At 67.5% G+C, this 56,178-nt stretch carries 55 protein-coding genes (2 of these 55 running past the window's edge); 17 read left to right on the top strand and 38 right to left on the bottom strand.

Annotated elements, in window-relative coordinates; translation table 11 throughout:
- The 9 genes from clpA to MFF01_RS03520 form a co-directional block, all read right to left on the bottom strand.
- On the bottom strand, positions 1–220 hold the start of the coding sequence (clpA, locus tag MFF01_RS03560) for an ATP-dependent Clp protease ATP-binding subunit ClpA (RefSeq protein WP_238222076.1). 2,240 nt of this gene lie to the left of the window's left edge; only the first 220 of its 2,460 coding nucleotides appear in the window; the start codon lies at positions 218–220; the stop codon falls past the left edge of the window.
- Between the two features lie 24 nt (positions 221–244).
- Positions 245–652 carry an ATP-dependent Clp protease adapter ClpS gene (gene clpS, locus MFF01_RS03555; protein WP_238222148.1) on the bottom strand — a complete coding sequence of 136 codons (408 nt, stop codon included), beginning with the start codon at positions 650–652 and terminating at the stop codon, positions 245–247.
- Between the two features lie 225 nt (positions 653–877).
- Positions 878–1,663 (bottom strand): glutathione S-transferase family protein, encoded by a 786-nt coding sequence (locus MFF01_RS03550; protein ID WP_238222074.1) that lies wholly within the window; start codon positions 1,661–1,663, stop codon positions 878–880.
- Positions 1,664–1,810: 147 nt separating this feature from the next.
- Positions 1,811–3,763, bottom strand: coding sequence for an aconitate hydratase (locus MFF01_RS03545; protein WP_238222073.1), 1,953 nt, complete (start codon positions 3,761–3,763; stop codon positions 1,811–1,813).
- Between the two features lie 83 nt (positions 3,764–3,846).
- Complete coding sequence (locus tag MFF01_RS03540; RefSeq protein WP_238222071.1) at positions 3,847–5,169, bottom strand: MFS transporter; 1,323 nt, start codon at positions 5,167–5,169, stop codon at positions 3,847–3,849.
- Between the two features lie 153 nt (positions 5,170–5,322).
- The gene (locus MFF01_RS03535; RefSeq protein WP_238222069.1) at positions 5,323–6,243 is read right to left on the bottom strand and encodes a hydroxymethylglutaryl-CoA lyase; all 921 of its coding nucleotides are present in this window, start codon (positions 6,241–6,243) and stop codon (positions 5,323–5,325) included.
- Positions 6,240–7,457: a CaiB/BaiF CoA transferase family protein gene (locus tag MFF01_RS03530; RefSeq protein WP_238222067.1), complete on the bottom strand. Its 1,218-nt coding sequence runs from the start codon at positions 7,455–7,457 to the stop codon at positions 6,240–6,242. Before MFF01_RS03530 ends, MFF01_RS03535 begins: the two co-directional genes overlap by 4 nt.
- Positions 7,458–7,555: 98 nt before the next feature.
- On the bottom strand, positions 7,556–8,470 hold the full coding sequence (locus MFF01_RS03525; protein WP_238222065.1) for a LysR family transcriptional regulator: 915 nt from the start codon (positions 8,468–8,470) through the stop codon (positions 7,556–7,558).
- A 137-nt stretch (positions 8,471–8,607) separates the two neighbouring features.
- Positions 8,608–10,272: an OFA family MFS transporter gene (locus MFF01_RS03520; protein WP_238222063.1), complete on the bottom strand. Its 1,665-nt coding sequence runs from the start codon at positions 10,270–10,272 to the stop codon at positions 8,608–8,610.
- Between the two features lie 427 nt (positions 10,273–10,699).
- On the opposite strand from MFF01_RS03520, the gene MFF01_RS03515 reads away from it, so the two are divergent.
- From MFF01_RS03515 to MFF01_RS03505, 3 genes are all read left to right on the top strand, one after another.
- A complete protein-coding gene (locus MFF01_RS03515) occupies positions 10,700–11,566 on the top strand; it encodes an NAD(P)-dependent oxidoreductase (protein ID WP_238222060.1) in 867 nt (288 codons plus the stop codon).
- A gap of 121 nt (positions 11,567–11,687) precedes the next feature.
- Positions 11,688–12,971 (top strand): MFS transporter, encoded by a 1,284-nt coding sequence (locus MFF01_RS03510; protein WP_238222058.1) that lies wholly within the window; start codon positions 11,688–11,690, stop codon positions 12,969–12,971.
- Positions 12,972–13,217: 246 nt separating this feature from the next.
- Positions 13,218–14,642, top strand: coding sequence for a DUF8370 family protein (locus tag MFF01_RS03505; RefSeq protein WP_238222056.1), 1,425 nt, complete (start codon positions 13,218–13,220; stop codon positions 14,640–14,642).
- On the opposite strand, the gene MFF01_RS03500 is transcribed toward MFF01_RS03505, so the two are convergent.
- A complete protein-coding gene (locus tag MFF01_RS03500) occupies positions 14,632–15,051 on the bottom strand; it encodes a CoA-binding protein (RefSeq protein WP_238222054.1) in 420 nt (139 codons plus the stop codon). The two genes, MFF01_RS03505 and MFF01_RS03500, sit on opposite strands and share 11 nt — an antisense overlap.
- 41 nt (positions 15,052–15,092) lie before the next feature.
- Here MFF01_RS03500 and MFF01_RS03495 point away from each other — a divergent pair, with 41 nt between their 5' ends.
- From MFF01_RS03495 to MFF01_RS03480, 4 genes are all read left to right on the top strand, one after another.
- Positions 15,093–15,524, top strand: coding sequence for a PaaI family thioesterase (locus MFF01_RS03495; protein WP_238222052.1), 432 nt, complete (start codon positions 15,093–15,095; stop codon positions 15,522–15,524).
- A 405-nt stretch (positions 15,525–15,929) separates the two neighbouring features.
- Positions 15,930–16,403 (top strand): 50S ribosomal protein L13, encoded by a 474-nt coding sequence (gene rplM / locus MFF01_RS03490; protein ID WP_238222050.1) that lies wholly within the window; start codon positions 15,930–15,932, stop codon positions 16,401–16,403.
- Between the two features lie 2 nt (positions 16,404–16,405).
- On the top strand, positions 16,406–16,885 hold the full coding sequence (rpsI, locus tag MFF01_RS03485) for a 30S ribosomal protein S9 (protein WP_238222048.1): 480 nt from the start codon (positions 16,406–16,408) through the stop codon (positions 16,883–16,885).
- Positions 16,886–16,982: 97 nt separating this feature from the next.
- Positions 16,983–17,234: a hypothetical protein gene (locus tag MFF01_RS03480; protein ID WP_238222046.1), complete on the top strand. Its 252-nt coding sequence runs from the start codon at positions 16,983–16,985 to the stop codon at positions 17,232–17,234.
- A 20-nt stretch (positions 17,235–17,254) separates the two neighbouring features.
- Here MFF01_RS03480 and MFF01_RS03475 read toward each other — a convergent pair whose 3' ends face one another.
- The 11 genes from MFF01_RS03475 to MFF01_RS03425 form a co-directional block, all read right to left on the bottom strand.
- Positions 17,255–20,218 carry a PAS domain S-box protein gene (locus MFF01_RS03475; protein WP_238222045.1) on the bottom strand — a complete coding sequence of 988 codons (2,964 nt, stop codon included), beginning with the start codon at positions 20,216–20,218 and terminating at the stop codon, positions 17,255–17,257.
- The gene (locus MFF01_RS03470; protein WP_238222043.1) at positions 20,211–20,906 is read right to left on the bottom strand and encodes a TerC family protein; all 696 of its coding nucleotides are present in this window, start codon (positions 20,904–20,906) and stop codon (positions 20,211–20,213) included. Before MFF01_RS03470 ends, MFF01_RS03475 begins: the two co-directional genes overlap by 8 nt.
- Before the next feature lie 426 nt (positions 20,907–21,332).
- A complete protein-coding gene (locus tag MFF01_RS03465) occupies positions 21,333–22,304 on the bottom strand; it encodes a type II secretion system F family protein (RefSeq protein WP_238222040.1) in 972 nt (323 codons plus the stop codon).
- A 27-nt stretch (positions 22,305–22,331) separates the two neighbouring features.
- Positions 22,332–23,300: a type II secretion system F family protein gene (locus MFF01_RS03460; protein ID WP_238222039.1), complete on the bottom strand. Its 969-nt coding sequence runs from the start codon at positions 23,298–23,300 to the stop codon at positions 22,332–22,334.
- Positions 23,301–23,382: 82 nt separating this feature from the next.
- Entirely contained in the window at positions 23,383–24,834 is a 1,452-nt protein-coding gene (locus MFF01_RS03455; RefSeq protein WP_238222037.1) for a TadA family conjugal transfer-associated ATPase, read from the bottom strand.
- Between the two features lie 33 nt (positions 24,835–24,867).
- A complete protein-coding gene (locus tag MFF01_RS03450) occupies positions 24,868–26,112 on the bottom strand; it encodes a CpaE/TadZ family protein (RefSeq protein ID WP_238222035.1) in 1,245 nt (414 codons plus the stop codon).
- A gap of 189 nt (positions 26,113–26,301) precedes the next feature.
- The gene (locus tag MFF01_RS03445) at positions 26,302–27,030 is read right to left on the bottom strand and encodes a CpaD family pilus assembly protein (RefSeq protein ID WP_238222033.1); all 729 of its coding nucleotides are present in this window, start codon (positions 27,028–27,030) and stop codon (positions 26,302–26,304) included.
- A gap of 126 nt (positions 27,031–27,156) precedes the next feature.
- Positions 27,157–28,683 carry a type II and III secretion system protein family protein gene (locus tag MFF01_RS03440; protein WP_238222031.1) on the bottom strand — a complete coding sequence of 509 codons (1,527 nt, stop codon included), beginning with the start codon at positions 28,681–28,683 and terminating at the stop codon, positions 27,157–27,159.
- 35 nt (positions 28,684–28,718) lie between these two features.
- A complete protein-coding gene (gene cpaB, locus MFF01_RS03435; RefSeq protein WP_238222029.1) occupies positions 28,719–29,522 on the bottom strand; it encodes a Flp pilus assembly protein CpaB in 804 nt (267 codons plus the stop codon).
- A gap of 348 nt (positions 29,523–29,870) precedes the next feature.
- On the bottom strand, positions 29,871–30,389 hold the full coding sequence (locus MFF01_RS03430) for an A24 family peptidase (RefSeq protein ID WP_238222027.1): 519 nt from the start codon (positions 30,387–30,389) through the stop codon (positions 29,871–29,873).
- A gap of 131 nt (positions 30,390–30,520) precedes the next feature.
- Entirely contained in the window at positions 30,521–30,688 is a 168-nt protein-coding gene (locus MFF01_RS03425) for a Flp family type IVb pilin (protein ID WP_238222025.1), read from the bottom strand.
- 414 nt (positions 30,689–31,102) lie between these two features.
- Between MFF01_RS03425 and MFF01_RS03420 the strand changes: the two genes are divergently transcribed.
- From MFF01_RS03420 to MFF01_RS03390, 7 genes are all read left to right on the top strand, one after another.
- Positions 31,103–31,546, top strand: a complete 444-nt coding sequence (locus tag MFF01_RS03420) for a pilus assembly protein N-terminal domain-containing protein (RefSeq protein ID WP_373319618.1) — start codon at positions 31,103–31,105, stop codon at positions 31,544–31,546.
- A 214-nt stretch (positions 31,547–31,760) separates the two neighbouring features.
- Positions 31,761–32,447: a 50S ribosomal protein L25/general stress protein Ctc gene (locus MFF01_RS03415; protein ID WP_238222021.1), complete on the top strand. Its 687-nt coding sequence runs from the start codon at positions 31,761–31,763 to the stop codon at positions 32,445–32,447.
- Between the two features lie 103 nt (positions 32,448–32,550).
- A complete protein-coding gene (gene pth, locus MFF01_RS03410) occupies positions 32,551–33,174 on the top strand; it encodes an aminoacyl-tRNA hydrolase (protein WP_238222019.1) in 624 nt (207 codons plus the stop codon).
- Between the two features lie 46 nt (positions 33,175–33,220).
- The gene (locus MFF01_RS03405; protein ID WP_238222009.1) at positions 33,221–33,454 is read left to right on the top strand and encodes a hypothetical protein; all 234 of its coding nucleotides are present in this window, start codon (positions 33,221–33,223) and stop codon (positions 33,452–33,454) included.
- Positions 33,444–33,893, top strand: a complete 450-nt coding sequence (locus MFF01_RS03400) for a PIN domain-containing protein (protein WP_238222008.1) — start codon at positions 33,444–33,446, stop codon at positions 33,891–33,893. Before MFF01_RS03405 ends, MFF01_RS03400 begins: the two co-directional genes overlap by 11 nt.
- Before the next feature lie 12 nt (positions 33,894–33,905).
- Positions 33,906–35,003, top strand: a complete 1,098-nt coding sequence (gene ychF / locus MFF01_RS03395; RefSeq protein ID WP_238222006.1) for a redox-regulated ATPase YchF — start codon at positions 33,906–33,908, stop codon at positions 35,001–35,003.
- Between the two features lie 8 nt (positions 35,004–35,011).
- On the top strand, positions 35,012–36,007 hold the full coding sequence (locus MFF01_RS03390) for a MaoC family dehydratase (protein WP_238221997.1): 996 nt from the start codon (positions 35,012–35,014) through the stop codon (positions 36,005–36,007).
- 19 nt (positions 36,008–36,026) lie between these two features.
- Here MFF01_RS03390 and mtnA read toward each other — a convergent pair whose 3' ends face one another.
- From mtnA to trmD, 4 genes are all read right to left on the bottom strand, one after another.
- Complete coding sequence (mtnA, locus tag MFF01_RS03385) at positions 36,027–37,124, bottom strand: S-methyl-5-thioribose-1-phosphate isomerase (RefSeq protein WP_238221988.1); 1,098 nt, start codon at positions 37,122–37,124, stop codon at positions 36,027–36,029.
- Between the two features lie 146 nt (positions 37,125–37,270).
- Positions 37,271–38,863: a phosphoglycerate dehydrogenase gene (gene serA / locus MFF01_RS03380; protein ID WP_238221978.1), complete on the bottom strand. Its 1,593-nt coding sequence runs from the start codon at positions 38,861–38,863 to the stop codon at positions 37,271–37,273.
- 227 nt (positions 38,864–39,090) lie between these two features.
- A complete protein-coding gene (locus MFF01_RS03375) occupies positions 39,091–40,257 on the bottom strand; it encodes a phosphoserine transaminase (protein WP_238221976.1) in 1,167 nt (388 codons plus the stop codon).
- 145 nt (positions 40,258–40,402) lie between these two features.
- A complete protein-coding gene (trmD, locus tag MFF01_RS03370) occupies positions 40,403–41,155 on the bottom strand; it encodes a tRNA (guanosine(37)-N1)-methyltransferase TrmD (RefSeq protein ID WP_238221975.1) in 753 nt (250 codons plus the stop codon).
- 81 nt (positions 41,156–41,236) lie between these two features.
- Between trmD and MFF01_RS03365 the strand changes: the two genes are divergently transcribed.
- Together MFF01_RS03365 and MFF01_RS03360 are read left to right on the top strand one after the other, a co-directional pair.
- Positions 41,237–41,980, top strand: coding sequence for a methyltransferase domain-containing protein (locus MFF01_RS03365; protein ID WP_238221973.1), 744 nt, complete (start codon positions 41,237–41,239; stop codon positions 41,978–41,980).
- Positions 41,981–42,072: 92 nt separating this feature from the next.
- Positions 42,073–42,861 (top strand): bestrophin-like domain, encoded by a 789-nt coding sequence (locus MFF01_RS03360; RefSeq protein WP_238221971.1) that lies wholly within the window; start codon positions 42,073–42,075, stop codon positions 42,859–42,861.
- Positions 42,862–42,963: 102 nt separating this feature from the next.
- Here MFF01_RS03360 and MFF01_RS03355 read toward each other — a convergent pair whose 3' ends face one another.
- The 12 genes from MFF01_RS03355 to MFF01_RS03300 form a co-directional block, all read right to left on the bottom strand.
- Positions 42,964–44,238 carry an NAD(P)/FAD-dependent oxidoreductase gene (locus MFF01_RS03355; RefSeq protein WP_238221968.1) on the bottom strand — a complete coding sequence of 425 codons (1,275 nt, stop codon included), beginning with the start codon at positions 44,236–44,238 and terminating at the stop codon, positions 42,964–42,966.
- A gap of 107 nt (positions 44,239–44,345) precedes the next feature.
- Positions 44,346–45,038 carry a ribosome maturation factor RimM gene (gene rimM, locus MFF01_RS03350; protein ID WP_238221966.1) on the bottom strand — a complete coding sequence of 231 codons (693 nt, stop codon included), beginning with the start codon at positions 45,036–45,038 and terminating at the stop codon, positions 44,346–44,348.
- Between the two features lie 11 nt (positions 45,039–45,049).
- A complete protein-coding gene (gene rpsP / locus MFF01_RS03345; RefSeq protein ID WP_238221964.1) occupies positions 45,050–45,412 on the bottom strand; it encodes a 30S ribosomal protein S16 in 363 nt (120 codons plus the stop codon).
- Positions 45,413–45,417: 5 nt separating this feature from the next.
- Positions 45,418–45,756 (bottom strand): chorismate mutase, encoded by a 339-nt coding sequence (locus tag MFF01_RS03340; RefSeq protein ID WP_238221963.1) that lies wholly within the window; start codon positions 45,754–45,756, stop codon positions 45,418–45,420.
- The gene (ffh, locus tag MFF01_RS03335) at positions 45,753–47,315 is read right to left on the bottom strand and encodes a signal recognition particle protein (RefSeq protein ID WP_238221961.1); all 1,563 of its coding nucleotides are present in this window, start codon (positions 47,313–47,315) and stop codon (positions 45,753–45,755) included. The genes MFF01_RS03340 and ffh overlap by 4 nt, the downstream gene beginning before the upstream one ends.
- 41 nt (positions 47,316–47,356) lie before the next feature.
- Entirely contained in the window at positions 47,357–47,590 is a 234-nt protein-coding gene (locus MFF01_RS03330) for an eL24 family ribosomal protein (RefSeq protein ID WP_238221959.1), read from the bottom strand.
- Between the two features lie 649 nt (positions 47,591–48,239).
- On the bottom strand, positions 48,240–49,268 hold the full coding sequence (locus tag MFF01_RS03325; RefSeq protein ID WP_238222146.1) for a class I SAM-dependent methyltransferase: 1,029 nt from the start codon (positions 49,266–49,268) through the stop codon (positions 48,240–48,242).
- Between the two features lie 50 nt (positions 49,269–49,318).
- Positions 49,319–50,197 carry a prolipoprotein diacylglyceryl transferase gene (lgt, locus tag MFF01_RS03320; RefSeq protein WP_238221958.1) on the bottom strand — a complete coding sequence of 293 codons (879 nt, stop codon included), beginning with the start codon at positions 50,195–50,197 and terminating at the stop codon, positions 49,319–49,321.
- A gap of 155 nt (positions 50,198–50,352) precedes the next feature.
- The gene (locus tag MFF01_RS03315; RefSeq protein ID WP_238221957.1) at positions 50,353–51,297 is read right to left on the bottom strand and encodes a VOC family protein; all 945 of its coding nucleotides are present in this window, start codon (positions 51,295–51,297) and stop codon (positions 50,353–50,355) included.
- Complete coding sequence (locus MFF01_RS03310; protein WP_238221956.1) at positions 51,294–52,196, bottom strand: SMP-30/gluconolactonase/LRE family protein; 903 nt, start codon at positions 52,194–52,196, stop codon at positions 51,294–51,296. Before MFF01_RS03310 ends, MFF01_RS03315 begins: the two co-directional genes overlap by 4 nt.
- 29 nt (positions 52,197–52,225) lie before the next feature.
- Entirely contained in the window at positions 52,226–52,672 is a 447-nt protein-coding gene (locus MFF01_RS03305; protein WP_238221955.1) for a cupin domain-containing protein, read from the bottom strand.
- A 17-nt stretch (positions 52,673–52,689) separates the two neighbouring features.
- Entirely contained in the window at positions 52,690–53,151 is a 462-nt protein-coding gene (locus MFF01_RS03300; protein WP_238221954.1) for a DoxX family protein, read from the bottom strand.
- A 221-nt stretch (positions 53,152–53,372) separates the two neighbouring features.
- On the opposite strand from MFF01_RS03300, the gene MFF01_RS03295 reads away from it, so the two are divergent.
- Positions 53,373–54,941: a GMC oxidoreductase gene (locus tag MFF01_RS03295; RefSeq protein ID WP_238221953.1), complete on the top strand. Its 1,569-nt coding sequence runs from the start codon at positions 53,373–53,375 to the stop codon at positions 54,939–54,941.
- 119 nt (positions 54,942–55,060) lie between these two features.
- On the opposite strand, the gene MFF01_RS03290 is transcribed toward MFF01_RS03295, so the two are convergent.
- Positions 55,061–56,178, bottom strand: partial view of a methyl-accepting chemotaxis protein gene (locus tag MFF01_RS03290; RefSeq protein ID WP_238221952.1) — the 3' portion only. Its footprint extends 1,033 nt past the window's final position; 1,118 of the gene's 2,151 nt are visible here — the last part of the coding sequence; its start codon lies off the right edge, out of view; its stop codon occupies positions 55,061–55,063.

The raw sequence follows: 56,178 nt of genomic DNA, 5'->3' as shown, positions 1-56,178 counted from the left end.
CACCGATGAGGTTGGCGAGTTCGGTGTCGACGTACTCGACGAGGCTGCGCTTGAGGGTGTCGACCTCGACGTTGCACGCCCGCATGACCGCCGCGGCGTCCTGATCGTCCACCAGGGCGAGGAGAAGATGCTCCAGCGTCGCGTATTCGTGCCGCCGCTCGCCGGCGAGCGCCAGGGCGCGGTGGAGAGCTTGTTCTAGGCTGCGAGAGAAGCTGGGCAAAGCGTGGCCTCTGTGTGGGGGTGCCTATTTCTTTTCCATAACGCACTGGAGAGGATGTTGGTGTTTGCGTGCGAAGTCCATCACCTGCGTCACCTTGGTCTCGGCGACTTCATAGGTAAATATTCCGCATTCCCCGACACCGTTCTGATGAACGTGCATCATGATCTGGTAGGCGTCTTCCTGCGACTTGTTGAAAAACTTCTCGACGACGTGAACCACGAATTCCATCGGGGTATAATCGTCATTGAGAAGCAGAACGCGGTACAGGCTCGGACGTTTGGTCTTGGGCTTGGTCCGGGTGATGATCGCCGTGCCGGATCGGCCGTCGTCGCCGTCGGCCGGGCCTCCGGGATTCGCGGCTGCGTGGACGGGCGGCCGTGGCACACTGTCCCGGGCGTCCAGCTCGAAAGACGGCGTGGCGGTGCCCTTCATCAGGACGTCGGACATCTGAATCGCATCGACCCCATGAGCCGGCGGGAACGGCGCACGGAACGGTGCGTCCCGCGCGCCGTACCGGCCGCAGAAGCAATCTATAGCCCCCCGGACGACTTCGCCAGTCGGCTGCGCGCACTTGTCCGTCCGGGGCGGATCGCGGGCCGGCCGGCGGGACGATGTCGGCGCCCGCCGATGTCCTCGGGCGCTTCCGCGTAGCCCCGGTCAGGCGGATCCCGGCCAGGAAAAGCGGATGGTGTCGTCGCGCAGGCCGTCGCGGACCACGTCGATTCCGCCCGATCGGATCATCCATTCCAGGCGGTGGTCGCGGTACTCCCGCCGCCGCCCGCCGGTGGTGTAGAGATCCGCCGCCGCGGCCATTTGCGCCGCGGCGGCGTCGAACTCCGCGAAGGTGGCCGCCACCGAAGGCCGCCGGCTCACCCGCGCGTGCCATCTCGCCAGTGCCGTCCCCGGTTCGGGGCCGAGCCCGTAATGCACCGAACGGTTGACCATCGGAGCGACGGCGGTGTCGGCCCAGCCGAAACCCGTGCCGCCGAACCAGTCCTCCGTGCCGAGGCGCCGGGCGAGCCAGTCCTGCAGCAGGCGGGTCTGGGCGGCGGCCTGTTCCCTCAGGTGCCGGGCGAGGTCGCCCGTCGCCCGGTGGAACCAGAGCATTTCGCCAAACCCCCAGTTCACGGCTTCGTACTGGGTGTCGCAGACATCTTCCGTCATGCGGGCAAAGGCGCGGGCCGCGGGATCGTGCGGTAGAAGCGGCGGCTCCGGCCAACGCTCCTCGATGTATTCGAGGATCACCGTCGAATCGAAGATCGTCGCATCGCCGTCGATCAGAACCGGCACCTCGGTGCGCGGATTGGCGGCCGCGAATGGCCCGTCGCCTTGGCCGGTCCCGAAGCCCTCCGGTAGTTCGGCGACGAACGGCACGCCCTTCTCGCGCAGGGCGATCTTGACCTTCTGCGCATAGGACGAGAGCGGGTGGTCATAGAGCAGCATGGAAACCTTCGCGGAACGTGGTTCTTCGCGAAAACGCAGACGGTCAGATATCGAGCCGGATCGTGCCGGAATGCCGGTTGCTCTCCTGACGCCGGAAGGCCTCGGCGTGGTCCCAGGCGACAGGGGCCCGGACGAGGCCAGGCCGCATCAAGCCGCGATCCGTGCCCGCACCCAGTTGATCACGCCTCCCGCCAGGAGCACCTCGACCTGACGCGGCGACAGGTCGTGACGCAGGCGGATCCGCTCCCGGCCGCCGCGCACGCCGGCGTCGATCTCGGAGCCCCCGGAAAGCGCGGCGGCGACATCGGCGATCTCGATGACGTCGCCGAGTTCGAGGCGGTCGTAATCGGCGGGATCCACGAAGGTGAGCGGCAGGACGCCGAAATTGACCAGGTTCTGCCAATGGATGCGGGCAAAACTCTTGGCCAGCACAGTTTCGAGGCCGAGGTAGCGCGGGGCCAAAGCCGCGTTCTCCCGGCTCGATCCCTGGCCGTAATTCAACCCGCCGACGATGGCGTGGCCGGCCCGTTCCCGGCCGCCCTGCCGCGCGCGCTTGGGGTAGGTGTCGTCGATGGGTTCGAAGGTGAAGTCCGAGGTCCTCGGGATGTTCGACCAATAGGGCATCACCCGGGCGCCCGCCGGCATGATGTCGTCCGTGGAGATGTCGTCGCCGATCTTGAGCAGGACCGGCACTCGAATGCTGGCTCCGAGCTTGCCGAGTTCGGGCAGCGTCGTGATGTTCGCGGATTTCTCGAGGGCGACCTCCCGCGCCTCCGCCTCGGACAGGGGGGCGACCAGCATCGCGGCGTTGCCCGCCACCATGCGCGGTGGCTCCACCCGCAGGTAGGGCATGCCGAGGGTGCGCGGATCGGTGATGACGCCGGTGAGGGCCGAGGCGGCGGCGGTCTCCGGGCTGCACAGGAACACGCTGTCCTCGCGCGTGCCGGAGCGGCCGGGGAAGTTGCGCGGCACGGTGCGGAGCGAGTTGCGGCCCGTGGCCGGGGCCTGGCCCATGCCGATGCAGCCGTTGCAGCCGGCCTGATGCACCCGTGCCCCGGCATGGATGAGGTCGGAGAGCTGTCCGTCCCGGATCAGGGTCTCCAGGACCACCCGCGTCGAGGGATTGATGTCGAAGGACACCCGGTCGTGGGCTTGGGCGCCCTTCACGATGGCGGCGGCCACGGCGAAATCGCGAAAGCCCGGATTGGCCGAGGAGCCGATGTAGGACTGGTAGATTTCCGTGCCCGCCACCTCCGAGACCGGTACGACGTTGCCCGGGCTCGACGGCTTGGCGATCATCGGCACCACGGTGGAGAGATCGATCTCCTCGTGATCGTCGTAGGTGCAGCCCGCGTCGGCACCGAGGGGGATCCAGTCCTCGCCCCGGCCGACGCCGTCGAGGAACGCCTTCGTGGACGCGTCCGAGGGGAAGACGCTCGTCGTCGCCCCCATCTCGGCGCCCATGTTGGCGATGACGTGCCGGTCCATGGCCGTGAGCCCGTCGAGACCGGGGCCGTAATACTCGATGATTCGGCCGAAGCCGCCCTCGACGCCGTGGCGCGCGAGCATCGTCAGGATCACGTCCTTCGCGCTCACCCAGTCCGGCAGCCGTCCCGTCAGGCGCACGCCCCAGACGCGCGGCATGCGCAGGTTCAGGGGCTGCCCGGCCATGGCGAGGGCCACCTCGACGCCACCGGCCCCGAAGGCGAGCATGCCGAGCGACCCGGCGGCCGGCGTGTGGCTGTCGGAGCCCACGAGGGTCTGTCCCGGCTTGCCGAAGCTCTGCATGTGGACGGGGTGGCTGATGCCGTTGCCGGGCCGCGAGTACCACACGCCGAAGCGACGGCAGGCCGAGCGCAGGAACATGTGCTCGTCGGCGTTGAGGTGGTCGTTCTGGACGAGGTTGTGATCGATGTACTGCGCGGCGAGCCCGACCTTCACGCGCTCGACGCCCATGGCTTCGAGTTCGAGCATCACGAGACCGCCGAGGACGTCCTGCAGCAGGGTCTGATCGATCCTGAGGGCGATGTCGCCGCCGGGCGTGAGGTCGCCCTCGGTGAGGTGGGCCTGGACGAGCTTTTGCGTAAGGTTCAGGGCCATCTCGGTCTCCCGGTCTCCGTTCGAGAAAAAGGGGGCGTCACGGGCACGAGGCCCGTGACGGCTCTTCGATGATGTCTCTCGGATCAGGCCTTGCGGTCGCTGCGTCGCAGGCTTTCGGGCATCGCGAAGAGCGAGAGCCCGGCCGCGATGAGGCAGACGCCGCCGATGGCGTAGAGCGCCGGGGTGGTCGATCCGGTGAGGTCCTTGATCCAGCCCACCGCCACGGGGCTGACGATGCCGCCGAACTGGCCAAGCGTGTTGATGAGCGCGATACCGCCGGCGGCGCCCGCCCCGGTGACGAGCTTGGCCGGCAGGGTCCAGAAAGTCGGGATCGAGGCGACGATCCCCGCGCCGACGAGGGCCAGGGCGAACATCAGGGGCACGATCTGCCGGTCGAAGATCCCCGCGGCGAAGAAGCCGATGGCCGCCGCGATGGCGAGACCCGCCACGAATTTCGGCCGCTCGCCGGAGGCGTCGGACAGGCGCCCGATGACGATCATCGAGATGGCGCCGCAGATGTAGGGAATCGCCGTGAGGAAGCCGACGGAGGCCGCCTGCCCGCCGCTCGCGGTCTTGATCAGGTCCGGTCCCCAAAAGTTCAGCCCGTAGGACCCGACCTGAAGCAGGAAGTACACGAGGGCGATGAGGAGGAAGCCCGGCTGCTTGATGGCACCCCAGAGGGAGTGGTCGCCGATGTCGCGGTTGTGGTGGGCGATCTGCGCCGACAGGAGGTCCTTCTCGCGCTGGCTGAGCCAGCGTGCATCCGAAATCCGGTCGTCGAGGCGCAGGAACACCATGGCGCCGAGCACGAGGCAGGGGAGGCCGCCGGCGAGGAAGAGCCACTGCCAGCCGGCGAGGCCCGCCACCCCGTTGAGACCGCCCAGAATGAGGCCCGCCACCGGCGCGCCGAAGATGCCGGAAAAGGCGGAGGCCACGAACATGAACGAGGTCACGCGCCCCCGAAACGAGGCGGGAAACCAGAGGGTCAGGTAGTACAGGATGCCCGGCGCGAAGCCGGCCTCCATGGCGCCGATGATGAAACGGAGGACGTAGAAGTGCCACTCGGTGGTGATGAACACCATCAGGGCCGTGGCGATGCCCCAGGAGACCATGATGCGGGCGATCCAGCGCCGCGCTCCGACCCGGTAGAGCAGCAGGTTCGAGGGCACCTCGAAGATCACGTAACCGACGACGAACATGCTCGCGCCGAGCCCGTAGGCGACGTTGCTGAAGCCGAGGTCGCTCTGGAGCTGAAACTTGGCGAAGCTGATGTTGATCCGGTCGAAGAACGCAAACATGTAGCAGACCATGATCAGCGGCATCAGCCGCCACGCGGCTTTGCGGACCACGCTGGCCTCGGTCACGGCGTCATCGCCCGCGAGGTGGCTTGTGGCGGCAACGGTCATCGTTTCCTCCTGGGATGGGGCGGCCCGTGGCGCCCCGCACGGCACGGGGCGTGGTCCACGGTTCGGGCGGAGCCCCTTCTCGCGGGGGCTTCCGTCCGGGACTGGAAGAGGGGAGCGCCCCCGAGGCCGGGAGCGCGTTCGCCCTGCGTGAGGTCAGGCGGCTCTGGGCACCGGATGCAGGTCGCAGGGCCGGCCGGCCTTGGCGACCTGTCCCGGCACGTCGTGGCCGACGAGGCGCGGCAGGTCGCGGGACAGGCCGATCAGGGCATCGAGGTCGAGCCCGGTCGCGATGCCCATCTCGTGGGCCATGCTGACGAGGTCCTCGGTGCAGATGTTGCCCGTGGCGCCGGGCGCGAACGGGCAGCCGCCCAAGCCCCCCAGCGCCGCGTCGAATCGGCGCGCGCCCGCGCGCGAGGCAGCGAGCACGTTGGCCAGCCCCAAGCCGCGGGTGTTGTGGAAGTGCAGGGTCAGGTGCTCGGCCGGCACGATCGCGAGGGCGCGGGCGACGAGGCGTTCCACCTGACGCGGGTTGGCCATTCCGGTGGTGTCGGCGAGGGTCACACCCCGGATTCCGAGGGCGAGGTAGGCCTCGACCTGGCGCATCACCGTGTCGGACGGCTGATCACCCTCGAACGGGCAACCGAAGGCGGTGGCCACGGTCGCGTTGATGGAGACGTCGGCGCCCAGCACCGTCTCCATGATCCGGGCGAACCCTTCGAGGGAGGCGGCCGGACTCATGCCCATGTTGGCGCGGTTGTGAGTCTCGCTCACGGATGCGACGAGGTTGATCTCGTCCACCCCGGCGGCCAGGGCGCGCTCCGCGCCCTTCGGGTTCGGCACCAGGGCGACATAGACCGTGCCGGGCCGCCGTGCGATCCCGCCGAAGACCTCGGCCGCGTCGCGCAGGGCCGGTACGGCCTTGGGCGACACGAAGGACGACACCTCGATGCGCGAGAACCCGGCGGCCGACAGGGCGTCGATCAGCCTGATCTTGTCGGCCGTCTCGACGAAGCGGGACTCGATCTGAAACCCGTCGCGGGGCGCGACTTCCTGGATCAGCATGGTCTCGGTCATCCGATGGCTCCCTCGCGGCGCAGGCGTTCGATGGTCTCGGCATCCCGGCCGAGATCGGTCAGGACCGAATCGGTATGGGCGCCCAGGGCCGGCCCCTGCCAGCGCACGGCGCCGGGCGTGGCCGAGAGCTTTGGCACGATGCCCGGCATCTTCACCCGCGTGCCGCCGGGAAGCTCCGCCTCCAGGATCATGTCGCGGGCGGCGTAGTGCGGATCGGTCACGATGTCGGCCACGGAATAGATCCGGCCCGCCGGGACGTCGGCCGCGTCGAGGGCCGCCAGAGCCTCCTCGACGCTGCGCGACCGGGTCCAGTCGGCGATCACACCGTCGAGCATGCCGGAGACGGCGGAGCGGCCGTCGTTGCCGCGCAACGCCGGATCCTCGGCGAGGTCCGGCCGACCGATGACGGTCATCAGGCGACGGAAGATCGGATCCGAGTTGCCCGCGATGACGACGAAGCCTCCGTCCTGCGACGGATAGGTGTTGGAGGGCGTGATCCCCGGAAGCGCCCCGCCGGTGCGGGTGCGGACCTCGCCGAGGAGATCGTATTCCGGGACGAGGCTTTCCATGACGTTGAACACGCTCTCGACGAGGGAGACGTCGACCACCTGGCCCGCGCCGGCGCCGGTCTTCACGTGCAGGAGCGCCATGAGTGCGCCGATGACCCCGTGCAGCGAGGCCAGGGTGTCGCCGATGCTGACGCCGACGCGGGCGGGCGGGCTGTCCGGGCTGCCGGTGGTGAAGCGGATGCCGCCCATGGATTCGCCGATCGCGCCGAAGCCCGGCCGGTCGCGATAGGGGCCGGTCTGTCCGTAGCCCGAGATTCGCACCATGACGAGGTTTGGATTGAGGCCCGAGAGAACGTCCCAGCCGAGGCCGAGCTTCTCCAGGCCGCCGGGCCGGAAGTTCTCGACCACCACGTCGGCGCTGCGCGCCAGGTCCTTCACGAGGTCGAGGCCGTCCGCAGACTTGAGATTGACGGCGATCGACTTCTTGTTGCGCGATTGCAGGTACCACCAGAGCGAGGTGCCCTCGTGCATCTTGCGCCACTTGCGCAGGGGATCACCCTCCTTCGGCGCCTCGACCTTGATCACCTCCGCGCCGAACTCGGCCAGGATCTTGGTCGCGAAGGGGGCGGCGATGAGCTGGCCGAGTTCGAGCACGCGGATTCCCGCGAGGGGACCGGCGGCCGGCGCGGCGGCAGGGTTCTGCATCGGCGTATCCTCCATTCTCGTGCGGAAAGGAGATATTGTGCCGGTCTCGTCCTGTCCAAACGCAATGCGCCACGGAGCGTTCTCCGGGCGAGAACGCTTCAGGGGGCGTTGCGCAGATGCGCGAGGAGGAGGGCGGCGGCCGGCGACAGGGCGCCCGGCCGGACCACGAGGTTGAGCGTGCGCCGCGCCCAGGGGTCTTTCAGCGGCACGGCGGCAAGCTGCATCTGCGGGCCGAGGAGCGCATGCACGTGCTCGGGAACGACGCCGAGGCCCATGCCGGCCTGCGCCATCCGGCAGATCGCGTCGAAGCCCGGCACATGGATGCGCAGCCGCAGGGGCCGTCCGAGCCGCCGCGCCTCGTCGCGGAGCGTGGCGTAGATCGAGCTTTCCCGGTGCAGCCCGACATGGTCGTAGTCGAGGGTCTCGGCCAGCGCGATGGCCTCCCGGTCGGCGAGGGGATGGCCCGTCGGCACGACGAGGACGAGGCGGTCGCCGCGATAGGGATGGGCGAGGAGGGAGCGCGTGTCGGTGCCGCCGGCGCAGATGCCGAGATCGGCGGCGCCCTCCTCGACGCCGGCCACCACGCCGCCGCTGGGCCGCTCCTCCAGATCGATCCGGATATCGGCCTGCACCCCGAGGAACGCCTGCAGGTCTTCCGGCAGGAACTGCACGATGGCCGACAGGTTCGCCAGCACGCGGACGAACCCGCGCACGCCCCTGGCATGCTCCGCGAGTTCGAGGGTGATCTGCTCGGCGCTCGCCAGCATCCTGCGGGTGTGATGCAGCAGGGTCTCGCCGGCCGGCGTCAGGCGCATCCCCTTGGGATCGCGTACGAGCAGGTCGCATCCCAGGGCGCGCTCGAGTTCGGCGAGGCGCTTGCTGACGGCGGACGGCGCGATGGCTGCCCGCCGCGCCGCGCCGTTCAGGGTTCCGTCCTCGCAGATGGCCGCGAACAGGCGGAGCGTCTTGAGGTCGAGGCGGTTCAGGATGGACGGCGTCGAACAATCCGGCATGGCCGCTCCGCTTGGCGACCCGTCGATCCGACCGGTCCAACTCCGGGGCCAATCCTACTTCGGTCTCGCGTCACCGGCGTCAATGGTCGACCCGGCACCGCGAAGGGAGACGCTTCGCGGTGCCGGGACAGGCCGGTTCAGCCGAACAGGATCAGCGCCTTCGCCAGGGTGGTCCAGATGCCCCAGGCGATCGGAACGCCGACGGCGATCCAGGCGAGGAACGCCGCAGGCGTCAGGCCGCCGCGGCCGATGCCGCCATCGCCCGCCCGGCCTTGGACCCCGCCGACGGTGCCCTTCGAGACCGCGGCGAGTTCGGACTCGGCCATGAACCAGCGGGCGGCGAGGGGGCGAACCAGGAGATTGGCGACGAAGCCCGCCGCCAGGAAGGCCGCGAGGATGTACATCGTCCGGGTGTAGAGTTCGGCCCCCTGGATGCCGGCATCGATCTGGGATTGCCGGATCGCCGTGACCACGAGGGGGCCGACCACGCCCGCCGTGGACCACGCGGTGAGGAGCCGTCCGTGGATGGCGCCCACGAACTGCGTGCCGAACACGTCGGCGAGGTAGGCCGGGATCGTGGCGAACCCGCCGCCGTACATCGACAGGATCACGCAGAAGAACCCCACGAACAGGGCCTTCGAGCCGATGCCGGCGGCCCAGGGTGCTGCCGCGTAAAGCACGCAGCCGAGGGCGAAGAAGGTGGCGTAGGTCACCTTGCGGCCGATCTTGTCCGACATCGAGGCCCAGAAGAAGCGGCCCAGGATGTTGAACAGCGACAGGAGGCCGACGAAGCCCGCGGCCACGGCGGCGATCTGCGTCTTCTGGCCGGCATCGAGCTGTCCGAACGCGACGCCCGGCTGGCCGATCAGCGCGCCGCCGAAGATCTCCTGCAGCATCGGCGAGGCCAATGCCAGAACGCCGATACCCGCCGAGACGTTGAGGCAGAGCACGGCCCAGAGCAGCCAGAACTGTGGTGTCTTGTGGGCCCTGTCGAGGTGGACGTGGCCCGAAGTGATCATCGCGCTCTTCGTGGCGGGCGTAGTCCATCCCGCCGGCTGCCAGCCGACCGGCGGGACGCGGTAGCCGAAGGCGCCGCAGGCCATCGCCAGGATGTAGAGGACGCCCATCACCGCGAGGGTCTGCCAGACGCCGGCGGAATCCGGGGTCTTGAACGTGTTGATGAGCAGGGTCGCCAGGGGGGAGCCGATCATGGCGCCGCCGCCGAAGCCCATGATGGCCATGCCGGTCGCCATGCCGCGCCGGTCGGGGAACCACTTCACCAGGGTCGAGACCGGCGAGATGTAGCCGAGCCCGAGACCGATGCCGCCGATCAGCCCCATGCCGAGCCAGATCAGCCAGAGCTGATGCAGGTAGACGCCCGCCGCGCCGATGAGGAAGCCGCCGCCCCAGCACAGGGCCGCCGCGAGCCCCGCCTTGCGGGGGCCGGCCCGTTCGAGCCATCCGCCGAACACCGCCGCCGAGAGGCCGAGCATGATGATGCCGATGGAGAACACGATGACGAGGTCGCTGACGCGCCAGTCGCAGGACGTCGTGAACAGCGCCGTCGCGAGGCTCATGTCCGGGCAGGCGGCGGGCGCCGGTTGGCCGACGCTGAGGGCCCGCGACAGGGGCAGCCAGAACACCGACAGCCCGTAGGACATGCCGATGCAGAGATGGATGGCGAGGGCGGCGGGCGGCACGAGCCAGCGGTTGAACCCCGCCTTGGCGACGATCCGCTCGCGGGACAGCCAGCCCGCTCTCTCTTCATCCGCGAGCGATGCGTCAGCGGTACGACTGGTCATTCAAACCTCCCCCCGGATCGACCGGCGAACGCTATTTCCTGGGCCGGAACACACCGCCGAACGCCACACCGTCACGAAACGGCATCGTCAGGTACCGGAGACCGGCTCCTCGGGCCGCCGCGCGCGGATCGGCGCCATCCCCATTCGGCTCGCCTGTGAATTCGGGCATCCGTACTGGCAAAAACGGTCTTATAGGATGTTTTGCACGCTGGAATAGTGGTTTTCGTCCTATGCGGGCGAGGCGGCGGCTTGGCTTCTTGTCTTGGTGTCGCCGTCACCGAACGGGTCGCGAGCGGGTCCCGGACGGGAAGTGACTCCCATTCTCCTCCATCGACGCCATCTCTAGACTTGAGCCGTCTCGGGAGGTGGCGACCGTCTCCCCCCGCGCTTGGGGCCGAACCGGCGGACCAGACAAAGGACGATGGGCATGAAGATCGGATTCCTTGGGCTCGGGCAGATGGGGCACGCCATGGCGGCGAACCTCCTCAAGGCCGGTCACGATCTCACCGTGTGGAACCGCTCCGCCGACAAGGCGAAGGAGCTGGTCGCGGCGGGCGCCCGGCTCGCCGCGACCCCCGTCGAGGCCGGCCAAGGCGAGGTTGTGATGAGCATGCTGGCCGACGACGCGGCCGTGGAGGCCGTCGTGTACGGCGAGAACGGCATCCTCGGCGCGCCGGCCCTGCACGTCTCGCACAGCACCATCGGCGTGACGCTGGTGGAGCGCCTGACGCGGGACCACGCCGCCCGATCCGGGTTCGTGTCCGCGCCGGTCTTCGGCCGTCCCCCCGCCGCGCAGGCGGGCAAGCTGTTCGTCGTGGCTGCCGGGGAAACGGAGGCCGTCGACCGGTGCGCCCCCCTGTTCGAGGCCATGGGGCAGCGCACGTTCCGCGTCGGCACGACGCCCTCGGCCGCGAATGTGGTCAAGCTCGGCGGCAACTTCATGATCATGGCCGCCGTCGAGGCGATGGCCGAGGCCATGACCCTGGCCGAAGCCGGGGGCGTCGAGCGCCGCGCCATGCTCGAGGTCCTGACCGGGACGATCTTCAACGCGCCCGTCTACAGCCTCTACGGCGAAATCCTGGTCGAGGACCGGTTCCGCCCCGCCGGCTTCGCCGCGCCCCTGGGGCTGAAGGACATGAACCTCGTCGATGCGGCGGCGACGGCGTCTCGCGTGCCGATGCCGGTGCTCGGTGTGGTCCGCGATCATCTGCGCGCGACCATCGCGAACCACGGCGCGGATGTCGATTGGGCCGGCATCGCCCTGGCCGTGCGCCAGGCCGCCGGCCGGGACTGAGCCGCCACGCGCTCCACCGAACGCCGCGCCAGCGTCCGGGTGCCGGCGCCCGGACGAATGCGCGACGCCGCCGTCTCCGACGCCCTAGGCGCCCCGAACCGGCTTCGCTAAAGCGGCGGCCATGGCCCAGCTTTCCTCACCCCCACCCATCCCCGCCGCGCGCATCCTCATCGCGAGCTTCGTCGGCACGGCCATCGAATTCTACGATTTCTACGTCTACGCCACGGCCGCCGCCCTGGTGATCGGGCCGATCTTCTTCCCGCCCGGCGATCCGGCGGTACAGACGCTCGCGGCGTTCGCGACCTTCTCCATCGCGTTCATCGCCCGGCCCCTCGGGGCGGCGTTCTTCGGGCATTTCGGCGACCGGGTCGGGCGCAAGGCCACGTTGGTCGCCTCCCTGATGATCATGGGCCTCTCGACGGTGCTCATCGGCTGCCTGCCGTCCTATGCCACCGCCGGCTGGTGGGCGCCGCTCGCCCTCTGCGTCCTGCGCTTCGGCCAGGGTGTGGGATTCGGCGGCGAATGGGGCGGGGCGGCTCTGCTGGCCGTGGAGAACGCACCGCCGGGGCGACGCGCCCTCTACGGCATCTTCCCGCAGCTCGGGGCGCCCGTCGGCTTCATCACCGCCAATCTCGGTTTCCTCGGCCTGGCCCTGGCGCTGAGCCCCGCCGACTTCCAGGCCTGGGGCTGGCGCATTCCCTTCCTCGCCTCCGCCGTACTCGTGGGCGTCGGGCTCTATGTCCGCCTGAAGCTCACGGAAACGCCTGTCTTCCGCGCCGCCTTGGAGAAGGCCGCGCCCGAGCGCGTGCCGCTCGCGGTGATCTTCACCAAACACATCCGCGCGACCTTGCTCGGCACCTTCGCCATGGTGTCGTGCTACGCGGTCTTCTACCTCTCGACGGTGTTCGCCCTCAGCTACGGCGTCTCGACGCTGGGTTTCACCCGGCCGACCTTCCTACTGTTCGAGTGCGTCGCCGTGCTGTTCATGGGGCTGGGCATCCCGCTCTCGGGCTGGGCCGCCGACGCTTACGGCCGCCGCCCCGTCCTCCTCTCCGGTCTCGTCTTCACCGCCGCCCTGGGCCTCGCCCTCGGGCCGATGCTCGGCAGCGGCCAGGGTGGCCTCGTGCTGGGCTTCCTGTGTCTCGGCCTCTTCGCCATGGGCTGGCTGTTCGGCCCCATGGGGGCGCTGCTGCCGGAACTGTTTCCGACGCGGGTGCGCTACACCGGGGCGTCCGTGACCTACAATCTCGCGGGGATTCTGGGGGCCTCCGCCGCGCCGTATCTGGCGCAGCGGTTGAGTGAATGGGGTGGTGTGGGTTGGGTGGGGTTGTATCTGGCGGTGGCCGCTGGGATTAGTTTTATTGCTGTCCTGTTAATGGAGGAGACTAAGCAGGCAGATATATAATAATTTTGCAAAAATCAGATTAAATACTATTTATTACTTCAGGTGATAATTAAAACACATTTGTTTGCTTATAAGCTGTGCATAACTTTCGTTAGATGCTCAAATGTCCTACTGAGAGCTTTACGCAAATTGCTAATCAGCCCAGTTTTTAAGCGTATCTGGGAGTGGAGGTATTGTTCCCAACAACTCGTTGCGGCCTGATTATCAAATAGGCCCTTCCTATTTTTTCAAATGATGGCGGGTTCCATGCCAAAATTCTCAGAATACTTTGCGATTGAACTAAGTGAGCATGAGCTTGATTTTGTTGATGTAAGTAACGATTACGATACTCGTGTTTATGTTGATCCATATGCCATTGAAATACAAGACGATATTTGGTCAAGCAAAGCATCGGATTATGTTAGAAGCTTTTTTAATGAGGTTCTGAATGCATTAAGGGCTGGGAATAACGACCGCGCTATATTCCTAATGTCCCATTTAACCGAGCCTAAAGAGACCTTCCTTGGTGTTTCATCTGGGAGTCCGCGAGGCCGAGGGGTAGGAAATGGTCAGGCGCGACAGTTAATATCTGCAATTCGGCGCAGTAAAGCTTTTAAAACTGGTCTTATTTCAGACATATCTGAAATGGCTTTGTATGTTGAAGGTATAGACCGTGACAAGATCTCTGATCTTACGACGAATATCATTCGAAAGCTTCTGGTTAATTATACGGAACAGCAATGTGGCCTATTCAATGTTCCGGTTAAACGATACTCTGGACCGCCGATGTGGGACAACGATAGAAAAACTTGGATATCAAAGCATATAAATATTCCTCATATTGAAGATAGTCCGGTTATTTTAGTACCAAAATTTATAGTAAGGCGTAAATTATCTCTCGATAGTCAAGAGTTTTATAATAAACAAATAACTGATTTTCTTGTAGCTGAGCATTACAGGGCAAATGATGCTCTGGTGCACATGCTCCGGGGAGAGCCAATCGTATATAAAACTGAGGTCCGCAAGCATCACCCTAAGTCAAAGGAGATGATTGCTGATACAGTTGCTTTGCATCCAGAGCTCTTGGAAGCATATAAGGATCTTGCTCAGAAGCATCGAGCTATGACGTATTTCGATGACGAAAGCCCTTCAATCACCAGCACTTGCAAAAAAATTGCGCTGGAATTGAGAAAAATTCCCAAAGGCGAGGAACATGCAGATGCTTATCATTCTCTCGTAACTGGAGCCCTTACAACGCTGTTTTTCCCTGACCTTGTTCAGCCACATAAAGAATGGGAGATCCACGATGGGAGAAAGCGTATCGATATTGTCTTTACAAATGCTGCAGACACAGGATTTTTTTCCCGACGTCGAAACGATCAGCTAATTAACGCAAATACGGTTATAATAGAATGTAAAAATTATTCCAAAGATATTGCGAATGTAGAGTCCGACCAACTCTTAGGACGGTTTGACTCCAACAGAGGAAAGTTCGGATTTATAACTTATAGGTCGGCAGACAATGACGATTTATTGATGAAAAGATGCAAAGATGCTGCGAGTAGGCAGCAGGGTTATATAATACCGTTGTCTGATGATGACATGATTGAGATGTTAGAAGCAAAGTCCAATTTGAATAATGAATTTGTATCGAGGCGATTAGAAGAAAAATTTCGTTCCATTATAGCTTAATCTCAATCTTTGGGCACCGATCCATCACCACCACAACGCCCTTCGCCTCAGCCCGGGCGGCAGAAGCCTCATCCCGAACCCCGATCTGCATCCAAATGAAGCGCGGAGGTTGGGCCAAGGCCAACGCCTCGTCCACCACCCCACCCGCCGCGTCGGACTGGCGAAAGATCTCCACCATATCGACGGGCTCAGGCAGATCGGCCAGCCGCGCCACCACCCGCTGGCCCAGGAGTGTCTGCCCACTGAGCCCGGGATTGACCGGGGTCACGCGAAACCCGCGCGCGAGCAGAAATTCCATGACGTGGTGGCTCGGGCGGGCGGGATTCGCCGAGGCGCCGACCAGGGCGATGCTCTTTGTCTCGGTGAGGATCCGGCGGATCAGGGCGGGGTCGTAGCTGTCGTGGGCCATGTCCGGTTGTCGGACAGGCCGAGGCGTGCTGCAAGGGCGGCATGGCCGAGACTGCGATGACCCTCGAAGAAACCCTGGCGTTCCTAGATGCGGCGTTTCCGCAGATGCATCACGGCGGGCGCACCTATCACCTCGTCGCGGTCGGCCCGTTGCGGGCGACCATGCGGATGGACCATCACGCCCGGCACCTGCGCCCCGGCGGCACCGTCTCGGGGCCGGCCATGATGGCGCTGGCCGACTACGCTCTCTACGCGGCGATCCTCGCCAGCATCGGCCCCGTGGCGCTGGCCGTCACCACGAATCTCAGCTTCAATTTCCTGCGAAAGCCCGGCCCGACTGGGCTGGTGGCCGAAGCGCGTCTCCTGAAACTTGGGCGCCGGCTGGCGGTGGGCGAGGTGGCGCTCACCGCGCCCGATTCGGAGGATCTCGTCTGCCACGCGACGGGGACGTATTCGATCCCGCCGGAGCGGTGAGACCAGGAAGAATCCTCCCCCACGGACCTCGGGCTTGCCCGAGATCCGCACGCGAATGCTCAAATCGGGCAGGCCCGATGTGAGGTGGGGGAGGGTGCCCCCGGAGTGGGCGGGTCGGGACGAAGTCCCGCAAGAGGGGGCGATCTCTCCGGATCGGCCACACCCCTCATCCGACCCGCTGCGCGGGCCACCTTCTCCCGCAGAGGGGAGAAGGGATGTGCACCTTGCGGTACTCCAATACCACTCATCCGAACCCCCTCGAATGATTGCAGTTTTCGCCATATCGCCATGCGAAATCGCATTCGGACTTGACGGCGCCGCGATCACCCCCTAGAGACCGGCCAACGCCGTCGCGTCTCGAACGCGGCGGCGCATCCTTTTCAAAGCAGTATGGAACGTCACGGGATGAGCAGCGCGCAAAAGACCTTTTCGCTGAAGCCCGCCGATGTCGACAAGAAGTGGATCATCGTCGATGCGGAGGGCTTGGTCGTCGGCCGGCTCGCCACCATCATCGCGATGCGTCTGCGTGGCAAGCACAAGGCCGCTTACACGCCCCACGTCGATTGCGGCGACAACGTCATCGTCATCAACGCCGAGAAGGTGAAGTTCACCGGCCGCAAGCGCGAGCAGAAGGTGTACTACCACCACACCGGTTACCCGGGCGGCATCAAGGAGCGGACCGCGAAGTTCATCCTCGACGGCCGGTTCCCCGAGCGCGTCGTGGAGAAGGCCGTGGAGCGCATGCTCCCGCGCGGTCCCCTGTTCCGCCAGATCATGGGCAACCTCCGGGTCTACAAGGGCTCCGAGCATCCCCACACCGCCCAGCAGCCGCAGGCGCTCGACGTCGGCAGCCTCAACCGCAAGAACGTGAGCGCTTGATCATGGCGACCCTCCAGTCCCTCTCCGACCTCACCCGCGGCAACGTCGAGAACCCCGAGAACGCCGCTCCCGTCCACGTGCAGAAGCTCGATGCCCAGGGCCGCGCCTATGCCACCGGCAAGCGCAAGGACGCGGTCGCCCGCGTCTGGATCAAGCCTGGCAACGGCACCGTGGTGGTCAACGGCCGCGCCGTCGAGACCTACTTCGCCCGTCCCGTGCTGCGCATGATCCTGCGCCAGCCCCTGCAGATCGCCAACCGCGTCGATCAGTACGACATCACCGTCACGGTGCATGGCGGCGGTCTCTCGGGTCAGGCCGGCGCCGTGCGCCACGGCCTGTCGAAGGCGCTCACCTACTACGAGCCCGAGCTGCGCACGCCGCTCAAGCGCGAAGGCTTCCTCACCCGCGACAGCCGCGTGGTCGAGCGCAAGAAGTACGGCCGCAAGAAGGCCCGCCGCAGCTTCCAGTTCTCGAAGCGCTAAAACGGTCGGTCCTACGGGTCTTTGCGGGAAGGGCGGCGTCACAGCCGCCCTTTTTTCGTGCAATCAGGCCTTTCACGCAGCGTGGAGAAGCTCCCCGATGGCAAAACCCTTCCGGCGCGTCGGTGCCCCCCTGGCGGGCGCCGTCACCCTGTGCCTCGATCGTCAGGGCGACGCGGTGACCGGCACGGTCAAGCTCGCCGACGGCGCATTGTTCAGCAGCACCGGGGCCCTGCCCGTGGCCGAGGCCTTCGGCATCGCCGTGCATGTCGCCAACGAGGGCGGCCTCGAGATCGTGGTGATCGATCCGAAATCCGTGTGGAAGCCGTCCTGGGGCGTGCTCGAAGGCTGAGGCCTCGCACCCGACCCGTTTCAGGCGTGCGCGTCGGTCCCAGGTGCTCCCTGCGACAACAGGCTGTCGATGGTCGAGAACAGCAGCGTCCAATCGACGGGCTTGGCGACGTGGGCGTCCATGCCCGCCGCCCGGCAGCGGGCGATCTCCTCGGCCATGGCGTTGGCGGTGAGCGCCACGATGGGCAGCCGGGCTCGGCCGGCATCGATCTCGGCCTGACGGATCGCGCGGGTCGCCGCCAGCCCGTCCTGTCCGGGCATCTGCACGTCCATGAGCACGAGATCGAAGGCCGGCTCCGTGGCGACGGCGCTCACGGCACCCTCGCCGTCGCCGACCACCGTGACCGTGTGGCCCTTCTGGCGCAACACCGTGGCGATGATCTCCTGATTGATGGGATTGTCCTCGGCGAGGAGCAGGCGCCGGGCCAGGGGCGCCGGCGCTGTGAGGGCGGTGCGTCCGGGTCCCCCGTCCGTCGCTTGGGCGAGCGGCAGGGGCAGGGCGAACCAGAAGGTCGACCCCACGCCGAGCCGGCTCGTGGCGCCGATCTCGCCGCGCATCAGTCGGACCAGACGGCGGGAGATCGCGAGCCCGAGGCCCGTGCCGCCGTACTGGCGCGAGATCGAGCCGTCGGCCTGGGCGAAGCGCTCGAACAGGTTCGCCATGGCGGAGGGCGCGATGCCGATACCCGTATCGACGACCTCGATGGTCACGAGGGGAACGGCACCCTGGTCGCTCCAGCGCGCCCGCAGGATGACGCTGCCCTGCGCGGTGAACTTGATGGCGTTGGTGGCGAGATTCAGCAGCACCTGCCGCAGGCGGGTCGGATCGCCGATGAACCAGTCCGGCATGCCGGGGGCGACCTCGACGATGATGGCCACGGGACGTCCGCGTGCGGCTTCGACGGAAAGCTGGCGGCACGCCTCCAACAGGGCCCGCAGGCCGAACGGCACGGATTCGATGGCGAGCTGCCCGGCCTCGATCTTCGAGAAGTCGAGGATATCGTTGACGATGGTGAGGAGGGAACGCCCCGATTCCTGGGCGAGGCCGAGGAGCCGCGCCTGCGACACGCTCAAGGTCGCGTCGCTTATGAGCAGATCGTGGACGCCGAGCATGCCGGTCAGCGGTGTGCGCAGCTCGTGGCTCATGTTGGCGAGGAACTCGGCCTTCACCCGGGCTCCGGCCTCCGCCGCGACCTTGGCTCGCTCGAGATCGGCTTCCTGGCGGTGGCGCTCCGTCACGTCGCGGATGGCGTGGATGATCTGGACGTCCCCGTGCTCCTCGATGCGCCGGAACGCCGCCTCAACCCAGATGTCGCGGCCATCCTTATGCCGCAGGCGGTACACGGCCGATCCCGTGGGCCGCGCGGCCGAGAGGCCGTGCAGGGTCGCCGACAGGTTGGCGATGTCCTCCGGATGGACGAGGGTGCGTAGGCCCGCCGCGTTCGCCTCGTCGAGGGTGTAGCCGAGCATGGGGCCGACGGCCGGTGAGATGTAGAGGTGGCGCCCGCTCGGATCGTCGAGGAGGATGAGGTCCGAGGTGTGGTCGGCGAGCAGCCGGTAGCGAGCCTCGCTGTCGCGCAGGCGCGTCTCGGCTACGCGCCGGTCGGTGATGTCGGTCAGGGTCTGGACATGGCCCTTCCCGTCGAGGATCGGCAGGGAGCGGATCTCGATGACGCTGCCGTCCGCGCGCCGGCGCTCCGAGCGCAGATCGGTGGTGCGCCGCTCGCCGTCGAGGTGCCAGTGCGCCGGGTCCTGGATGAGGACGCCCCAGGCGCCCGTGGCGCGGCAATGCCGGCGCACTTCCCGGTAGTTGGGACGCTCGGCGATCATGCCGGTGGGCAGGCGCAGGATCTCCATGGCGCGGTGGTTGGCGACCGGGACGGTCCCGTCGGCGGCGATCACCATGAGGCCCTGATCGATGCTTTCGAGGGTCGCTTCGAGGAGGGCCGACTTCTCGGCGAGGGCGCGCTCCGCCTGCTTACGGTCGGTGACGTCCGCGAACACGCCGAACAGCGCGGCATGGCCGCTCCTATCGGCACTCCGGTAGATCCCGCGCGCGAACACGTCGCGTACGTCGCCATCCGGCCGGACGATGCGCAGGCGGACCTCGAACCCCGTCCGGTCGCGGATCGCCCCCGCGATGCAGGCATCCATGCGGGCCCGGTCGTCGGGATGGCAGGCTTCGCTGCCGGCCTCGACCGTCGGCGTGAAGACGGCCGGATCGAGGCCGTGGATCCGGTAGACCGCATCCGACCAGGTCAGCCACGACGTCGCGAGATCGATATGCCAATGGCCGACATGGGCGATCTCCTCGGCCATCCCGAGGAGGCGTGTCGCGTCGCGCGCCTCGGCCTCCGCGACCTCGACGTGGCTGCGGTCGCGCAGACTGACACAGACGCGGGTGACGGAGCCCGAGGCGGTCTCGCGCAGGGGCAGGTATGTGGAATCGACCCAGCGCAGGGCGCCGAGCCGGACTTCGTCATCCGCGACGCGCAACGGTTCGCCCGTCGCGATGGCCCGCGCAAGGTGCGGGCGCATCGCCTCGGCGGCCTCCGGCGGCAGGCGATCCGCGAAGGGTCGTTCGTCTGCATCCTCCGGCAGCGACAGCACGCGGCGTGCCGCCGCGTTCGCTCGTTCGGCCCGGATCTCCCCATCGGCGGCGATACCGAACAGAATCTGTGGGTCGGAAGCGGCCTCGAACAGGTCCACGAACAGGCGTCGCGCGCCGTCCGCCTCCGCTGCCAAGCGGCGTTCCCGCCAGTGCCTCGTGATGGCGAGGCCCGCGACCATGCAGATGGACAGGCCGACGACGAGCGCCTCGATGGCCACCTCGACGGTTCCCGGATCCATCCAGGCCGGAGCGAGGCCGGTTTGCGCGATCGCATGGCGACGACCGATCTGCCAGCCGCCGAGGAGGAGACCGGCCACGAGCCCAGCCTCGCCCACGGCCCGCCACAGGCGGCGCGGGGAGACGGACTCAGACACGGGGAACCCCATCGACCGTGCGCGGCCGGTGCCGGGTGAGGAGGGCGGCGATGGCGATCACCAGGGTGGCACCGATCGCGGCGCCCAGGGTAGGGGCATGCGGGACGTCGACGATCCATCCCGCGATGAGCGGATCGGTGACGATCATCTCGCCGGCGATCCACCCGAGGAGCCCCGCGCCGGCCCAGACGATGGCTGGATATGTCTGGAGCAGGCGGGAGATTAGACTCGCCCCCATGACGATGAGGGGAATCGACAGGAGCAGCCCGAAGATGAACAGCGCGACATGTCCCTTGGCGGCGGCCGCGATGGCGACGACGTTGTCGAGGCTCATCACCGCATCGGCCACCGCAATGGTCCGCACCGCGCGCCACAGGGAGGTGCTGCCGTCGACGACGTGCCCGTCCTCCTCCTCGCCGAGCGCCAGCTTCACCGCGATCCAGATCAGCAAGAGACCGCCGACGACACGCAGGAGTGGCACCGCCAGGAGCCAAGTGATCGCCAGGGCGAAGACGATGCGCAAGGCCACCGCCGTCCCGGCGCCAAGCAGCATGCCGGTGCGTCGCTGATGCGGCGGTAGGGCGCGGCAAGCGAGGGCGATGACCACGGCGTTGTCGCCGGACAGGAGCAGATCGATCCAGACGATCTGCAGAACGGAGACGAGAAAGGGCGTGTCGAAGGAGATCATCGAAGCCTTGGTGCAGGTCTTTTCCCGAAGGACGTGGCGCAGCGCCGTTCTACCCGAAAGTAGCTGAACGGTGAGCCATGGATTGTGCTTAGCGTATTTTCCAACCGCGCGGTGCACGACCACGGGCTGGGCAACCCGATGCCGATGATCGGCGGTACCCTGGAGGGCGGGCGTCCCCGATCGCGAAAAGCGCGGTCCCCAGGCGTTGGATCTCTGGGAACGCGGTCGCCAGGAGCATGCGACCTGCGAACGCAACGACGCGGTCTTGGTTTTACAGATTGACCAGCCGGCTGATGCCGGTTTCGCCGTCTGCGTGAGCACCCCCGCCGCCTGCACGGCGGAGGGATGTGGTGGTTTCACGCGCGACCGCGCCGGACGGGCCCGGTCGTCGCGCGCTGGGGCGGACCGAAGAGGCTCGGGTCTCGATTAGCGGTAGATCTGAATTGCCGCCGGCGTGAGGATCACCACGAACAGCACGGGCAGGAAGAACAGGATCATCGGCACGGTGAGTTTCGGCGGCAGGGCGGCGGCTTTCTTCTCGGCCTCGTTCATCCGGGTGTCGCGGCTTTCCTGGGAGAGCACCCGCAGGGCCTGTCCCACGGGTGTCCCGTAACGCTCGGCCTGAATCAGAGCCGTCGTCACGGCCTTGACCGGATCGAGGCCCGTGCGGTTGGCGAGGTTCTCGAAGGCGACGCGCCGGTCGGGCAGGAACGACAACTCGGCCGTCATCACCGCCAGCTCCTCGGCCAGCACGATGGACTGGGAGGCGATCTCCGTGCTGACCCGCCGAAACGCGTGCTCGACGGACATGCCCGATTCCACGCAGATGAGGGTCAGGTCGAGGGCGTCGGGCCATGCCTGGCGGATCTCGGTCTGGCGCTTCTTCGTGGCGTTAAGAAGATAGAGTTCGGGCGCCTTCATGCCGAGGAGCACGGCGGCGATCACCATCATGGCGCGGATCGCCACGGGTTGATCGATGACCTTAAGGACGAAAAGGTACAGGATCGCCGCCACCAGCATGGCGATGGGCGTCACCATGCGGAAGAATAGAAAGCTGGTTTCCGCGCCGGGCGAGCGGTAGCCGGCCATGAGGAGCTGCTGGCGCGCCGTCTCGGTCCCGAGCCAGCGGCTGAGGTTGAACTGCTCCACCACGTTCTTCATGTAGGCCTTCGGTGCCACCCGGAGATTCGCCTTGGCCGCGGCATTCGACAGGCGCTCGCGTTCACGCAGGCGAAGCTGTTCGCGCTCCTCGCCGACGAGCTTCATGCGCTGCTTGAGGCGGTCGGGCTCGAGGAGGGGCTGAAGCAGGGTGAAGACGGTGGCCGCCGCCGCGATGCCGCTCAGGGTCATGCCGAGGAAGCGCGGATCGATCAGCTTTTGGGTGATGAGGTCCAGCATGGGGGCTTTCGCGCGTTCGACCGCGGGTCAGAAATCGAAGCTGATCATCTTCTTCATCGTGAAGATGCCGAGCGACATCCAGATCGCCGAGGCGACGAGGGCGAACTTGCCGATGTTCGTCGTCCACAGCAGCGAGATGTAGTCCGGGCTGGCGAAATAGGTCAGGGCCGCGACAATGAAGGGCAGCGAGGCGATGATACCGCCCGATGCCTTCGCCTCCATACTCATCGCCTGGATCTTGCCAGCCATCTTCTTGCGCTCGCGCAGGACGCGGGACAGGTTTGAGAGAGCCTCCGACAGGTTGCCGCCGGATTTCGACTGGATGCCGATGACGATGGCGAAGAAGTTCACGTCCGAGACCGGAACACGCTCGTACATCTTGATCAGGGCGTCCCCGATCGGGACGCCGAGGGTCTGCGATTCCACGACCATCTTGAACTCGGAACGGATTGGCTCCTCGGCCTCGCGCGAAATGATCCGGAAGCAGTCGCTCAGGGGAATACCGGCGCGCACGCCGCGGGTGATGATGTCGATGGCGGTCGGCAGCTCCGTGATGAAGCGGGCGATGCGGCGTTTGCGGGAGAAGGCGAGGAACCACATGGGCAGGCCGAAGCCCCCGGCAAAGATGGCCGCGAGCGACCCAGAACCGCTGCCGGTGACGAGATACATCAGGGTGCCGGCCAGCATGGCGACGACACCCGAGACGATCTGATACTTTCGCTTACTCCAATCGAGTCCGGCCTGCGCGATCTTGAGTTCGAGGCTGATACGTGTCCCGGCCTTCTTCGCCTCGATCTCCTTCAGGCTCTTGGCGACCTGCTCGCGACGTGTGGAGGAAACTGCCCGCGTCATCACCTGCTGCGGGGTGATGCTCATGGCCTTGCGGCGCTGGTCCGCGCGCTTCTCGCCCGAGAGGAGCGGGGTGAGCACGACCCAGGCCACGGCACCGGCCGCGAATGCAGCGAGCCCGGCGGCCAGTGGCAGGTTGGCGTTCACCGCCCCACCGCCCGGCCGAAGCCCCGATCAGCTCCGCCACGCGAGAGCGCGCACCCCTGGAGTCCGCTGGCGCGCACGGCGCTCATTGATCCCGCTCCAGAGTCTTGGCCGCCGCGTCGAGGGCCATGGCGAGGGCTTGCTCCTCCCCGTAATAGCGCGCCCGCTCCCAGAATTTGGGGCGTCCGATCCCGGTGGAGCGGTGGTGCCCGACGATTTTGCCGTTCGCGTCCTCCCCGAGGATGTCGTAGAGGAACAGGTCCTGGGTGATGATCACGTCGCCTTCCATGCCCAGAACTTCGGTGATGTGGGTGATGCGCCGCGAACCATCGCGCAGGCGGGTCGCCTGGACGATGACGTCGATGGAGCCGCAGATCATCTCGCGCAGGGTCCGCGACGGCAGGGTGAAGCCGCCCATGGTGATCATCGATTCGAGGCGACTCAGGGCCTCGCGCGGTGAATTCGCGTGCAGGGTCCCCATGGAGCCGTCGTGGCCGGTGTTCATGGCCTGGAGGAGATCGAACGCCTCCGCGCCGCGCACCTCGCCGACGATGATCCGTTCGGGACGCATGCGCAGGCAGTTCTTCACGAGATCGCGCATGGTGATCTGGCCCGAGCCCTCCATGTTGGGCGGCCGGGTCTCGAGACGCACCACGTGGGCCTGCTGCAGTTGCAGTTCTGCCGCGTCCTCGCAGGTAACGATGCGTTCGTCGTGATCGATGAAGGCGGTGAGGCAGTTCAGCAGCGTGGTCTTGCCCGAGCCCGTACCACCCGAGATCACCACGTTGCAGCGCACCCGGCCGATGATCTGCAGGACGCGGGCGCCTTCCGGCGAGATCGCCCCGAAGCCGACGAGCTGATCGAGGGTGAGCTTGTCCTTACGGAACTTGCGGATCGTCAGGATCGGCCCGTCCAGGGCGAGGGGCGGCGCGATGATGTTGACGCGTGAGCCGTCCGGCAGGCGCGCGTCGCAGATCGGTGAGGCTTCGTCGACGCGCCGGCCGACCTGGCTGACGATGCGCTGGCAGATGTTCATCAGCTGCTGGTTGTCGCGGAACCGCACGCCTGTGAGCTGAATCTTGCCGCCGACTTCGATGAAGGCCCGATTGGCGCCGTTGACCATGATGTCGGTGATGTCGTCGCGCATCAGGAGCGGTTCCAGGGGACCGTAGCCCAGAACGTCGTTGCCGATATCGTCGAGCAGCTCCTCCTGCTCGTTGATGGACAGGACGATGTTCTTGAGGCCGATGATCTCCGAGACGATGTCGCGGATTTCCTCGCGGGCGGATTCCGCGTCGAGACGGGCGAGCTGCGCCAGATCGATGGCCTCGATCAGCGCTCCGAAGATCATGCTCTTGGTGCGGAAGTAGTCCTCGGACTTCGCCGGCGCCTCCACGGGCTGACCGGGTTTCGGCACCTCGACGCGCATGCGGGCCATCGGCTCCTGATGCACGGGATAGGATGCCTGCGCGGGCTGGACGAAGGGCGGCAGGGGAGCGGCCTGCGCGGCGGCTGCGCCGTTTCTCCTACCGAACATGGCGCGCGCCTCCGGCCGGGCGGGACCGGCGCATCACGAAGCCTTGCGGCGCTGGAGGCGCGCCAGAAGCGGTTCCAGCAGGTTGGGGCGGGCGCGTCGCGTCTCGGGGCGCCCGATGAGGGTGGCGGCGATGGTCGAGAAGATGTCCGTGGCCTTCGCTCCCGCCTGCACTTCGGCGATCATCTGGCCGTTGTTCGCCGCCGTGCCGAACAGGTTCGCATCGAACGGCAGACTCGCGGTGATCGGCGTGTCGAGGGCCTTGGCGAATTCCGCGGCGCTGATCTCCGGCCGCTTCGCCATGCCGACCCCGTTGAGGACGACACGGGCCCGATGGTCGTTGGGCCGGGTCTGCTGCAACACGGAGAGCATGTTCTTGGTGTTGCGCAGGGAGGCGAGTTCGGGCGCGCTCACGATCAGGATTTCGTCGGCTGAAACGAGGAGGCGCTTCGACCAGGCGGTCCAGACATGCGGAACGTCGAGAACGATGCATGGGACGGCGCTGCGCAGAAGGTCGATCACCGTATCGAGGGCCTGTTCGCTGAGGTCGATCGTCCGGTCGAGGGTGGCCGGCGCGGCAAGCAGCGTGAGATTGTCGCTGCATTTCGACAGCAGGCGGTCGAGGAGGTTCGCGTCCAGGCGTTCGGGCGAGAACACCGCCTCGGCGATACCCTGGGGCGGGTCCTGGTTGAAGTTCAGGCTCGCGGTGCCGAAGGCGATGTCGAGGTCGGCGATGACCGTTGCGGTATCCTGCTCGCGGGCGATGGTCCAGGCGAGGTTGTGGGCGAGCGTCGAGGCGCCGACGCCGCCCTTCGCGCCCACCACCGCGATGGTGCGGCCGATGGGTTTGGCCCCCGGAGACGAGAACAGGTCCGAGACCGCTTGGATCAGCGCGATGGGTTCGATGGGGGCCATGAGGTACTCGCTCACCCCGCGCTGGATGAACTGGCGGTAGAGCAAGACGTCGTTGACGTGGCCGATGACGATGACCTTGGTGCCCGGATCGCAGACGTCGGCGAGGGCATCGAGGCATTCGATGGGACGCGATTTGGCCCCCTGCGTTTCGATGACGATGACGTTGGGGGTCGGCGCGTGCCGATAGGCTTCGACGGCAGCCGCACCTCCGCCCATCTGCACCTTCACGTGCGTTTTCTGCATGCGCCGGTCGCCGGCGGCGGCCTCGATCACCGCCGCCGTGTCCTGGGTCTCGCAGAAGGCCTGGATCGTGATCCGCGGCACCGGGGCGATGATCCGCTCGGGTGTCTGGTTCAGGTCCGCCATGACGATTGTTTCCGGTTCAGGTTGCCTCGGGGGGCGCTTTTGGGGCGGGATTTCGTTCGCAGACCGCGGGGTTTCGGTCCGGTCTCCGCCCGATCGAGGCGGTCGCCGGACACCCAGGTCCCGCGGCACCTGAGTGAAGTCCGAATTCGCCCGGTCCGAACGGATCGCGCGGATTCGGCATGGGAGAGGTTAGTCGTTCACCTGGGACTTCACGCTGGTCTTCCCATCTTGGCGCCAGGGAATTGACGGATCATTTCCGTTGCGGATTTTCTCGATGTTTCTCGTGCGGCGGATGGTGTCGATCCGCCCTTCCGAACGACCGCGCACGAGGTCGACGGGATCGGCCACCTGGGCGGCGATGTTCGACTGCGTCGAGCAGCCGAAATTCCAGTAGGGCTCGTTTCGTCCGCTGAAGGTGGGATCGCCGGCACCGAGGTCCTGCGGCCACGATCCGCAAGGGCCGGTGACCTTGGCCTCCATCCGCTGAAAGCTCAGGCGCAGGGGGGCGGCAAGACCCGGATGTCCGACGGCGTAGGTCGTGACCACGAGCTGGCCCGGCTCGACCCCGGCCTGCGCGCTCATCCGGCGGATCATCTCTCCGGTGCGCTCCACGGCGGTTCCCAGGGCGGGCGCGACCCCCCGCGGCATGTCGAGGAGCAGCGTGCCGCGGCCATAGCGGCGGAACTCGAGTAGGAATCCGTCGATGTCGCTGGCCTGGCGCGGGTCGATGTGGCCCGTACCGGTGACGAAGACGTCGAGGCTGCGGCTGGCGTCCGTGAGGGCGATGGGGTGACGGGCGCGGTAATCATATGGGTAGAGCGAGCCCGTCGTTGCCGGGGCGCGGCTCTGGCAGGCGCCGAGAAGCCCCGCCAGGGCGGCGAGCGCGACCAGGGTCCGGAGGTGGGGGGAGGGGGGCATGGCGGGGATCCTGACGGAGGTCCTGGCGGAACGGTGTCTCACGGGCGGGGCGGCCGAAGTGTCTCGCGAAACGCCCGTGGCGCCGAAGGCGAGAACCGGCTGTGGTCGGGAGTTTCGTGGGGTACCCTAATCGGTGATGAAACCGACGCGCCCTCGGTAGGTCGGTCCGAGAGGGCTGGCGCCGGCGACGCCGTAGAGGCGGTTCAGGCGACCGAGCAGGATGCCCTGCGCATCCTGGGCATCCACGAAACCGTCGTCGGGCCGGGTGGCTTGGCGCGCCTCCATGGGCTTCGCGATGTAAGGCGTGACCATGATCATGAGCTCCGTTTCCTGGCGCTGGTAGTCGCGCGACCGGAACAGGGCGCCGATGATCGGCAGATTGAGCAGGCCCGGCAGGCCGTTGATCGCGGCCTTGCTCTTCTGCTGGATGAGGCCCGCCGTCATCATCGTGGCGCCCGAAGCCAGCTCGACCGTGGTCTCGGACTTGCGGACGGTCAGGCCTGGAACCGCCGAGGTCGTGTCGCCGCTGACGAAGGTGTACGAATTCTGCGGATCGATTTCGCTCACAGACGTGCCGACGCGCACGGAAATGCGGTTCTCGCTGAGAACCACTGGCGTGAAGTGGAGGCTGACGCCGTAGGGCTTGAAGCTGATGCCGACGACGCAGGTCGGCTGGGTTCCCGCGACGGTGCTCGGCGTGCAGGTCTGGCTCGCCGGGACCGGCAATTCGCCGCCGGCCGTGAAGTTCGCCGACTCGCCCGAGATCGCCGTGAGCGTCGGCTCGGCCAGCACGCGCGAAACGCCCGCCTGCTCGAACGCCCGCAGGGTCGCCGTGATGCTGGCGCCCCCCGTCCCGTTGATCGTGCCCGCGAGCTGGTTTCCGCTCGGGAACTGCCCTCCCGACAAGGTCAGGGGCGTGATGTTGGCGAGGTTCAGCCCAGACCAGCTGCCGCTCACGTTGATCCCGAACTGCTTGAGCACCGTGCGGGCGACTTCCACCACGGTGACGCGCAGCATCACCTGGTCGCGGTCCCGGATGGTGATGTTGTTGATGACCGTGCCCCGCGTCGTTCCCCCGCCGGCCGCGGCTCCCAAAGTCGCGCCGCCGGACCCGCCCGAACCGGACTGGCCGACGAACGCGTTGGCGATATCGATGGCCTGGGAAGCCTCCGACGCCGAATTGACGCTGCCCGACAAGATGATCGAGGACCCCGCCGTGCGGATGTCGAACCGCCCGCCGCTGATGCTCTGGGTCAGGATCTGCCGCAGGGCTCCGAGCTGAAGGTCCCGTGCCACGGTGACGTCGAGGGCGGTGATCTGACGGCCTGCCCCGTCCATGATGAAGATCGAGGTCGCACCGTCCTCCATGCCGATGACGAACACCTTTCGGGTGGAGCGCACCACGGCGTTGGCGACCTTCGGATTGGCGACGAACACCTCCTTGGCGTCGCGCGGCAGGTCGATGACGATGGAGCGGCCCATGGTCAGCTCGATCTTGCGCGAGATTGCGGCCTCGTTCGTGCCGACTTCGAGGACGGGGGCCGGGGCGAGATCGGGTGTGGGGCGGCCCATCGCGGGGCCGGCGAAGAGGCAACCTGCCAGGACCGCGAGGGTGGGTAGGCGAACGATCTCGTTCCGGCGTCGGTTGGTCATCAGGGCAATTCCTGTCATCGCGTTCGCCGAGGCCTTCAGTGCCGCGATTGTTGTTTGGACACGCCGAAGCGGACGATCGTCATGCCTGAATCCGCGCGCGCCTCCGGCGCCGCGTCCGCGGTGCGGCCCATATCGGCGAGGCTGCGCAGGGAGAGAGAGATCTGACCCACCTTCTGGGCGTGGGTGACGATCTCTGCTTGAGCCGGCGTGAGGGCGAGGGTCGCCGTCTCGCCGGTGACGACGTTGCTGCCGTTGCGCTCTTGGATGATCTGGCCCACGGCGAGCACGCGGATATCCGTGAGAACCGTCTCGGAGACCTGGGTTTCGGTCCCGCCCGCCTGCGTGGCCTCCTCGTCGCGGGAGGTTCGGATGAGGTCGACGTGATCGTTGGGCAGAATGAATCCGCCGGCGGAGCTCGAACCGCGTGAATCGGTGACGATGGCGACGGCGCGCATACCGGCGGGCAGGATCGCGGCCATGAACCCACCATCGGACCGCGCGAGTTTCTGCGGCCGGATCGGTTCGCCGAGGAGGAAGCCGGAGCGAACGATGGAGCCGGTGATGTCCTCCAGCCCCTTGGGCTGGGCGGTGCGCGTGATGTATCCGGATGCGATGGCCTGGTCGGGCCAGGGCTGCCAGCGCAGGTCCGCCGCCTGGATGCTCTGGCCCAGAGGTAGCTCCGCCGCCGCCACGAGGACATCGGTGGTCGGGAGGACCGGCGGCGGGGACGCAGCCGTCATCACGGGCTCTGGAGGCTTGTCTTCACCGCTCATCAAAAAGGCGGCGAGGCCACCGGTAACGAGGGCGATGGCAAGGACGGCGAGGCGTGCGGGTTTCATCACCGGGGTGGACCTGTCGGACGGCTCAGTGCCGAACCGGATTAGGTTGCCCCCGGAATCCTCAAGTTAGGGTTAATGCTTTCTATCGGGATCCGCCGCCCCTCGGTGTCGACGGAACCTATTCAAAGCGCGGCCTTGCCTCGCCGCAGAGCCCTCGAGAGGCGGCATCGCTTCGTTCCAGTCGCGCGCTCGGGGACGATGTGGCCCTCTCGAACCGGTGCGGATTTCAAGTTTCGCATGCATGCGAGACCAGATCGCCCCGATTCCGGCGGCCCGTGACGCCGCGCCGGGCCTACGGACTGTGCAACTGGGCGACGCGCAAGAAGATCGTGGATGAGACCGTGACGGTCAGAGTCCGAGTGCGCGCGACCAGATCGCCGTCTCGGGGAGGATCATGACCGCCGCAAAGGCGAGGGCGATCCCGTAGGGCACACCCGTCCCCTTATCGTGCAGATGCAGTAGGAACGGCATCCGCGACAGGGACGGCCCGACGAAGACCGGCAGCGGCTGTGAGCGCAGGGCCAGAATCGCCATGGTGAGAAAACCACCAGCGATCGCCGCCAGGGTCAGATAGTCGAGGAGGTTGTCGAAGCCGAGCCAGAGGGCCGTGCCGGCGGCGAGCTTGGCGTCTCCTCCGCCGATATGCCCGAGGGCGAAGAGGGTGAAGGTCACGGCCAACACGAGGAGCCCGGCCCCGGCATGCAGAGCGACGTCGTGCCACCCCAGGCCGAACGCGACGGCGAATCCGGCGAAGCCCGCGACGAGGGCAACGGTGATCCGATTCGGGATCAGCATCGTGAGGAGATCGTTGACGGCGGCGTAAACCATCAGGAACGGAAAGACGATGAGAACGCTTGCAGCGCCCATGGTGAGTCTTCCAAGTTGAGATCGAGGTTGGCAAAATGAAAGAAGGCGCGATCTTGACTGCGCGCCTTCATTGGGCTGACCTTGGTCAGCCGATCCGATCACCGGCGCCGGCGGGCGCCGAAACGTTTTAATTACTGCGTGAGGTTGTTGCCGACCTTCGTGAAGGTGCCAGTGATCTTGGTGGAGAGGGTGTTCAGCGCAGCGATGATGGCGACGGCGATGAGCGACGCGATCAGGCCGTACTCGATGGCGGTGGCGCCGGACTCGTCGGAGGCAAAGCGCTTGAAAATGTTCGTCATAATCCAGAATCCTTTAGGTTCGACCAGGAAAAAATCGAGTGCCGTCAGAGCTCGTCACATGTCGTCCGGCGACAACGCCAATTTGCTCTTGCCGCCTTGCAATTCAGTTAAACGGACTGCCGAAACACGGCCTCATTTGATGCAGCCTGCGCTATGGTAAAAGTAGCGTGATGGTGATCCCTGGTGGTACTCGGGTGGTGCGCCGTCGCGTCCGAATTCCGTCTTCAGAATGTCTCGCTCTGGCCTCGATGGAGCTTGCCAATACGTTTAGGCGACCGTTTACCAATATCGTGTTGAGTTGCGTGCGATCGGCGGTCGTCTCGTTTCCGACGGGGCCCGTCCAGAGACACGAGTGATCCGCCCATGGACGACCGGCCCCCGACTTCCCGGCGCGACGCCGCCCGACTGCTGGCCATGCTCCTTGCCGCATGCCTCATCGGTGCGATCGTCACGCCTCGTCCGGGCATGGCCGAAGTCCCCGTTATCGTGGCAGTCACCGTGGACAACGCGAAGGTGATACGCCTGCCCGAGAAGACCCAGATGGTGATCGTCGGCAATCCGATCATCGCCGACGTTTCCCTGCAGAAGAACGGCGTCGTGGTCCTCACGGGCAAGAGCTTCGGCTCGACAAACCTCATCGCCCTGGATCGGGGTGGCAACATGCTGGCGGAGTCGACCATTCGAGTTCAGGCTCCCGAGGCCGCCGTCATCACGGTGCAGCGGGGCCTGGACCGTGAATCGTATTCCTGCACCCCGAACTGCCAGCCCTCGGTCCAGCTCGGCGACTCAACGAAATATTTTGGGGAGGTCAGCGGCCAAGCAGAATCCCGTCGTTCTATGGCGGTGGGTGGCAAGTAGGATTGCACTCGGCGTCTCGCCGGACCGCGGCGACCGTCGCCCTGATCTTACGATCCCGCGCCGGCTTGCTGCCGGTGTCGCTTGCGGCTATAGGCAAATCGCGCCCGCCAGACACCCTTGGAGGCACGGGCGCGCATCGGGGTTCGGTGTGGCCGTCCGTTTCGGGCGGCTTTCCTCGTTTCCCGACTTGTCTCAACATTTGAAGGATCACGCCATGAGCGCAGTCAAGACGCTTGAGGCCGTGGCACGCGACCGGGTCGGCAAGGGGGCCGCCCGGGCCGTTCGTCGCCAGGGCCAAGTTCCCGCCGTCATCTACGGCGGCGGCCAGGCCCCGCAGGCCATCGCCATCGATCTCATCCGCACCCGCACTCTGATCTACGCCGGCGGTTTCAAGACCACGCTGTTCGAGATCAACGCCGGCGGCAAGAAGACCCGCGCGATCCCGCGCGACTTCCAGCTCGATCCGGTGAACGGCGTGCCGCTGCATGTCGACTTCCTGCGCGTCGTCGCCGGCCAGTCGATCACCGTCGAGGTGCCGGTGCATTTCGTGAACGACGAGGCGGCCCCCGGCATCAAGCAGAAGGGCGGCACCCTCAACGTCGTGCTCCACACTCTGGCTCTCGAAGTCGCCCCCGACGCGATTCCCGAGGCTATCGAGGTGGACCTCACTGGCCGCCAGATCGGCGACGCCATCCACATCAACGACGTGAAGCTGCCCGCGGGTGCCACCTTCACGGGTGAGCCGGACGCCACCGTCGCCAACATCGTGCCGCCGACGGTGCTCGGTGCCGAGGTGGAGGCCGAGGAGGCCGCCATCGCTGAGGCCCAGTCGGCCGAAGCCGCCGAGGAAGCGGCTGCCGAGGAGGCCGAGGCCGCCGAAGACGAGAAGAAGGAGGACTGAGACCTGGGGTCTTCCCCGGTTTCATGATCCCACGGATGCCCTGGCCCCTCGGCCAGGGCATTCCTGTTTTCAGGCTCATCTCTCGACAGGATATGAACGCGCCATGCGCCTGATCGTCGGCCTCGGTAATCCTGGCGCCCGCTACGCTCGCAACCGCCACAACATCGGCTTCCTCGCCGTGGACGAGATCGCGCGCGTCCACCGTGCCAGCCCGTGGCGCAAGAAGTTCCAGGGTGAGATCGCCGAGGTGGCGCTCGGCGCCGAGCGTGCCATCCTGCTGAAACCCCAGACTTTCATGAACGAGTCCGGCCGTTCCGTCTCGGAGGCGCAGCGTTTTTATAAGATCGCCCTCGCGGACGTGATCGTGCTGCACGACGAACTCGATCTCGCCCCGGCCAAGCTCCGCGTGAAGCTCGGGGGCGGCAATGCCGGCCACAACGGTCTGCGCTCGATCACGGCGCAGTGCGGCAACGACTATCGTCGGGTCCGCCTCGGCATCGGTCATCCGGGCGACAAGGCCCTCGTCCATGCCTACGTGCTCAACGACTTTGGAAAGAGCGAAGAACCCTGGGTCAACGACCTCGACCGCGCCGTGGCCGACCACATCGCCCTCCTGGCAGCGGGCGAGGACGCGAGCTTTCAGAACAAGGTCCACCTCGCCATGGCGGGCCGCGGCTGGGACGACGTGAAGGGCGTCGGCGAACGGGCCGGCTCGGGCAAGAATTGACACGAAAACACGAGGACACGATATCGGAGGCGATCCGGAGGCGGCGATGAAGAACGTGACCGTGACCATGAGCGAGGCGCTGCTGCAGCGTGCACGGGTTGCGGCCGCGCGGGATGGAAAGAGCCTGTCGAAATTCGTCGCCGAGGCGGTAGAGCAGCGGGTCGGCCGATCGCTCACGCAGCGCGAGGCGCTCGATATCTTCCTGGGCGGGCCCCCGCTCCATGTGCTGGACGAGAACGGCAAGGCCCCGACGACGACGCAGCTTTACGATGACGAATGATCTGGTTTTCGTTGATACGAACGTCCTTCTTTATGCCCGCGACGATCGGTACCCCGAGAAGCAGAGAACGGCTGCGCATTGGCTCGCGACGCTTGCGGAACGCGAAGCTCTGATCGTCAGCCCCCAGATTCTCGGCGAGTTTCACAACGCGGCCCTACGCGGAAAGGTCGTTGTGGACGAGGGAGAGTTGCGGCGCATGATCGCTGCGCTTCAGCTCTTCTCACATGGCGCCACCGATCTCGAACTCATCGCGCAGGCGTGGAGGATCCGGCAGGAGACCGCTTTTCAATGGTGGGACTGCGTGATCCTCGCCGCCGCGATCCGAGCCGGGTGCCGCTACCTCCTGTCGGAGGATTACCAACACGGCAGGACGGTCCGCGGGACGACCATCCTCAACCCTTTCACCGTCGGCCCCGAGGCCGTCATGACCGAACATTAGGACACCGATCCCATGGGCTTCAAATGCGGCATCGTCGGCCTGCCGAACGTCGGTAAGTCGACCCTCTTCAACGCGCTGACGCAGACGGCGGCCGCGCAGGCGGCGAACTATCCATTCTGCACCATCGAGCCGAATGTCGGCGAGGTGGCGGTGCCCGATCCGCGCCTCGATGATCTCGCCCGCATCGCGACCTCGAAGGAGATCATCCCGACGCGGCTCACCTTCGTGGACATCGCCGGCCTCGTGCGTGGCGCCTCGAAGGGGGAGGGGCTCGGCAACCAGTTCCTCGCCAACATCCGCGAGGTCGACGCCATCGCGCATGTGGTGCGGTGTTTCACCGACGGCGACGTGACTCACGTGGAGGGCAAGGTCGATCCGGCGGCCGACATCGAGACCATCGAGACCGAGCTCATGCTCGCCGACCTCGACAGCCTGGAAAAGCGCCTTTTCGCCCTGGAGAAGAAGGCCAAGGGCGCCGACAAGGAAGCCAAGGAGGCCCTCGACCTCGTGAACCGTGCCCTGCCGCTCCTGCGCGAGGGCAAGCCAGCCCGCCTCGTGCAGCGCAAGCCTGAAGAGGAGGCGCTGTTCCAGACGCTGGGCCTGATGACCGCGAAACCCGTCCTCTACGTCTGCAACGTCGACGAGGGTGATGCCGACAAGGGCAACGCCTATTCCGAGGCGGTGATGGCGCGGGCCAAGGCCGAGGGCGCGAGTGCCGTCGTGGTATCGGCCAAGATCGAGAGCGAGATCGCCGTGATGCCGCCGGCCGACCAGGGCGACTTCCTCGAGGCCGTGGGCCTCGTCGAGCCCGGCCTCAACCGCGTGATCCGCGCCGGCTACGGACTGCTTGGTCTCATCACCTACTTCACCGTCGGTCCGAAGGAGGCCCGCGCCTGGACCATCGAGAAGGGCACCCGCGCCCCCGCCGCCGCCGGAGTGATCCATACGGACTTCGAGAAGGGCTTCATCCGCGCCGAGACCATCGCGTTCAACGACTACGTCACCCTGAAGGGCGAGAGCGGCGCCAAGGAAGCCGGCAAGTTCCGTCTGGAGGGCAAGGAGTACGTGGTTCAGGACGGCGACGTGCTGCATTTCCGCTTCGCCAACTGAGCGCCGCCATGACCGGCATCGTCTTCGAGGACTTCATCCCCGGCGCCGTCATCGAGGGCGGGCCGATCATCGTGACGCGCGACGAACTCGTGGCGTTCGCGAGGGAGTTCGATCCGCAGCCGTTCCACCTCGACGAGGCGGCGGCGGAGGCGACCTTCGTGGGCCAGCTCATCGGTTCGGGCTGGCAGAGCGCCGGCTTCGGCATGCGGCTCCTGCAGAAACACGTCTTTCGCGGCGCGACCTCCATGGGCTCGCCCGGCATCCTGCAGCTGCGCTGGCTGCGCCCGGTCCTGCCGGGCGATGCGCTCCGCATCGTTGTCACCGTCGACAGCTGCCGGGCCTCGAACACGAAGCCGGATCGCGGCTTTGTGCGCTTCGACCTCACCCTGCGCAACGGCCGCGACGAGACGGTGATGACCCAGGCGTTCACCGTGATGTTCGCTCGCAGGGGGGCCACGCCGCTGCCGCCGCGCGTCGTCAACCCCGTGGAGCCGGAGGCCCCCGTGGAGGGTACCGACGCCGAGCGCCTCGATTTCCTCGCGGATGCGCCCATCGGCGCCATCCGCGATCTCGGACGCCACCTGTTCACGCCCGAGGCCATCGTGGCCTTCGCCAAGACCTATGATCCGCAGGCCTTCCACCTCGATCGGCAAGCGGCGCGACAGACACATTTCGGCGCACTCTGCGCCTCGGGCTGGCACACGGCCGCCGCCTGGATGAAGCGCCTGCACATCACCCGCGCCCGCGACATGGCCCTCACCGCGCAATCAGGCCCGGTGCCGCAGCTCGGGCCCTCGCCGGGGTTCCGCGACATGCGCTGGCTCGCCCCCGTCTATGCCGGCGACACCCTGCGCTATGGCTGCACACTCACCGACAAGCGCCAGTCCGCCTCCCGTCCCGGATGGGGCCTCGCCACCCACCACAACACGGCGGTGAACCAGCACGGCACCAAGGTGTTCGAGTTCACGGGGTCGGTGTTTTGGCAGTGGGAGCCGAGCGCCTGAGGCGAGGGCGCTCTCCCGGTCAGGCCGCCGCCCGCCGCTCCGGATACAGCGAGAGCAGTCCGTCCGCGCTCGCCGTCGCGACGCCGCGCTCGGTGATGATCCCCGTGACCAGCCGGGCCGGGGTCACGTCGAACGCCGGATTGGCGACGGGGCTTCCCGGGGACACGACCTCGATGGTGGCGAAGGCGCCGTCGGGCAGGCGACCCGTGAGGTGCGAGACCTCGCGGCCGTCGCGCTCCTCGATGGGGATCTGAGCGACGCCGTCGTCGAGGGTCCAGTCGATGGTCGAGAAGGGGAGGGCGGCGTAGAACGGCACCCGGTTGTCGGAGGCCGCCAGCGCCTTCAGGTAGGTGCCGATCTTGTTGCAGACGTCGCCCGAGGCCGTGGTGCGGTCCGAGCCGACGATGCAGACGTCGATGCGGCCGTGCTGCATGAGATGGCCGCCGGCATTGTCGGCGATCACCGTGTGCGGCACGCCGTGGGCGTTGAGTTCGAAGGCAGTCAGCGCCGCGCCCTGGTTGCGCGGCCTGGTCTCGTCCACGAAGACGTGGACCGGCACGCCGGCATCGTGGGCGACATAGATGGGCGCCAGCGCCGTGCCCCAATCGACGGTGGCGAGCCAGCCGGCGTTGCAATGGGTCAGCACGTTCACGGTGCGGCCGGTCCTGGCGTGGAGGTTGGACAGGATCCTGGCGCCGTGCACGCCGATGGCGTGGCAGCTCTCCACATCCTCCTCGGCGATGCGGCCGGCCTCGGCGAAGGCGAAGGCGGCGCGCTCCGGAATCGGCACCGTGCGGAGCTTGGCCGCCACCCGGTCGAGGGCCCAGCGTAGGTTGATCGCCGTGGGGCGGGTCTCAGCGAGGAACTCCACCGCCCGCTCGATGCCCGCATCCGACGCGTCCTTGGCGAGGCCGAGGGCCAGGCCGTAGGCCGCCGCGACCCCGATAAGGGGTGCGCCGCGCACCACCATGGTGCGGATGGCGACGGCGGCGTCGTGCATGGAGCGCAAGCGCTTCAGCTCGAACGCGAAGGGCAGGCGGGTCTGGTCGATGACCTGCACGGAGACGCCGTCGGCATCGGGAAAGATGGTGCGGTAGGGCTGGCCGTCGATCTTCATGAAGCGCGTCCGAGCGGTGAGGGCCGGGGGATGCCGAGCCTTACGTCAGAAGGAGCCTCGGAGGCCAGCCGAACCGCGTGAGATGTTCTGTGATCGGATGCGGCGACGCCCGGGATCACCGAGCGCCGCCATTTTCCCAAGTGCCTTCAAAAACTCACCGCCCGGACTCGGCGCACCTGCGGGATCGCGTCGATCTGCTTCAGCACCGCGTCCGAGACCGGGGCGTCCACGGCGCAGAGGCAGATGGCGCTGCCGCCTTCCTCCTCGCGGCCGAGGTTGAATGTCGCGACGTTGACGCCCGCATCGCCCAGGATGCTGCCGAGGCGGCCGATGAAACCCGGCTTGTCGTGGTTGCGCACGTAGAGCATCTGGGGCGCGAAGGCCGCGTCGATGGCGATGGAGCGGATCTCGATCACGCGGGGCTTGCCGTCGTGGAACACCGTGCCGGCGGCGTCGCGCGGCATGTCCTCGGCGATGACCGTGATGCGGATGACCGATTCGAAGTCCGTGACGGCGCCCTCGCGCTTGATCTCGTCCACCACGATGCCGCGCTCGCGCGCGAGTGCGGGAGCCGAGACCATGTTGATGTCCTGCAGGAACGGCCGCAGGACGCCGGTGATCGCCGCCGAGGTGAGCGCACGGGTGTTCATCGCGGCCACCGCGCCCTCGTAGGTGATGCGGATGCCCTTGATCGGCGCCTCCGTGAGCTGTCCGAGGAACGAGCCGAGTTTCTCGGCGAGCGCCACGAAGGGTTTCAGGCGCGGCGCCTCGTCGGCCGAGATCGAGGGGAAGTTGATGGCGTTGGTGATCGCCCCCTGGAGGAGATAGTCGGACATCTGCTCGGCCACCTGCAGGGCGACGTTCTCCTGCGCCTCGTTGGTGGAGGCGCCGAGATGCGGCGTGCAGATCACGTTCGGATGCCCGAACAGCGGGTTCTCCGTGGCCGGCTCGGTGACGAACACGTCCAGCGCCGCACCTGCGACGTGGCCCGAATCGAGGGCGGCGCGCAGGGCGACTTCGTCGACGAGGCCGCCGCGCGCGCAATTGATGATGCGCACGCCCCGCTTGGTCTTGGCCAAGGCCTCGGCCGAGAGGATGTTGCGGGTCTTGTCGGTCATCGGCACGTGGAGGGTGATGATGTCGGCCCGCGCCAGGAGCGCGTCGAGCTCCACTTTCTCGACGCCGAGTTCCACGGCGCGCTCCGGCGACAGATAGGGGTCGTAGGCCACGACCTTGATCTTCAGGCCGATGGCCCGGTCGGCCACGATGGCGCCGATGTTGCCGCAACCGATGACGCCAAGCGTCTTGGCCGTCAGCTCGACGCCCATGAAGCGGTTCTTCTCCCACTTGCCGGCCTGCGTCGAAGCGTCGGCCTGGGGCAGCTGCCGGGCGAGGGCGAACATCAGCGCGATGGCGTGCTCGGCCGTGGTGATGGAATTGCCGAACGGCGTGTTCATCACGATGATGCCCCGCGCCGTGGCGGCCGGGACGTCGACGTTGTCGACGCCGATGCCGGCCCGGCCGATCACCCTGAGGCGGCCCGCCTCGGCGATGACCTTGCTCGTGACCTTGGAGGCCGACCGGATCGCGAGGCCGTCGTAATGGCCGACGATGGCCGCGAAGGCCGCCTTGTCCTTGCCGAGATCGGGGATGAAATCGACGTCGATGCCGCGATCGCGAAAGATCTGCACGGCTGCGTCGGAGAGGGCGTCGGAAATAAGCACCTTGGGAGCAGCCATGATGGCCTCCGGGTTCTAAGGAAAAGGGGTTTTGGGGGGAGGCGCAACGCGTCCTCCCTCTCGCTTTCGCAGGCGACCGTTTTCACGCAGGGCGAGGGCAGCGCGGGGCGCCTCTCCTACAAGGAGAGGGAGCCTGTCGCGCCCAACGCAACCGTTTCGCGGTTTCGAGTTATGACTCTGTATGTGTCGGTCCGGCCCCCCCTCCCGCACGGGGAAGGGGGGTGACGCTACGCAGCCTGCGCGAGCTTCGCCTTCTCGGCGGCATACGCCCAGTCGAGCCACGGCATCAGGGCTTCGAGGTCGGACGTCTCCACCGTGCCGCCGCACCAGATGCGCAGGCCCGCAGGGGCGTCGCGATAGGCGCCGATGTCGTAGGCGATCCCCTCGCGATCGAGGGCGTCGGCGATGCCCTTGGCCACGGCCTCGACGGCCTTGTCGCCCTTTGCCAGCACGTCGGGATCGGTGATTACGAGGCACACGCCGGTGTTGGAGTAGGTGCCGGCATCCACGGCGAGGTGGCCGATCCAGGGCGTGCGCGCCACCCAGTCGTGCACCACCCTGGCGTTGGCGTCGGCGCGGGCATGGAGCGCGTCGAGGCCGCCGATGTTCTTGGCCCAAGTCAGGGTGTCGAGGTAATCTTCCACCGCCAGCATGGAGGGCGTGTTGATGGTGTCGCCCTTGAAGATGCCCTCGATGAGCTTGCCGTCCTTGGCCATGCGGAACACCTTCGGCACGGGCCAGGCCGGGACATTGCCCTCGATGCGCGCTACGGCGCGGGGCGAAAGCACGATCATGCCGTGCGCGGCCTCGCCGCCCATGACCTTCTGCCAGGAGAAGGTCACGACATCGAGCTTATCCCAGGCGAGCGGCATGGCGAAGGCGGCCGAGGTCGCGTCGCAGATGGTGACGCCCTCGCGGTCGGCCGCGATCCAGTCACCATTCGGCACGCGCACGCCGGCGGCGGTGCCGTTCCAGGTGAAGATCACGTCGTTGTGCTGGGTGTCGACGGCCGAGAGGTCCGGCAGGATGCCGTAATCGCCGACATGCACCTTCGGAGCGATCTTGAGTTCCTTGAGGGCGTCCGTGACCCATTCGAGGCCGAACGCTTCCCAGGCCACGACCTCGACGGTCTTCGGCCCGAGCATCGACCACATGGCCATCTCGACGGCGCCGGTGTCGGAGGCGGGGACAATGCCGATGCGGTAATCCGCCGGGACCTGCAGCACCTCACGGGTGAGGTCGATGGCCTGCTTCAGCTTGGCTTTGCCAAGGGTCGAACGGTGCGAGCGCCCGAGGGCGGCGCCTTCGAGGGCCTGGAGACTCCAGCCGGGGCGCTTGGTGCAGGGTCCGGACGAGAAATTCGGCACGCGGGGGCGCGTGTTGGGTCGGCTCATGATGGTCATCCTTCCAGATGAAAGCTCCTCGTTGGGGAGGAGTGTCCCACCTACAGGGATGAACCTCGGCCGTGGTCGAGGCAAGTTTCTTTTTGTGAAGGGTGGATGATTTCGGCTGAACGCCGTTTGAAACGGCCTTCGGGGATCAGTCCCGCGTGTCGCGACGGGCAATCCCATCGGGGCTCGGGGAGCGGAGGTCGGAATCCGCGAGCAGGTCCGGCCGGCGCTCGCGGGTGAGCCGCAGGGATTCCGCCGCCCGCCAGTGCGCGATGGCCCCGTGGTTGCCGCCCGTGAGAACGTCCGGAATGGTCTGCCCCTCCCATTCGCGGGGCCGGGTGTAATGCGGATATTCGAGGCGCCCGCCCTCGAAGCTCTCGTCCTGTCCGGACGCTTCCTTGCCCATGACGCCGGGAAGCAACCGCACGCAGGCGTCGAGGAGGGTCAGGGCCGCGATCTCGCCCCCCGACAGCACGTAGTCGCCGACGGAGACCTCCTCCAGGCCGCGTCCGGCGATGACGCGCTCGTCCACGCCCTCGAACCGGCCGCAGACGATGACAAGGCCGGGGCCCTCGCTCAAGGCGCGCACCCGTCTCTGGCTGAGCGGCCGGCCACGCGGGCTCATGAGGAGGCGCGGGCGCGGATCGTCGGGCGCTGCCGCGGCGTCGATGGCCGCCGCCAACACGTCGCAGCGCAGGACCATGCCGGCGCCGCCCCCGGCCGGTGTGTCGTCGACGGCGCGGTGGCGACCGAGGCCGTGTTCGCGGATCGAACGGGTTTCGAGGGACCAGGTACCCCGCACCAGGGCATCGCCCGAGAGGGAGAGGCCGAGGGGGCCGGGGAACATCTCGGGATAGAGGGTGAGGAGGGTGGCGCGCCACGGCGAGCTGTACTGGGTCATGCCGTTCCATGGCGCGGGCCGGGCCGATCGGTCAACGCGGATGGAAGGGCGCGTTTACGCGGTGGCGATATAGGTCATGTCATGATCCGGTTTCTCAGCCTCGCCGCCGTCCTCATCGCCTCGCCGGCCTTGGCGCAGGAGCCTCCCGGGCCGCCGGGTGCCCCCGCTTCCGCATTCCCGGATCCCGACCGGCCGGTGGCGGAGATCATCGCGCCCCTCTGGGCCTCCGAAGCCGAACGGGATGCCATCGACGAAGTCGGTCAGGTGATTCGTCTGATGGACATCCGGCCCGGTCAGACCGTGGCTGATATCGGCGCGGGCAGCGGCTATTACACTGTGCGTCTGGCCGAGCGGGTCGGCCCGGAGGGCCACGTCTTCGCCGAGGACGTGACGCCGCTCTATCTCGCCGGCCTGGAGCGCCGGGTGCGCAAGGCGAAGCTCGCCCAGGTCACGGTGGTGCGCGGCGAGCCGCACGACCCCCGGCTGCCGGCGGCGTCCCTCGATGCCGCGGTTCTCGTCCACATGTATCACGAGATCGCCCAGCCGTTCGGCCTACTCCACAACCTCGCGGCCATGATGAAGCCCGGCGGCCGAGTCGGCATCGTCGATGCCGATACGATTCCCTCGCGCCACGGCACGCCCCTGCCTCTCCTGCGCTGCGAACTCGCGGTCATGGGTTACCACGAGATCGGCGTCACGGTGCTGCACGGCGGATCCGGCTACCTCGCCGTGTTCGAGGCCCCCGCCGTCGCGGCCCGGCCCGAGCCGGCGACGGTCCGGTCCTGCCCCGATACGGTGACGCGGGCCGCTCCGAAGGGCCGCTGAGGCCGATTACGCCGCCTTTGCCGCCGTCGTTTCACCCTTCGGTAGCGGGGCGCTCCTAAGCTTACGCTCACTGGCGCGATAGGAGTTGCGGCGTGATCCTCGGTGTCTGGCTCGACTGTCCGGTCTCGCTGATCTTCACCAGCCTCGGTGGCGTCTTCGCCGGGGCGGTCGCCCTCCTCGTCCTCCTGACCAACCTACCCTGGACGCGGCCCGGCATGCTGCGCCTCGGCACCGGCGTAGTGCCGACCTACTTCACCGCAATCTCGGTGCTGCTGGCCCTGCTGACGGGGTTCGTCGCCAACGACGCGTGGGAGCGCCAGCGGCAGGCGGCGCGGGTGGTGCAGAACGAGCGCTCGAATCTCCTCGCTGTCCATGATCTCAGTGTCGCCACGGTGTCGGACATGAGCGAGATCCGCGCCGCGCTCCTGGCCTACACTGACGCCCTCGTGACCGACGAGTGGCCCAAGATGACGGACGGGCTGTCCTCGCCCGTCGCGGGCGCTGCCCTGGCGCAGTTGATGGCGGTGGCGGCCGACCCGAAGCATGTCGTCTCGGGCCAGGCCGCCCACGCCCTCCTGCTCGACGCGGTGATGAGTCTGCGCACGGCCCGGGGCGAGCGGCTGGCGCTCAGCGATGCGCAGGGCGATCAATCGAAATGGTTGACTCTCATGGTGCTGGCGGGGCTCACCCTCGTCGCCATCGGTCTCGTGCATCTCGAGCGTCCCGTGGCGCAGGTGACGACGCTCATGCTGTTCGCCATCGCCATGGTGACGACCCTGGGCGTCGTGGCCCTTCACGAGCGCCCCTTCGACGGCCCTCTGGCCATGAGCCCGGCCCCCATTGAACGCGCGAAGGCGGTCATGGTCGAGGGGCGGAGCTAGGCGACCGCAAGCGACCGGTTGGCGGAGCGCCGACTGTCTCCGTGTGGATTTGCGGAATTCGCCTTCGCTCACGCGGCGCCCGGGCTCGGAGACCCGTTTCTTTCAGAGGAAGCGGCGCGGATCGAACGGGGCCAGGGGAATTTCGGGCGGCGTGCCGCTGACGAGCTGGGCGACGAGACGTCCAGTACGGGCCGAGCCGACGAGGCCGACATGGCCGTGGCCGAAGGCGTAGATCACGTCGGTGGTCTTGCGCGCCGTGCCGATGCAGGGGCGACCGTCCGGCATGCTTGGGCGATGCCCGAGCCACACGCGGGGCGTCTCGGCCGACACCGTTCCGGCCAGCCCCGGGAACATCGAGACGAGGTGATCGCGCAGGATCTCCGCGCGCTTCCAGTTCGGCACGGCCGCCAGCCCCGCGAACTCGACCTGCCCGGCGGCCCGCAGACCCCCGTTCATGTGGTTGACGATCATCTTGGCGTCGGAGGCCATCATGGGGGTGCGGGGGCCGACCTCCGCGTCGGGGATCATGACATGGTAGCCGCGCTCGCTCTCCAGGGGGAGCGGATCGCCGAGCGAAGCGGTCAGGGCCTTCGAGCGGGCGCCGGCCGCCACCACGGCGCGATCGCAGGCGATCTCGCCGTCTTCCGTCGTCACCGCCGTCAGGCGTCCCGCCTCGACGCGAAAACCCGTCGCCCGGGTCGTCCTGTAGGCGGCGCCCCGTGCGCGGGCGAGGTCGGCCAGCGCCGCGACGTAGCCGCCGGGATCGCGGCAATGCCCCGCTTCCTCGACCACGAGGCCGAAGGTGTAGCGCGGATGGAGATGGGGTTCGCGCTGACGGACTTCATCGGCCGAGAGTTCGAGCCATTCGACGCCGACCGTACGGCGGATCGCCCAGGACCGGGCGTCGCCCTCGAAGGCCGCCCGGTCGGGATAGACGTGCAGGACGCCCCGGCGTTCGATCAGGTCCGATACGCCGGCCTCTGCGGCAAGGCCGGCGTGGAGCTTCGGTGCGTCGCTGAGCAAGGTCCGCATGGCCCGGGCCGTCCGCTCGATCAGCACCGGCGTCCGGGCGGCGAGGAGGAATCGGATCAGCCAGGGCATGACCTTCGGCAGGTAGCTCCAGCGGATCGAGAGCGGACCGAGCGAGTCGAGGAGGAACCCCGGCACCTTCCGCCACATTCCGGGCTCGGCCGGCGGAATGACGGAATGCGAGGAGAGCCAGCCGGCATTGCCGTAGCTGGTGGCGTGCTCACCGCCCGGTGGAGCCGGATCCACCACGGTGACGCGATGCCCCTGCCGCAGGCACTCGAGAGCGCTCACCGTCCCGACGGCGCCGGAGCCGATGATGACGACGTGCCGACTTGCTCCTGCGGACATCCGCTGCCTTGTTCGGGGGAATGGATCGTCGCTCGGGCGAGCCGCCACTGACGGGCGGTGCATCGAACGTGCCGGGGGGAGCGAGACCGAACCGACCGCTTCGTCTCCTAGACCGGTTCCTCGGGCGGGCGCGGGCCGGCAGGGGCGAACAGGTCGTCGGGCGGATCGATCACGACCCGGCCGCCGGCGATGTCGAGTTCGGGCACGAATGCCTTGGTGAAGGGCAGGAGGGCGGTGGCGCCGCCAAGGGCCGGCTTGATCTCCAGGAGATCGCCGCCGCCGTAATTCGGAACGTCCGCGACGGTCCCGAGACGGGTGCCGGCGGTGTCGACGACATCGAGGCCGACGAGATCGGCCGTGAAGAATTCGTCGTCGTCCTGCGTGGTGCCGAGGCGTTCGCGGGGCAGGTACAGGGCCAGCCGGTTGAGCGCCTCCGCGCCCGTGCGGTCGGAGACCCCCTTCACCCGCACGACGAGGAGATCGGGCGATGCACCGCCGGCCTGACGCACGTCGGTCAGTTCGATGCGGCGACCATCGGCGCCCAGCAGCGGTCCGTAGGACGCGATGGCCTGGGGAACGCCGGTGTAGGATTTCAGGCGGATCTCGCCGTTGAGCCCGTGCGCCCGTCCGAACTCGCCCATCTGGACGAGGCTCGGATCCGTGGCCGGCAGGGGGGCATCGGCATCGGCATCGGGCTTCGGCCGGTGGGCCGACGTCGAACTGGTTTCGCCGATGCGTCCGGGACGCGCGCGGCGTCCGCCGTCCCCGTGGGGCGTGTGACCGGGGGGACGGCGGGCCATCGCGACGCGCCTCAGGCCGCGGCGTCTTCGGCCGGGGCGGCGGCCTTCTCGGCGCGCTTGGCGGCGCGTTCCTTGGCCTTCTCGCCGGGCTCGGCCTTCTGCGGGTTGTTGCGAGCGGGGCGCTTGGCGAGGCCGGCGGCATCGAGGAAACGCAGGACGCGGTCGGTGGGCTGGGCGCCCTTGGCGAGCCAGGCCTGGATCTTGTCGGCCTCGAGCACGATGCGGGCCGGATCGTCCTTGGCCTTCATGGGATCGTACACGCCGACCTTCTCGATGAAACGGCCGTCGCGAGGCGCGCGGGCGTCGGCGACGACGATGCGGTAGTACGGGCGCTTCTTGGCGCCGCCACGGGTGAGACGGATCTTGAGGGACATGGGTTCTACTTTCTGTCTTCGATTGCGTTGTGGTTCGCCGCAATCGTCTGGTGGTGCCGGATGACTTCCTTGACCACGAAGGTCAGGAAGGTTTCGGCGAAATCGGGATCGAGCTTGGCGTCGATCGCGAGATTGCGCAGGCGGGCGATCTGCCGCGCTTCCCGCCCGGGATCGGAGGCAGGCAGGCCCTTGCGGGCCTTCAGTTCGCCGACCCGCTGGGTGCAGCGGAAGCGCTCGGCGAGCAGATAGATGAGGGCGGCATCGAAGTTGTCGATGCTCTCGCGCAGGCGCAGGAGCTCGGGGTCGATCGCCTGAGCCGCCATGGTTTCGAGGTCGCCCGTCATTTCTTCTTGCCCGGCATGAAGCCACCGAGGCCCGGAAGACCCTTGCCGCCGAGGCCGGGCAGTCCGGGAAGCTTGCCCGGCATCTTGCCGGCGAGACCGGGCGGCATCGGGGGCAGCTTGCCGCCGAATTGCTTCTGCATGTCGGCGATCATCTCGGGCGTGGGCTCGGGCATTCCCGGGGGCAGGCCCGGCATGCCACCCGGCATTCCGCCGCCACCCATCCCGAACATTGAGCCGAGCGCCTGACCGATGCCGCGCTTGCCCGAGCCCATCGCCTTCATCATGTCGGCCATGGTCCGGTGCATCTTGAGGAGCTTGTTCAGCTCCTCGACCTTCGTCCCCGACCCCGCCGCGATGCGCTTCTTGCGGGAGTTCTTGAGGAGGTCGGGGTTCTTGCGCTCCTGCGGGGTCATCGACGAGATGATGGCTCGCTGGCGGGCGAACATCTTCTCGTCGAGGTTGGCGTTCTCGACCTGCTTCTTGATCTGCCCCATCCCCGGCAGCATGCCCATGAGGCCGCCGATGCCGCCCATCTTCTCCATCTGGGCAAGCTGCATCGACAGGTCGTCGAGGTCGAACTTGCCCTTGCGCATCTTCTCCGCCGTGCGGAGCGCCTGCTCGTGGTCGATGGTCTCGGCGGCCTTCTCCACCAGGGAGACGATGTCGCCCATGCCGAGGATACGGTTGGCGACGCGCGAGGGATGGAATTCCTCGAGCGCGTCGACCTTCTCGCCGGTGCCGACGAGCTTGATCGGCTTGCCGGTGACGGCCCGCATGGAGAGGGCGGCACCACCGCGCGAATCGCCGTCCATGCGGGTCAGCACGATGCCGGTGACGCCGAGGCGCTCGTCGAAGGCCCGCGCCGTGACCACGGCGTCCTGACCCGTCAGCGCGTCGGCGACGAGGAGCACTTCATGCGGGTTGGTAGCGGCCTTCACCTCGGCCGCCTCCTGCATCAGGGTCTCGTCGAGGGTGATGCGGCCGGCGGTGTCGAGCATCACCACGTCGAAGCCGCCCAGCCGCGCGGCATCCATGGCGCGCCGGGCGATCTGCACGGCCGACTGGCCGGCGACGATGGGCAGGCTCTCGACCTCGACCTGTTTCGCCAGGATCGCCAGCTGCTCCATGGCGGCCGGGCGGCGGGTGTCGAGGGAGGCGAGCAGCACCCGGCGCTTGTCGCGCGAGGCGAGACGGCGGGCGATCTTGGCCGTCGTCGTGGTCTTGCCCGAGCCCTGGAGGCCGACCATCAGGATGGCGACGGGGGCGGGCGCGTTGAGATCGATGAGCGCGGCCTCGGAGCCGAGCATGGCGGTCAACTCGTCGTTGACGATCTTCACGACCATCTGGCCGGGCGTGACGGACTTGACGACGACGGCGCCGACGGCCTTCTCGCGGACCTTCTCGGTGAAGCCGCGCACGACTTCGAGCGCCACGTCGGCTTCCAGCAGGGCCCGCCGCACTTCGCGCAGGGCCGCGGTGACGTCCGCCTCCGTGAGGGCGCCGCGGCGCGTCAGCCCCGACAGGATACCGGACAGGCGATCGGACAGGCCTTCGAACATACGTCAGGCTCCCTGGACCAGGATCGTCACGGTCACGCGCATCACTGGTTGATGCCCGCGCTCTCGGCCCGGCGCGCCTGGAGGGCGTTCTCGAAGCTGCGAACCGCGCGGGCGAACTTGTCCCGGCACTCCGGATTGCAGAAGCCGACGACGGCGCCGTTGTAGAGGGTCAGGGAATCCGCCGCGATGGGCTTGCCCGACCAGGGACAGACGTCGTTGACCGCATCCGCGATGCGCAGTGGCGTCTTCGACGTGTCGGGCGTGGCGTTGGGCATGCGGCTTTCGAACGGGCGGTGTCGCGACGCCCTCTCCCCAACGCGAAGCTCGCCCGAGGGCGCAGCGCGCTGTCGGGCGTTGACCTCCGGTCTCGCAGGACCGGTCGGCGTTCGTGCTGACGATGGAATCGTCTTGAATGGTGCCGGTCGGTTAGGCCGGGAATGGTGGCGAGTCAAGTTTTCCGTCGCCCAGGTTTCCCTTTGCCCAGGTTTTCATGGCCATGGAATGACACCACGCATGCGAGATGAGATCGCCTTGCCCGCGACTGCTATGCTGCGGATTATGCGGGGACGATGGGTGAGGGCCGGATGAGTGAGATCGACGATGCCCGTGTCAAACTCGTGGCGAACGAGAGTGCGAAGTTGACCGCGACCTATGTGAATGGCGTCGCCATCGCCGTTCTCGCGGTCGGAGGTTTGGCCCCACTCTTCACCCAACGGGCCGCCGTGCAACCCGTTCCCGACCGCCCTTGGCTGACGCCCGGTATCTCCCTGCTTTGCTTATGCGTCAGTGGAACCCTACATTGGGTCGCGAGAAGTCTTCTGCGGGAGTTGCGGTGATGGACGTTCATACCCTGACGCTGCTTCTGTTCCCATTGGGTGCCCTGGCCCTCGGCCTCGGTACCGTATGGCTTGCCCGCCGCGCGCATTAGTGGCCCGCTGCCGGGAATCCTGGCAGATCCGGCAAGGCAGGATCGCTCACCACCATCGCCTTGAATAGACTTCCCATCCCGCGCCGGGCCGGGTCGGTGAGGCGCGACACGGCGGCGGCGATTCGCACCGCCTGCTGCGGGGTGGCCCCGGCACTGAGGCGTTCGGCGCGCTGGCGCAGGCCGAGGGCCTCGAGGAAATCGCGCTGGTCGACGGGACCGTGTGCCCGTGCGCCCTCACTGGTGGCGGCACGCGCGAGGGCGGTGAAATCCACATGGGTGGTGAGGTCGGCCGCGCCAGGCGCCGTCAGGGGATCGACGAAGCGATGCCCCGCCACGGCCTGGAGCGAATCGCCGAAGCCCGGCCGGGCATGGCCATAATCGACGGCGAGCAGCGCGCCACCGTCCCGCACGAGCCGGCGGGCGAGAATGCGGACCGTGTCGAGGGCGGCGCCCGGCAGGGTCAGGGTCACCCCGAGGGGGGCTTGCGTGGTGAGGTGAGGATCGGGATCGGCCGCGAGGCCGAAGGCGAGGCGTTCGCCATCGGGTGACAGGCCGACGCAGCGCTCGTGCCAGCCGCGCTCCCCGCGCTGGAACTGGCGCACCGGCAGGGCGTCGAAGAATTCGTTGGCGACCACGAGGGCCGGCCCCGGCGGCAGGCTCGCCACGCCGTCGTGCCATGTCGGGCTGACGCCGGCGAGCCGTTCGGCCTGCGCCGCCCGCAGCACTGGGCTGGTCTCGACGAGGTGGAGGCGAGGGACGAGGCTCGGGGCGGCGCGCGCCAGCGCCCGCAGAGCGTCGGCCATGAGGGTGCCACGTCCGGGGCCGAGTTCAACGAGGGAGATTTCGGCTGGCGCACCCATGCCGCCCCAGACCGCCGCGATCCAGATGCCGACGAGTTCGCCGAACATCTGCGAGATCTCCGGCGCGGTGATGAAGTCGCCGGCGACCCCAAGGGGATCGCGCGTCCGGTAATAGCCGTGGACCGGGTGCCCGAGGCAGAGATCCATGTAGCGGGCCAGCGGCATCGGCCCCGTGGCCAGGATCTCTTCGCGCAGGATGCCGAGGAGGGGCGTGCTCACGCGGCATCGACCCGGGCCGGCACGACCTCGCGCGGCGCGGTGACGCCGCGCAGGGCGAGTAGGATGGTGGCGATTCCGACGAGCGCCATGGGAACGCAGAGCAGCATCCCCATGGTGATCCCGCCCAGCGGCCAGCCTTCGGTGCCGAACAGGTAGCCGAGCTGGCGGTCGGGCTCGCGGAAGAATTCGCAGACGATCCGGGCGAGAGCGTAGCCGAGGACGAAGATGCCGCTCAGTAGGCCGGGCCGGCGGAAGCCGAACAGGCGCACGGCGATGGCCATGACCACGAAGAGGAGTGCCCCTTCGGTGGCCGCCTCGTAAAGCTGGCTCGGGTGGCGGGGCAGGGGGCCGCCGGATGGAAACACCACGGCGTAGTCGAAATCCGGAGCGATGCGGCCCCACAATTCCCCGTTCACGAAGTTGGCGATGCGGCCGAAGAACAGTCCGATGGGAACCGTGACGGCGGCGAGATCGAACAGGCTGAAGGGCGGGAGTTTTCGCGAGCGCGCGAACAATGTCATCGCCAGAACGGCGCCGAGAAAGCCGCCATGGAACGACATGCCGCCGTTGCGGATGGCGAGGATCTCGAGGGGATCGTTCAGGTAGAGTGGCAGATTGTAGAACAGCACGTAGCCGAGGCGGCCGCCAAGGACGACGCCCAAAGCCACCCAGACGATGAGGTCGTCGATGTCGTTCAGGCTCGGCCGCCGGTTCGCGCCCCAGAACCGGTCGGCAGCCACCAGACGGCGCGCATAGAACCAGGCGCCGAGGAGCCCGGCGATGTAGGCGAGGGCGTACCATTTGATGGTGATCGGCCCGATGGCCAGGGCCACCGGATCGATGGCGGGAAACGGCAGGGCGAAGAGCGGCGGCATCGGCAAGGCGTCCCGGTCCGAGCGCCCTTCAGGAAGCCCTCGGCGCCTCGGACCCTGGCAGGCCCGGCGCTCGTCGAGGGGATCGTCGGGCCACTCCGTATCCGGGCATTGGACGCGCGAGGCGGGACGCGTCAAGGCCGAGCCCTGCGCTGGATTCATGTCGCCCGGAGCCACCGGCCGTTGCCGTCTTCTGTCGCCGTCAGGAGAATGCCGTGTCCGCTCGGACCCGTCAGTCCAGCCATGCGGCCGTCGCGGGATAGGGTGATGCGGTGCGCGGGCCACGCCGCCGTCAGGTGGGTGACGAGGGCGGGGAGATCGTCAACGGCGAAGCAGAACCGGGTCGTCGATCGGTTCCGGGCGGACTGAGCCGGGAGCGGACCCCGCGCCTGCGGCGTCCGGTAATGCAGCAATTCCACATGGGGCGTCTTTACCTGCGCGGGCGCGAGGGCAATCACGTCCACCACCGGATCGGGAAGACCATCGAGGGCGGCCTGCTCGGGGCCGGCATTCAGTCCCCGTGCTCCGAGTTCGAGGCCGAGCCCGTCGCGGAAGAACCCGATCTCGGCCTCGACATCCGCGACGATAATGGCGGAGTGGTCGATCCCGGCAAACAATCCGGGCGCTCGCGCCCAAGGCGACCCGGTCTCGCCATCGGGGAAGGCGAGCAGTTCGAGGGGGTGCCCGTCGGGATCGCGGAACTTCCAGGCGGTGACGCCGCCCGACGAAGCCGGGAGCGTCTGCGGGATTTCGTCCGAGATCGGCATCGGCGCGAGCCGCTGGAGCTGCGCGAAGGCGCGGTCCATGTCGGACACCACGATGGCGGCGTGCTGGAACCACGGATCGTCGGCACGGGCGCCGACGGGATAACGCTGGCCGGGTGCATCGAAGGCCAGAAACTCGATGGCCTGGGCACCGAGGCCCATCCGCAGGCGTCCCCCGCTCGCATCGGGCAGGTCCAGGGCCTCGAGCAGGGTGGCGGGGATGCGCTCGATGGGGCCGAGGCGGCGGAAATCGAGGCCGTCGCGGTAGAACGCTTCCGTCCGGGCGAGGTCCGCGACCGTGCGGCTGAGGGCGACGAGGCCGGTGACCCGAGGTGTCAAAGCAGCCGGGCTCCACGCTGATTGACGTAGATCGCCATGAGGCGCTGGCCGACGCAGAGGAACAGGCGTGATCGCTCGCGCCCGCCGAAGGCGAGATTGGCCACGGTGCCGGGCGTGAGGATCTTTCCCAGCAGCTTGCCCGACGGATCGATGCAGTGGACGCCGTCGCCAGCGCTCGACCACAGGTTTCCGTCCACGTCGCAGCGAAAGCCGTCGGAGAAGCCGGGCTCGACCGTGTGGAACACCCGGCCGCCGCTCAAGGCCCCGCCACTGCCGACGACGAAGACCCGCAGGTGCCGGGTCGGCTCGGCCGCGAATTGCAGCCCGCTCTCGGCGATGTAGAGGCGGCTTTCGTCGGGCGAGAAGCACAGGCCGTTCGGTCCCTCGAAATCGTCCGCCACGACGGTGAGGTGGCCGGTGCCGGGATCGAGGCGGTACACCCGCGCCGGCAGCTCCGAGACCTGCTTGCCGCCCTCGTAGTCGGTCTGGATGCCGTAGGGCGGATCGGTGAACCAGATCGTCCCGTCCGACTTGCAGACGAGGTCGTTGGGCGAGTTCAGGCGCCGGCCCTCGTAGCGGTCGGCCAGGACCGTGATCGTGCCGTCGAGTTCGGTCCGGGTGATGCAGCGCCCGCGATGCGAACACGACAGGAGCCGCCCCTCGCGGTCGCGGGCGTGACCGTTCTCGAAGTTCGCGGGCGTGCGAAAGACGCTGAGGCCCCCGTGCTCGCTCCAGCGCATGACCCGGTCGTTCGGCAGATCGCTGAACAGCAATTCGTCCCGGTCGCCGAACCAGACCGGCCCCTCGCACCAGCGAAAACCCTCCGCCAGGGTCTCCAGGGGCGCGTTGGGTAGGATGAAGGCGGCAAAGCGCGGATCGTGAATCTCGAAACCGTCCATGGCGAACCCTCTTTCCGGCGAGGCGAGGTTCAGGTGAAGCGACCCGGCTGGTTCACCGTCGGCGTCACGTCGAGTCCGACCACCATCATGGTGCAGGGCTCGTCGCCCACGGTGCCGGAGAGGTGGCCCTTGCGACCGTCGCGCTCGCGCGTGTTCTGATCCTCGCCGAACATGAGTTCCCCCGGCCCCATCTCCACCCGATGCCCGTCCATGGTCTCTACGAACCAGCGGCCGGAGAGCACGGCGATCCATTGCGGCTTCGGATTCTCGTGCCAGTCGCCGACCCAGCCCACGGGCAGCACCGTGAAAGTGACGCCCGCCTTCTCCGGATCCTGCTTGTCGTTCCATTGCGGCGCCACGTCGGGGCCGACCCCTTGGAACTGGAAGTTGGACAGGCTGAATCGCTCCTGGCGGCTCGCGCCCTCCGCATCGGTGTAGACATGCCAATAGGGCATCGCCGGTTTGGTCTCGGACATGGGCGGGCTCCTCACGATCAGGGGTGGATTTCCGCGGCCTGGGGACCGCTCGCCAGGGGATGGCGGGCGACATCCGAGGCCGGAGTGTAGCTGCCTCCGATCACGACGAGGAGCAGGCCGCCGACGAGACCGAAATTCTTGAAGAAGTCCCAGAAATGCGCCCGGCCCTCGGCCTCGCGGCGCCAGAAGTCCGGAAACTCCCAGAAGCGGTGAAACATCACGGCCGTCACGGCGCAAAAGCCGGCCAGCAGGAACGCGCCGGCGCGGTCGGCCCAGCCTGTCACGATCATCACGGGCGTGATTGATTCGACGAGGATGCCGAGCACCAGAAGTAGGCCCGGAAAGGGCAGGGGCCCGGACGCCGCCTGGGTCATAGCCTCGTCCCAGTGGACGACCTTGTCGTAGGCGCTCAAGGGAAACATGCAGACGAGACAGATCTTGGCGATCAGCGGCACCGCCACGAGATCGAGCCAGGTCAATGCCGGTCCCCGGGGCGAACGTGCAACGCGTGCGCGAGGGCGTGGGTCATCGGGAATCTTCCGATTGATAGGACGCGGGTGCGCCGTCGGTCTCTAACGCCGCGCGCTCCGCGCGGTTGCGATGCCCAAGCCCCCGATGTGCAGTGCAGCGCGGAACGGGCGGGACCGCTTCACGTTGGCCGTGTCGAACGCCCAGACCCCGACCGTTCGGCAAGGCCCCCATGTCCCAGGATCGTTACGACGTCATCGTCATCGGGAGCGGTCCCGGCGGTGGTTCCCTCGTCTCCCGCCTCGCCCGCACCGGCAAGCGCATCCTCCTCCTAGAGCGCGGCGATTACCTCCCGCGCTCGCAGGCGAACTGGGATGCCAAGACCGTGTTCGTCGACGGCGCCTATCAGGCCAAGGAGACCTGGTACGGGGGCGACGGCCGCGCCTTCAGCCCGGCCCTGCACTACTATGTCGGCGGAAACTCGAAGGTGTATGGCGCCGCGCTCCTGCGGATGCGCGAGCGCGACTTCGAGGCCGTGCGCCACATCGACGGCATCTCGCCCGCCTGGCCGCTGGGCTACGACGCGTTCGAGCCGTACTACACGGAGGCCGAACGGCTGTTCGCCGTCCACGGCAACCGGGGCGAGGACCCCAACGAGCCCTGGGCCAGCGCGCCCTACGACCATCCGGGCGTCTCCCACGAGCCGCGCATCCAGCAGCTCTCGGACGACTGGGCGAAGGAGGGACTGCATCCGTTCCACCTGCCGCTCGGCATCAAGCTCACAGAGCGGAATGGACGCCCGACGCCGACCAGCACCTGCATCCGCTGCGACGCCTTCGATGGGTTCCCCTGCCTCCTCAACGGCAAGGCCGACGCGCAGGTGATGACCGTCGATCCGACGCTCGCCGCCCACGACAACGTCACCCTCCTGGTCAACGCCTACGTGTCGCGCCTGGAGACGGACGCCTCGGGCCGCCGGGTGAAATCCGTCCACGTCACTCGCGAAGGCGAGGAGGAGCGTTACAGCGCCGACATCGTTGTGGTGGCCTGCGGCGCCCTGTCCTCGGCCCTGCTCTTCCTACGCTCGGCCTGCGACGCGCATCCAAACGGCCTCGCCAACGGCTCGGATCAGGTCGGACGCAACTACATGCGTCACAACATGTCGGTGCTGATGGCCCTGTCGAAGGAGCCCAACGATACGGTCTTCCAGAAGACCCTCGCGGTGTCGGACTTCTACTTCGAATCGAAGGCCTGGGAGTATCCGATGGGCCTGATCCAGATGTGCGCCAAGACCCATCCGGACCAGATCCGGGGCGAGGAGTTCCCATCCTGGACGGGTTTCCTACCCGAGGCGCCTTTCGCGATGGTGGCGCGGCATTCCATGGATTTCTGGCTGCAGAGCGAGGATCTGCCGCACCCGGACAACCGGGTGAGCCTCGACCGTGACGGGCGCGTGATCCTCGACGTCGAGGAGAACAACCGCGCGGCCCATGATCGCTTGCGCGATACCCTGGAAGGGTTGCTGCGACCGGCGGGTGCCTACACCTACCTGTTCGAGCGCTCGCTCTACCTGGGAAAGAACATTCCGCTGAGCGGCACCGCTCATCAAGCCGGCACCCTGCGCTTCGGCACCGACCCTCGGTCCTCCGTCCTCGATCTCAACTGCAGGACCCACGAGATCGACAACCTCTACGTCACCGACGCGAGCTTCTTTCCCTCCATCGGCGCCGTGAATCCGACGCTCACCATCGTGGCCAATGCGTTGCGGGTCGCAGCCCATCTCGAGGAACGCCTGAGCTGAGTGCGGCTCCACCACGGCGCCCCGTGGTGTCCAGGCGCAGCAAAAATCCGCCTGCTCCGACGAGCAGGCGGATCGAGCTTGCGAGCCGGTGGCCGGTCAACCCGGCTGCGCGCCGAGGTTTACGCGGCGCGGACGGTCGCGAGGAACTGGTCCACCTCGGCCCGCAGGGTTTCGGACTGGCGCGCCAGATCGGCGGCCGCCTGCTGAACCTGCCCGGCGGACACGCCGGCCTCTTCCGCCGCCTCGGCCACCGCGGCGATATCCTGTGTCATCGCCACCGTCCCGGACGAGGCCTGGCCCATGTTGCGAACGATCTCCTGGGTGGTCACGCCCTGCTCCTCGACGGCCGCCGCGATGCTGCCGGTGACCTGGCTCATGTTCTGGATACGGGTGGCGATGCCCTGGATCGCACCGGCGGCGTCGCTGGTCGCAGCCTGGATCGCCTCCACCTGCTGACCGATCTCGGCTGTCGCGCGGGTCGTCTGCTCGGCGAGACTCTTCACCTCGGCGGCGACGACGGCGAAGCCGCGACCGGCCTCCCCGGCCCGTGCCGCCTCGATGGTGGCGTTCAGCGCCAGCAGATTCGTCTGTCCGGCGATCTGCGACACCATCCCGACGACATCGCCGATGCGCGCGGCGGCCGCGGAGAGGCGGCGCATGGTCTCGCCGGTCCGATCCGCTTCCTCGACGGCGGTGCGGGACACGTCGGCGGCTTGCTCGACCTGACGGCCGATCTCGCCCACCGTTGCACCGAGCTCCTCGGCCGCCGCCGCGACGGCATTGACGTTCTCGGACGTCTCGTGGGCCGTGGTGGTGACGAACCCGGAGCGTTGGGCGGTTCCGGCCACGGCGGTGATCATCCGATCTGAGGCGGTGTTGAGGCCGGAGGCGGCCTGCGAGACCGTGTCGACGATGCGGCCCACGGAGCGCTCGAAGCCGTCGGCGAGGTTCGCCAGCAGGGCGCGCCGGTCGGTCTCCTCGCGCATCCGCGCCGCTTCCGTCGTCTGGAGCTGCCGCGCCGCGTCTTCGAGGGAGATGTCGCGGATGGTCACGACGGCCCGCGCGATCTCGCCGATCTCGTCGGTGCGCTTGGCGCCCGGGACTTCGGTGAGCGGTTCGCGACGGGCGAGAGCGTCGAGGGCGCGGGTGAGGGCCGTGAGGGGACGGACGATGCCCCGGGCGAACAGGAGGCCGAAGATCGACGTGGCGATGAGAATACCGAAGGACACGAGAGTAA

It is taken from the genome of Methylobacterium adhaesivum (assembly GCF_022179065.1).
In the GTDB taxonomy this organism is placed as follows: Bacteria; Pseudomonadota; Alphaproteobacteria; order Rhizobiales; family Beijerinckiaceae; genus Methylobacterium; species Methylobacterium adhaesivum.
Note: the sequence above shows the minus strand (reverse complement) of the source record. Positions and strands in the feature narration are given on the sequence as shown.

Bases quoted from the DNA above. Each gene is read 5' to 3' on its own strand.
- clpS (WP_238222148.1), bottom strand. From the start codon at position 652: ATGAAGGGCACCGCCACGCCGTCTTTCGAGCTGGACGCCCGGGACAGT.
- MFF01_RS03550 (WP_238222074.1), bottom strand. From the start codon at position 1,663: ATGCTGCTCTATGACCACCCGCTCTCGTCCTATGCGCAGAAGGTCAAG.
- MFF01_RS03545 (WP_238222073.1), bottom strand. From the start codon at position 3,763: ATGGCCCTGAACCTTACGCAAAAGCTCGTCCAGGCCCACCTCACCGAG.
- MFF01_RS03540 (WP_238222071.1), bottom strand. From the start codon at position 5,169: ATGACCGTTGCCGCCACAAGCCACCTCGCGGGCGATGACGCCGTGACC.
- MFF01_RS03535 (WP_238222069.1), bottom strand. From the start codon at position 6,243: ATGACCGAGACCATGCTGATCCAGGAAGTCGCGCCCCGCGACGGGTTT.
- MFF01_RS03530 (WP_238222067.1), bottom strand. From the start codon at position 7,457: ATGCAGAACCCTGCCGCCGCGCCGGCCGCCGGTCCCCTCGCGGGAATC.
- MFF01_RS03525 (WP_238222065.1), bottom strand. From the start codon at position 8,470: ATGCCGGATTGTTCGACGCCGTCCATCCTGAACCGCCTCGACCTCAAG.
- MFF01_RS03520 (WP_238222063.1), bottom strand. From the start codon at position 10,272: ATGACCAGTCGTACCGCTGACGCATCGCTCGCGGATGAAGAGAGAGCG.
- MFF01_RS03515 (WP_238222060.1), top strand. From the start codon at position 10,700: ATGAAGATCGGATTCCTTGGGCTCGGGCAGATGGGGCACGCCATGGCG.
- MFF01_RS03510 (WP_238222058.1), top strand. From the start codon at position 11,688: ATGGCCCAGCTTTCCTCACCCCCACCCATCCCCGCCGCGCGCATCCTC.
- MFF01_RS03505 (WP_238222056.1), top strand. From the start codon at position 13,218: ATGCCAAAATTCTCAGAATACTTTGCGATTGAACTAAGTGAGCATGAG.
- MFF01_RS03500 (WP_238222054.1), bottom strand. From the start codon at position 15,051: ATGGCCCACGACAGCTACGACCCCGCCCTGATCCGCCGGATCCTCACC.
- MFF01_RS03495 (WP_238222052.1), top strand. From the start codon at position 15,093: ATGGCCGAGACTGCGATGACCCTCGAAGAAACCCTGGCGTTCCTAGAT.
- rplM (WP_238222050.1), top strand. From the start codon at position 15,930: ATGAGCAGCGCGCAAAAGACCTTTTCGCTGAAGCCCGCCGATGTCGAC.
- rpsI (WP_238222048.1), top strand. From the start codon at position 16,406: ATGGCGACCCTCCAGTCCCTCTCCGACCTCACCCGCGGCAACGTCGAG.
- MFF01_RS03480 (WP_238222046.1), top strand. From the start codon at position 16,983: ATGGCAAAACCCTTCCGGCGCGTCGGTGCCCCCCTGGCGGGCGCCGTC.
- MFF01_RS03470 (WP_238222043.1), bottom strand. From the start codon at position 20,906: ATGATCTCCTTCGACACGCCCTTTCTCGTCTCCGTTCTGCAGATCGTC.
- MFF01_RS03465 (WP_238222040.1), bottom strand. From the start codon at position 22,304: ATGCTGGACCTCATCACCCAAAAGCTGATCGATCCGCGCTTCCTCGGC.
- MFF01_RS03455 (WP_238222037.1), bottom strand. From the start codon at position 24,834: ATGTTCGGTAGGAGAAACGGCGCAGCCGCCGCGCAGGCCGCTCCCCTG.
- MFF01_RS03450 (WP_238222035.1), bottom strand. From the start codon at position 26,112: ATGGCGGACCTGAACCAGACACCCGAGCGGATCATCGCCCCGGTGCCG.
- MFF01_RS03445 (WP_238222033.1), bottom strand. From the start codon at position 27,030: ATGCCCCCCTCCCCCCACCTCCGGACCCTGGTCGCGCTCGCCGCCCTG.
- MFF01_RS03440 (WP_238222031.1), bottom strand. From the start codon at position 28,683: ATGACCAACCGACGCCGGAACGAGATCGTTCGCCTACCCACCCTCGCG.
- cpaB (WP_238222029.1), bottom strand. From the start codon at position 29,522: ATGAAACCCGCACGCCTCGCCGTCCTTGCCATCGCCCTCGTTACCGGT.
- MFF01_RS03430 (WP_238222027.1), bottom strand. From the start codon at position 30,389: ATGGGCGCTGCAAGCGTTCTCATCGTCTTTCCGTTCCTGATGGTTTAC.
- MFF01_RS03425 (WP_238222025.1), bottom strand. From the start codon at position 30,688: ATGACGAACATTTTCAAGCGCTTTGCCTCCGACGAGTCCGGCGCCACC.
- MFF01_RS03420 (WP_373319618.1), top strand. From the start codon at position 31,103: ATGCTCCTTGCCGCATGCCTCATCGGTGCGATCGTCACGCCTCGTCCG.
- MFF01_RS03415 (WP_238222021.1), top strand. From the start codon at position 31,761: ATGAGCGCAGTCAAGACGCTTGAGGCCGTGGCACGCGACCGGGTCGGC.
- pth (WP_238222019.1), top strand. From the start codon at position 32,551: ATGCGCCTGATCGTCGGCCTCGGTAATCCTGGCGCCCGCTACGCTCGC.
- MFF01_RS03405 (WP_238222009.1), top strand. From the start codon at position 33,221: ATGAAGAACGTGACCGTGACCATGAGCGAGGCGCTGCTGCAGCGTGCA.
- MFF01_RS03400 (WP_238222008.1), top strand. From the start codon at position 33,444: ATGACGAATGATCTGGTTTTCGTTGATACGAACGTCCTTCTTTATGCC.
- ychF (WP_238222006.1), top strand. From the start codon at position 33,906: ATGGGCTTCAAATGCGGCATCGTCGGCCTGCCGAACGTCGGTAAGTCG.
- MFF01_RS03390 (WP_238221997.1), top strand. From the start codon at position 35,012: ATGACCGGCATCGTCTTCGAGGACTTCATCCCCGGCGCCGTCATCGAG.
- mtnA (WP_238221988.1), bottom strand. From the start codon at position 37,124: ATGAAGATCGACGGCCAGCCCTACCGCACCATCTTTCCCGATGCCGAC.
- serA (WP_238221978.1), bottom strand. From the start codon at position 38,863: ATGGCTGCTCCCAAGGTGCTTATTTCCGACGCCCTCTCCGACGCAGCC.
- MFF01_RS03375 (WP_238221976.1), bottom strand. From the start codon at position 40,257: ATGAGCCGACCCAACACGCGCCCCCGCGTGCCGAATTTCTCGTCCGGA.
- trmD (WP_238221975.1), bottom strand. From the start codon at position 41,155: ATGACCCAGTACAGCTCGCCGTGGCGCGCCACCCTCCTCACCCTCTAT.
- MFF01_RS03365 (WP_238221973.1), top strand. From the start codon at position 41,237: ATGATCCGGTTTCTCAGCCTCGCCGCCGTCCTCATCGCCTCGCCGGCC.
- MFF01_RS03355 (WP_238221968.1), bottom strand. From the start codon at position 44,238: ATGTCCGCAGGAGCAAGTCGGCACGTCGTCATCATCGGCTCCGGCGCC.
- rimM (WP_238221966.1), bottom strand. From the start codon at position 45,038: ATGGCCCGCCGTCCCCCCGGTCACACGCCCCACGGGGACGGCGGACGC.
- rpsP (WP_238221964.1), bottom strand. From the start codon at position 45,412: ATGTCCCTCAAGATCCGTCTCACCCGTGGCGGCGCCAAGAAGCGCCCG.
- MFF01_RS03340 (WP_238221963.1), bottom strand. From the start codon at position 45,756: ATGACGGGCGACCTCGAAACCATGGCGGCTCAGGCGATCGACCCCGAG.
- ffh (WP_238221961.1), bottom strand. From the start codon at position 47,315: ATGTTCGAAGGCCTGTCCGATCGCCTGTCCGGTATCCTGTCGGGGCTG.
- MFF01_RS03330 (WP_238221959.1), bottom strand. From the start codon at position 47,590: ATGCCCAACGCCACGCCCGACACGTCGAAGACGCCACTGCGCATCGCG.
- MFF01_RS03325 (WP_238222146.1), bottom strand. From the start codon at position 49,268: ATGCCGCTGGCCCGCTACATGGATCTCTGCCTCGGGCACCCGGTCCAC.
- lgt (WP_238221958.1), bottom strand. From the start codon at position 50,197: ATGCCGCCGCTCTTCGCCCTGCCGTTTCCCGCCATCGATCCGGTGGCC.
- MFF01_RS03310 (WP_238221956.1), bottom strand. From the start codon at position 52,196: ATGGACGGTTTCGAGATTCACGATCCGCGCTTTGCCGCCTTCATCCTA.
- MFF01_RS03305 (WP_238221955.1), bottom strand. From the start codon at position 52,672: ATGTCCGAGACCAAACCGGCGATGCCCTATTGGCATGTCTACACCGAT.
- MFF01_RS03295 (WP_238221953.1), top strand. From the start codon at position 53,373: ATGTCCCAGGATCGTTACGACGTCATCGTCATCGGGAGCGGTCCCGGC.